Origin of the sequence: Haloarcula vallismortis ATCC 29715, from assembly GCF_000337775.1 — an archaeon.
In the GTDB taxonomy this organism is placed as follows: Archaea; Halobacteriota; Halobacteria; order Halobacteriales; family Haloarculaceae; genus Haloarcula; species Haloarcula vallismortis.
This window is the reverse complement of record NZ_AOLQ01000056.1, coordinates 1-54,795: the sequence shown is the minus strand read 5'-3', so window position 1 is coordinate 54,795 and position 54,795 is coordinate 1. Positions and strand designations below refer to the sequence as shown.

60 protein-coding genes, 1 rRNA gene and 1 pseudogene (1 of these 62 only partly in view) are annotated in these 54,795 nt (G+C 60.9%); 30 read left to right on the top strand and 32 right to left on the bottom strand.

Annotated features, from left to right (window positions below; genetic code table 11):
* Together C437_RS13595 and C437_RS13590 are read right to left on the bottom strand one after the other, a co-directional pair.
* Positions 1-210, bottom strand: the 5' end (the start) of a protein-coding gene (locus C437_RS13595) for a fructosamine kinase family protein (protein ID WP_004517543.1). It extends 666 nt beyond the left edge of the window; the window shows 210 of its 876 coding nt (coding positions 1-210); the start codon lies at positions 208-210; its stop codon lies beyond the left edge, outside the window.
* Between the two features lie 119 nt (positions 211-329).
* Positions 330-683, bottom strand: coding sequence for an ArsR/SmtB family transcription factor (locus C437_RS13590; protein ID WP_004517542.1), 354 nt, complete (start codon positions 681-683; stop codon positions 330-332).
* A 144-nt stretch (positions 684-827) separates the two neighbouring features.
* Here C437_RS13590 and C437_RS13585 point away from each other — a divergent pair, with 144 nt between their 5' ends.
* Positions 828-1,331, top strand: a complete 504-nt coding sequence (locus C437_RS13585; RefSeq protein ID WP_004517541.1) for a GbsR/MarR family transcriptional regulator — start codon at positions 828-830, stop codon at positions 1,329-1,331.
* 6 nt (positions 1,332-1,337) lie between these two features.
* On the opposite strand, the gene C437_RS13580 is transcribed toward C437_RS13585, so the two are convergent.
* The 4 genes from C437_RS13580 to C437_RS13565 form a co-directional block, all read right to left on the bottom strand.
* Complete coding sequence (locus C437_RS13580; protein ID WP_004517540.1) at positions 1,338-1,889, bottom strand: hypothetical protein; 552 nt, start codon at positions 1,887-1,889, stop codon at positions 1,338-1,340.
* Between the two features lie 216 nt (positions 1,890-2,105).
* Complete coding sequence (locus tag C437_RS13575; RefSeq protein WP_004517539.1) at positions 2,106-2,924, bottom strand: hypothetical protein; 819 nt, start codon at positions 2,922-2,924, stop codon at positions 2,106-2,108.
* 105 nt (positions 2,925-3,029) lie between these two features.
* Positions 3,030-4,463, bottom strand: a complete 1,434-nt coding sequence (locus C437_RS13570) for a hypothetical protein (RefSeq protein WP_004517538.1) — start codon at positions 4,461-4,463, stop codon at positions 3,030-3,032.
* Positions 4,460-5,206 carry an ABC transporter ATP-binding protein gene (locus C437_RS13565; protein ID WP_004517537.1) on the bottom strand — a complete coding sequence of 249 codons (747 nt, stop codon included), beginning with the start codon at positions 5,204-5,206 and terminating at the stop codon, positions 4,460-4,462. The genes C437_RS13570 and C437_RS13565 overlap by 4 nt, the downstream gene beginning before the upstream one ends.
* 439 nt (positions 5,207-5,645) lie before the next feature.
* Here C437_RS13565 and C437_RS13560 point away from each other — a divergent pair, with 439 nt between their 5' ends.
* The 3 genes from C437_RS13560 to C437_RS13550 all read left to right on the top strand — a co-directional run bounded on the left by C437_RS13560 (position 5,646) and on the right by C437_RS13550 (position 8,517).
* Positions 5,646-6,971, top strand: a complete 1,326-nt coding sequence (locus C437_RS13560; RefSeq protein ID WP_049919807.1) for a low temperature requirement protein A — start codon at positions 5,646-5,648, stop codon at positions 6,969-6,971.
* Between the two features lie 338 nt (positions 6,972-7,309).
* Positions 7,310-7,432 (top strand): 5S ribosomal RNA (gene rrf / locus C437_RS13555).
* Between the two features lie 254 nt (positions 7,433-7,686).
* Positions 7,687-8,517 (top strand): hypothetical protein, encoded by an 831-nt coding sequence (locus C437_RS13550; RefSeq protein WP_004517535.1) that lies wholly within the window; start codon positions 7,687-7,689, stop codon positions 8,515-8,517.
* A 30-nt stretch (positions 8,518-8,547) separates the two neighbouring features.
* On the opposite strand, the gene C437_RS13545 is transcribed toward C437_RS13550, so the two are convergent.
* From C437_RS13545 to C437_RS13525, 5 genes are all read right to left on the bottom strand, one after another.
* Positions 8,548-9,558: a hypothetical protein gene (locus tag C437_RS13545; protein ID WP_049919806.1), complete on the bottom strand. Its 1,011-nt coding sequence runs from the start codon at positions 9,556-9,558 to the stop codon at positions 8,548-8,550.
* Positions 9,559-9,674: 116 nt separating this feature from the next.
* On the bottom strand, positions 9,675-10,334 hold the full coding sequence (locus tag C437_RS13540) for a cytochrome c biogenesis protein CcdA (RefSeq protein ID WP_004517533.1): 660 nt from the start codon (positions 10,332-10,334) through the stop codon (positions 9,675-9,677).
* A 1-nt stretch (position 10,335) separates the two neighbouring features.
* Complete coding sequence (locus C437_RS13535) at positions 10,336-10,863, bottom strand: TlpA family protein disulfide reductase (protein WP_049919805.1); 528 nt, start codon at positions 10,861-10,863, stop codon at positions 10,336-10,338.
* Positions 10,860-11,537 (bottom strand): SCO family protein, encoded by a 678-nt coding sequence (locus tag C437_RS13530; protein ID WP_004517531.1) that lies wholly within the window; start codon positions 11,535-11,537, stop codon positions 10,860-10,862. The genes C437_RS13535 and C437_RS13530 overlap by 4 nt, the downstream gene beginning before the upstream one ends.
* 238 nt (positions 11,538-11,775) lie before the next feature.
* On the bottom strand, positions 11,776-12,183 hold the full coding sequence (locus tag C437_RS13525; RefSeq protein ID WP_074654938.1) for an HIT family protein: 408 nt from the start codon (positions 12,181-12,183) through the stop codon (positions 11,776-11,778).
* A 404-nt stretch (positions 12,184-12,587) separates the two neighbouring features.
* On the opposite strand from C437_RS13525, the gene fmdA reads away from it, so the two are divergent.
* A complete protein-coding gene (gene fmdA / locus C437_RS13520; RefSeq protein WP_004517529.1) occupies positions 12,588-13,862 on the top strand; it encodes a formamidase in 1,275 nt (424 codons plus the stop codon).
* Positions 13,863-13,893: 31 nt separating this feature from the next.
* Positions 13,894-15,519: a TCP-1/cpn60 chaperonin family protein gene (locus C437_RS13515; RefSeq protein ID WP_004517528.1), complete on the top strand. Its 1,626-nt coding sequence runs from the start codon at positions 13,894-13,896 to the stop codon at positions 15,517-15,519.
* Between the two features lie 63 nt (positions 15,520-15,582).
* On the opposite strand, the gene C437_RS13510 is transcribed toward C437_RS13515, so the two are convergent.
* A complete protein-coding gene (locus tag C437_RS13510) occupies positions 15,583-16,317 on the bottom strand; it encodes a universal stress protein (protein WP_004517527.1) in 735 nt (244 codons plus the stop codon).
* A 2-nt stretch (positions 16,318-16,319) separates the two neighbouring features.
* Complete coding sequence (locus tag C437_RS13505) at positions 16,320-17,750, bottom strand: APC family permease (protein WP_004517526.1); 1,431 nt, start codon at positions 17,748-17,750, stop codon at positions 16,320-16,322.
* A gap of 105 nt (positions 17,751-17,855) precedes the next feature.
* Here C437_RS13505 and C437_RS13500 point away from each other — a divergent pair, with 105 nt between their 5' ends.
* Positions 17,856-18,332: a Mov34/MPN/PAD-1 family protein gene (locus tag C437_RS13500; RefSeq protein ID WP_049919804.1), complete on the top strand. Its 477-nt coding sequence runs from the start codon at positions 17,856-17,858 to the stop codon at positions 18,330-18,332.
* Between the two features lie 84 nt (positions 18,333-18,416).
* On the opposite strand, the gene C437_RS13495 is transcribed toward C437_RS13500, so the two are convergent.
* Positions 18,417-19,979 (bottom strand): sodium:solute symporter family protein, encoded by a 1,563-nt coding sequence (locus tag C437_RS13495; protein ID WP_004517524.1) that lies wholly within the window; start codon positions 19,977-19,979, stop codon positions 18,417-18,419.
* A 418-nt stretch (positions 19,980-20,397) separates the two neighbouring features.
* Between C437_RS13495 and C437_RS13490 the strand changes: the two genes are divergently transcribed.
* On the top strand, positions 20,398-21,414 hold the full coding sequence (locus C437_RS13490) for an AbrB/MazE/SpoVT family DNA-binding domain-containing protein (protein WP_004517523.1): 1,017 nt from the start codon (positions 20,398-20,400) through the stop codon (positions 21,412-21,414).
* Between the two features lie 193 nt (positions 21,415-21,607).
* Entirely contained in the window at positions 21,608-22,714 is a 1,107-nt protein-coding gene (locus C437_RS13485; protein ID WP_004517522.1) for an agmatinase family protein, read from the top strand.
* A gap of 141 nt (positions 22,715-22,855) precedes the next feature.
* On the opposite strand, the gene C437_RS13480 is transcribed toward C437_RS13485, so the two are convergent.
* A complete protein-coding gene (locus C437_RS13480) occupies positions 22,856-23,305 on the bottom strand; it encodes a pyridoxamine 5'-phosphate oxidase family protein (RefSeq protein ID WP_049919803.1) in 450 nt (149 codons plus the stop codon).
* 499 nt (positions 23,306-23,804) lie between these two features.
* On the opposite strand from C437_RS13480, the gene C437_RS13475 reads away from it, so the two are divergent.
* The 3 genes from C437_RS13475 (at position 23,805) to C437_RS13465 (ending at position 26,129) form a co-directional block, all read left to right on the top strand.
* Entirely contained in the window at positions 23,805-24,413 is a 609-nt protein-coding gene (locus C437_RS13475; RefSeq protein ID WP_004517520.1) for a class I SAM-dependent methyltransferase, read from the top strand.
* Positions 24,414-24,681: 268 nt separating this feature from the next.
* Entirely contained in the window at positions 24,682-25,125 is a 444-nt protein-coding gene (locus tag C437_RS20975) for a hypothetical protein (protein WP_004517519.1), read from the top strand.
* 305 nt (positions 25,126-25,430) lie between these two features.
* The gene (locus tag C437_RS13465; RefSeq protein WP_079992072.1) at positions 25,431-26,129 is read left to right on the top strand and encodes an SDR family NAD(P)-dependent oxidoreductase; all 699 of its coding nucleotides are present in this window, start codon (positions 25,431-25,433) and stop codon (positions 26,127-26,129) included.
* Between the two features lie 108 nt (positions 26,130-26,237).
* Here C437_RS13465 and C437_RS20660 read toward each other — a convergent pair whose 3' ends face one another.
* Complete coding sequence (locus C437_RS20660; RefSeq protein WP_004517517.1) at positions 26,238-26,414, bottom strand: hypothetical protein; 177 nt, start codon at positions 26,412-26,414, stop codon at positions 26,238-26,240.
* 180 nt (positions 26,415-26,594) lie between these two features.
* Between C437_RS20660 and C437_RS13460 the strand changes: the two genes are divergently transcribed.
* The 4 genes from C437_RS13460 to C437_RS13445 all read left to right on the top strand — a co-directional run bounded on the left by C437_RS13460 (position 26,595) and on the right by C437_RS13445 (position 28,757).
* A complete protein-coding gene (locus C437_RS13460; protein WP_004517516.1) occupies positions 26,595-26,774 on the top strand; it encodes a hypothetical protein in 180 nt (59 codons plus the stop codon).
* Positions 26,775-27,029: 255 nt separating this feature from the next.
* A complete protein-coding gene (locus C437_RS13455; RefSeq protein WP_004517515.1) occupies positions 27,030-27,476 on the top strand; it encodes a reverse transcriptase-like protein in 447 nt (148 codons plus the stop codon).
* A 130-nt stretch (positions 27,477-27,606) separates the two neighbouring features.
* A complete protein-coding gene (locus C437_RS13450; protein ID WP_004517514.1) occupies positions 27,607-27,888 on the top strand; it encodes a hypothetical protein in 282 nt (93 codons plus the stop codon).
* A 95-nt stretch (positions 27,889-27,983) separates the two neighbouring features.
* The gene (locus C437_RS13445) at positions 27,984-28,757 is read left to right on the top strand and encodes a sugar phosphate isomerase/epimerase family protein (protein ID WP_004517513.1); all 774 of its coding nucleotides are present in this window, start codon (positions 27,984-27,986) and stop codon (positions 28,755-28,757) included.
* Between the two features lie 30 nt (positions 28,758-28,787).
* Here the strand turns inward: C437_RS13445 and C437_RS13440 are convergent, their stop codons facing one another.
* From C437_RS13440 to C437_RS13425, 4 genes are all read right to left on the bottom strand, one after another.
* Positions 28,788-29,996, bottom strand: a complete 1,209-nt coding sequence (locus C437_RS13440) for a PQQ-dependent sugar dehydrogenase (protein ID WP_004517512.1) — start codon at positions 29,994-29,996, stop codon at positions 28,788-28,790.
* Between the two features lie 141 nt (positions 29,997-30,137).
* Complete coding sequence (locus tag C437_RS13435) at positions 30,138-30,467, bottom strand: hypothetical protein (protein WP_004517511.1); 330 nt, start codon at positions 30,465-30,467, stop codon at positions 30,138-30,140.
* A 107-nt stretch (positions 30,468-30,574) separates the two neighbouring features.
* The gene (locus tag C437_RS13430) at positions 30,575-30,901 is read right to left on the bottom strand and encodes a hypothetical protein (protein ID WP_004517510.1); all 327 of its coding nucleotides are present in this window, start codon (positions 30,899-30,901) and stop codon (positions 30,575-30,577) included.
* Between the two features lie 124 nt (positions 30,902-31,025).
* A complete protein-coding gene (locus C437_RS13425) occupies positions 31,026-32,126 on the bottom strand; it encodes a hypothetical protein (protein WP_004517509.1) in 1,101 nt (366 codons plus the stop codon).
* Between the two features lie 85 nt (positions 32,127-32,211).
* On the opposite strand from C437_RS13425, the gene C437_RS13420 reads away from it, so the two are divergent.
* Both C437_RS13420 and C437_RS13415 read left to right on the top strand, forming a co-directional pair.
* Positions 32,212-32,886 (top strand): ribonuclease HI family protein, encoded by a 675-nt coding sequence (locus C437_RS13420; RefSeq protein ID WP_004517508.1) that lies wholly within the window; start codon positions 32,212-32,214, stop codon positions 32,884-32,886.
* Between the two features lie 119 nt (positions 32,887-33,005).
* Complete coding sequence (locus tag C437_RS13415) at positions 33,006-34,079, top strand: NAD(P)/FAD-dependent oxidoreductase (RefSeq protein ID WP_004517507.1); 1,074 nt, start codon at positions 33,006-33,008, stop codon at positions 34,077-34,079.
* Between the two features lie 58 nt (positions 34,080-34,137).
* Here C437_RS13415 and C437_RS13410 read toward each other — a convergent pair whose 3' ends face one another.
* On the bottom strand, positions 34,138-34,536 hold the full coding sequence (locus C437_RS13410; protein ID WP_004517506.1) for a ribbon-helix-helix domain-containing protein: 399 nt from the start codon (positions 34,534-34,536) through the stop codon (positions 34,138-34,140).
* 164 nt (positions 34,537-34,700) lie between these two features.
* On the opposite strand from C437_RS13410, the gene C437_RS13405 reads away from it, so the two are divergent.
* Complete coding sequence (locus C437_RS13405) at positions 34,701-36,056, top strand: sulfatase-like hydrolase/transferase (protein ID WP_004517505.1); 1,356 nt, start codon at positions 34,701-34,703, stop codon at positions 36,054-36,056.
* A 119-nt stretch (positions 36,057-36,175) separates the two neighbouring features.
* A complete protein-coding gene (locus C437_RS13400) occupies positions 36,176-36,610 on the top strand; it encodes a universal stress protein (protein ID WP_049919802.1) in 435 nt (144 codons plus the stop codon).
* 73 nt (positions 36,611-36,683) lie between these two features.
* Here C437_RS13400 and C437_RS13395 read toward each other — a convergent pair whose 3' ends face one another.
* Positions 36,684-38,582, bottom strand: coding sequence for a methyl-accepting chemotaxis protein (locus C437_RS13395; protein WP_170832143.1), 1,899 nt, complete (start codon positions 38,580-38,582; stop codon positions 36,684-36,686).
* Between the two features lie 557 nt (positions 38,583-39,139).
* Here C437_RS13395 and C437_RS13390 point away from each other — a divergent pair.
* On the top strand, positions 39,140-39,337 hold the full coding sequence (locus C437_RS13390; protein WP_004517502.1) for a heavy-metal-associated domain-containing protein: 198 nt from the start codon (positions 39,140-39,142) through the stop codon (positions 39,335-39,337).
* A 105-nt stretch (positions 39,338-39,442) separates the two neighbouring features.
* Here the strand turns inward: C437_RS13390 and C437_RS13385 are convergent, their stop codons facing one another.
* Positions 39,443-39,706: an MTH865 family protein gene (locus tag C437_RS13385; RefSeq protein ID WP_004517501.1), complete on the bottom strand. Its 264-nt coding sequence runs from the start codon at positions 39,704-39,706 to the stop codon at positions 39,443-39,445.
* 63 nt (positions 39,707-39,769) lie between these two features.
* The gene (locus C437_RS13380; RefSeq protein WP_004517500.1) at positions 39,770-39,982 is read right to left on the bottom strand and encodes a hypothetical protein; all 213 of its coding nucleotides are present in this window, start codon (positions 39,980-39,982) and stop codon (positions 39,770-39,772) included.
* Positions 39,983-40,213: 231 nt separating this feature from the next.
* On the opposite strand from C437_RS13380, the gene C437_RS13375 reads away from it, so the two are divergent.
* Together C437_RS13375 and C437_RS13370 are read left to right on the top strand one after the other, a co-directional pair.
* Positions 40,214-41,404: an outer membrane protein assembly factor BamB family protein gene (locus tag C437_RS13375; RefSeq protein WP_004517499.1), complete on the top strand. Its 1,191-nt coding sequence runs from the start codon at positions 40,214-40,216 to the stop codon at positions 41,402-41,404.
* Between the two features lie 123 nt (positions 41,405-41,527).
* Complete coding sequence (locus tag C437_RS13370; protein WP_241431684.1) at positions 41,528-42,037, top strand: hypothetical protein; 510 nt, start codon at positions 41,528-41,530, stop codon at positions 42,035-42,037.
* Between the two features lie 28 nt (positions 42,038-42,065).
* Here C437_RS13370 and C437_RS13365 read toward each other — a convergent pair whose 3' ends face one another.
* The gene (locus C437_RS13365) at positions 42,066-43,364 is read right to left on the bottom strand and encodes a DUF6498-containing protein (protein ID WP_004517497.1); all 1,299 of its coding nucleotides are present in this window, start codon (positions 43,362-43,364) and stop codon (positions 42,066-42,068) included.
* A 119-nt stretch (positions 43,365-43,483) separates the two neighbouring features.
* The gene (locus tag C437_RS21125; protein ID WP_139175318.1) at positions 43,484-43,963 is read right to left on the bottom strand and encodes an SHOCT domain-containing protein; all 480 of its coding nucleotides are present in this window, start codon (positions 43,961-43,963) and stop codon (positions 43,484-43,486) included.
* A 289-nt stretch (positions 43,964-44,252) separates the two neighbouring features.
* Here C437_RS21125 and C437_RS13355 point away from each other — a divergent pair, with 289 nt between their 5' ends.
* Positions 44,253-44,684, top strand: coding sequence for a DCC1-like thiol-disulfide oxidoreductase family protein (locus tag C437_RS13355; protein ID WP_004517495.1), 432 nt, complete (start codon positions 44,253-44,255; stop codon positions 44,682-44,684).
* Between the two features lie 66 nt (positions 44,685-44,750).
* On the opposite strand, the gene C437_RS13350 is transcribed toward C437_RS13355, so the two are convergent.
* From C437_RS13350 to C437_RS13330, 5 genes are all read right to left on the bottom strand, one after another.
* The gene (locus C437_RS13350) at positions 44,751-44,975 is read right to left on the bottom strand and encodes a hypothetical protein (RefSeq protein ID WP_004517494.1); all 225 of its coding nucleotides are present in this window, start codon (positions 44,973-44,975) and stop codon (positions 44,751-44,753) included.
* A 468-nt stretch (positions 44,976-45,443) separates the two neighbouring features.
* Entirely contained in the window at positions 45,444-45,923 is a 480-nt protein-coding gene (locus C437_RS13345) for a hypothetical protein (RefSeq protein ID WP_004517493.1), read from the bottom strand.
* A 25-nt stretch (positions 45,924-45,948) separates the two neighbouring features.
* Positions 45,949-46,722, bottom strand: coding sequence for a CDP-alcohol phosphatidyltransferase family protein (locus C437_RS13340; RefSeq protein ID WP_004517492.1), 774 nt, complete (start codon positions 46,720-46,722; stop codon positions 45,949-45,951).
* A 45-nt stretch (positions 46,723-46,767) separates the two neighbouring features.
* Complete coding sequence (locus C437_RS13335) at positions 46,768-47,151, bottom strand: DUF7475 family protein (RefSeq protein ID WP_049919801.1); 384 nt, start codon at positions 47,149-47,151, stop codon at positions 46,768-46,770.
* A gap of 49 nt (positions 47,152-47,200) precedes the next feature.
* The gene (locus tag C437_RS13330) at positions 47,201-49,171 is read right to left on the bottom strand and encodes an aldo/keto reductase (protein ID WP_004517490.1); all 1,971 of its coding nucleotides are present in this window, start codon (positions 49,169-49,171) and stop codon (positions 47,201-47,203) included.
* Between the two features lie 89 nt (positions 49,172-49,260).
* Between C437_RS13330 and C437_RS13325 the strand changes: the two genes are divergently transcribed.
* The 5 genes from C437_RS13325 to C437_RS13305 all read left to right on the top strand — a co-directional run bounded on the left by C437_RS13325 (position 49,261) and on the right by C437_RS13305 (position 53,620).
* Positions 49,261-50,130, top strand: a complete 870-nt coding sequence (locus C437_RS13325) for an alkaline phosphatase family protein (RefSeq protein WP_004517489.1) — start codon at positions 49,261-49,263, stop codon at positions 50,128-50,130.
* Positions 50,131-50,262: 132 nt separating this feature from the next.
* On the top strand, positions 50,263-51,243 hold the full coding sequence (locus tag C437_RS13320) for a zinc-dependent alcohol dehydrogenase (protein WP_004517488.1): 981 nt from the start codon (positions 50,263-50,265) through the stop codon (positions 51,241-51,243).
* A gap of 39 nt (positions 51,244-51,282) precedes the next feature.
* Entirely contained in the window at positions 51,283-51,660 is a 378-nt protein-coding gene (locus C437_RS13315; RefSeq protein ID WP_004517487.1) for a 6-pyruvoyl trahydropterin synthase family protein, read from the top strand.
* Positions 51,657-52,724, top strand: a complete 1,068-nt coding sequence (locus C437_RS13310) for a glycosyltransferase family 4 protein (protein WP_004517486.1) — start codon at positions 51,657-51,659, stop codon at positions 52,722-52,724. Before C437_RS13315 ends, C437_RS13310 begins: the two co-directional genes overlap by 4 nt.
* Positions 52,721-53,620, top strand: coding sequence for a hypothetical protein (locus C437_RS13305; RefSeq protein WP_004517485.1), 900 nt, complete (start codon positions 52,721-52,723; stop codon positions 53,618-53,620). Before C437_RS13310 ends, C437_RS13305 begins: the two co-directional genes overlap by 4 nt.
* Here the strand turns inward: C437_RS13305 and C437_RS13300 are convergent.
* Entirely contained in the window at positions 53,610-54,053 is a 444-nt protein-coding gene (locus C437_RS13300) for a MaoC family dehydratase (protein WP_004517484.1), read from the bottom strand. The genes C437_RS13305 and C437_RS13300 overlap by 11 nt on opposite strands.
* A 467-nt stretch (positions 54,054-54,520) precedes the next feature.
* Between C437_RS13300 and C437_RS13295 the strand changes: the two are divergent.
* Positions 54,521-54,795: pseudogene (locus C437_RS13295) on the top strand (IS4 family transposase); the annotation flags it as partial.

The following is a 54,795-nucleotide window of genomic DNA, read 5'->3' as shown; positions in this document are numbered from 1 at the left end:
GAGGTACTGAAGCATTGCCGCCTCGATTCCGAGTGGCGAGTCGTCGACCTTCACCGCTACGTCAGGGCGGTCGGAAAACGACACACGGTAGACCGACCCAACTTCTCCGCCATCGAGTTCCGTTGCGTCGTGCGCATCGGCGTCTAGTACGCTCGAAACCCGCTGTAGTACTGTCGCCTTCGGTCGTTCCGTGCCCGTCCCGTCGTCCATATTTGGCGTACGAAAAGCGATCCAATAGGTCTGTTTGTCTCTGTCCCGACAGCGAAACCGGGGCTGTCTGGACTAAACTGCGAACCCAGTTACAGGCAGCGTCGAAACGGCCAGTGTCGCTACACGGACCGGTCAGCGCTGCCACCGAGTTGCACGACAAGTCGTTCCGTGGCGAGGGCGTACACCGTCATCTCCGTCCCTTTCTCAGAGTACCATGTTTCGGCAGGTTCGATAAGGTCAGCTTCACAGAGGCGGTCGAGATGATAGGAGACGCTCTGGAGCGAGCGGTCGACTGCGTCGGCAATATCCGATGCGGTCTTCGGTTCATCCCTGACCGCCCCCAGTACCTCCTGAGCGGCCTCGGACGAGAGAATCTGCAGAACGTCAGTCGGTTCGGTACCGTTGACTACGACGCTCGTCTGCTCTCGGGGTGCATAGTCAACCGGTGGGTGGTGGGGGAAGACACTTGCCATTGATTGTTGGGGGTGTTGGCGACTGTTTCTGCTTGTTCGGCTCAATCCGAACAAACCAATCAAACAATTTAATACTTACGGAATTAATACCCAGAAGTATGACGCAGCAGGACAGGCGGCAAACAGGGCAGCCGGTTCGGATGCATGAGTGATGCTGACAGTTCGGTCGCACGGGAACGCGTCATCGAATCGATGGAGCAGTCGGCCGAGGTGTACGGTCTCAGCCGAAGTTCCGGGCGTATATACGGTGTGCTGTACTTCGCATCAGACCCGCTTTCCATTCCAGAACTCGTCGACGAGACGGGCTACGCGAAATCGACGGTCAGTAACGTCACACGGACGCTGTCGCGTATCGGGCTCATCCACCGCAAGTCGTCGACGGGGGGCGGCAGGCGGGTCCGGTTCGAGGCTGAACGTGAAGTCTGGTTTATTCTGCAGGACGTGTTCCAGCAATACATCCAGCGGGAAGTCCAGACGACGCTCAGGACCATCCACCGGGCCGAAGAACAGGTGGCGACTGAGACTCGCGAGCAAGAACGCATTCGAGAGCTCCGAGAGACGTACGAAGACCTAGAAGAGATCGTACAGCTCGCGTCGGAGTACTCGGCCGCCGAACTCCGTGAGGCACTTGAGACCTACGAGCGATAGTCACCGCTACCAGTAGACCGTATAGGTACACGCATCGTCCCCGTTCCGACGACACGTTTCACCCGTTTCTTCGAGGAACACGAACGCGTCGACCGGCGCGTACTGCTGGGCAACCCCACGGATGAGACCACGATCAAACAAGCACGGATACGGGTTCTCACACGTCACTTCGCCGGTCTGATTCCCCAGCGATTTGAAACGATACTGTCCGATGTCCCCGCCACGGTGATTACGCTGGTAGGCCTCATCTATCGACTTGAGGCCGTCCGGAACAGTATCGAAATCGTTCGGCCAGTCCGCGACGCGGGGAATCTGTTCGCCGAGTCGGTCGAGGACATGCGGTTGTAGGTCATCGGCAATCGTCTCGAACGCGTTCAGCCAGGCCTGTTGTGGGTACCACTCGTCAGCCGCTGGCTCGGTGATTCCCTCCGCAGCAAGTGCCGTCAGCGCCCGCTCCCGGTACTCCTCTGAGAACTTTCCCATCGCCTCCTGGACTATCGTACGTACCGTTTGCCCGTTTATCTCGACGGCCGGGTCAAATGCATCGTAGGATGCCATTCTGTCCGAAGGTTCACAGGGAAGGAAATAAAGCCGGTCATACACTCGCCAGACACGGCGGTTTCACTTCGCGGCGGGAAGGCCAAACGGAGGTTTCCATACTGATTCCTGTATCTCCGGACACAGCGCTTCAGCGTCGATTTCATACGGTTCGCCGAGAGACAGCGGCTTCACACAGCCTGTACAACGTCGTCATCTGTTCCGATGCGTCGCTGACTATCTGTCGTCCGAGTCGGTTCTGACCTCGGTGACCCACGCCGGCCGACGCACTGTCGTCTCGCCCGACTCGAACTCGAAGGAGAGGTGGTACGTCTTCGGCGCGTCGCCAGTCAGTCTCACCAGAGCGAGTTCCGCATACGTCCCCGCTGGTCTCGTCAGATTCAACGTAACTCTTGCGGAGCGAACGGCAGTCGTGTCACCGACTGTTCGCACGGTCCCTGTAGTCCCGGTGACGTGGTACGCTTTCCGCCCCTCGTACCAGCCGTTTTTCGGTTTGTAGACCGTCGCTGCCTGAGCCGTGTCGGCTTCCTGTTCGTATCCGACGAGATACAGGCTCATGACCACTACCGACGCCGCTCCCGAAACATCGCCTGCCAGATCATTTGAATCCTGCTTGACGATGAACTCGGCGGCCCCATCGGTCTGGTTCTCCCGAAGGAGTTCCCAACCGGGCTCGCTCTGGATCTGCGCTCGTCGACGGTCGGTGCGGCTGTCATCCTCGACAATGATACGCCTGTAAACCGGGTCGCCCGGCGACGCCTGATACTGTTCAGTTCGGACAGTTCCTTCGCCAAGAGACAGGTAGCGCCCGCCGCCAGCGGTCACAGCGCCCTCGAATTCGAGTGCTGTCTCACTGTCCGCGACAACCGCACCAGTTGCCCGGTATTCGTCGGATTCAGGCACCGTGAACCGTTCATCCACCGGGTTCTTCGAGTGCGGGTCGATAGTGGCGAACGGAGACACAGCCGCGAAGACAAGCGTGAGACAACACAGCGCCAGCAAACCGTTGAGTAGCCTCGCAGTACGGCGGTCCATATCCCAGTGGCAATACTGACGAATAAAAGCTATTCGAACACAGCAGTACGACCGCTGCTGTCCGTTTGGAGTATCGCAGTCAGGTTATGCTACACAGCCGACCACTCACGCCTGTCGATACCGCGTCGCCCACTTCGGTACCGACCGACGGTAGAGACCGACACCGACAGCGCCCAAGACGCCACCAGACCCACCGAGCGCGGCAAGCACCGTCCCAGACAGCGGCGAGATAGCGAATCCGGCAATGAGTATCGGGACCAGCGGGAGGACCATTGCCGCGCCGAAAACAGCGAACAGTGCCGTATCGAAGAGAAACTCGTTCGGAGAGAGGCCGGTGAGATAGACGGTGGTGCCGAAGATGTAGCAGGCGACGCCGACAAGCAAGACAGCCCCGACAGTGGCCTCAGCGACCGGCCCGCCACGCCAGACGAGTGCGAGTGCGTAGAAGGCGAGGCCCACCAGCGGGCCGAGCAGGAGGAATGCCCGGAACTTCCCCGCGAAAACGGCTCTTACAGAGAGCGGATGGGTGAAATACAGGGAGACGTCGTCGGATTGCGTGAGCCAGTTGTATGTGGTAAACCCCGAGAGCCCGAGAATCGCACCGAATGAGATACCAGTGGACGGCGGTACTCCCGTGATCTGTCCGGCGAAATCGACCAGTGCGGCAGTGACGCCGAACAGCACCGCCGCCGAAAAGAAAACCTTCCCGAACCCGCCTGCGCTCCGGTGGATGTCGAGCAGGCTCTTCGTTGCAACTGGGTCGCCGAGCCGTCGCCACCAGCGGCCAAAGGCCGGTTCGACCGTTTGAGCGGGACGAGGCGCGGTCGCATCGAAAGTGACTGCGCCCAGCAGAAAGACGCCGACGATACCGGTAGCTGTCGTACCGACCCGCAGGGGTGTCTGGGTGAGAAACAGGCCATAGGGGGTGTAAGAAACGATATCGACACCACTGACTACCGCTGCACCGACAGCGACGAGCGGGGCCACGAGTAGCGCCAGTCCGGGGACGCCCCGCCCAGCGAGACCGAGCGCTGCAATCGTCGTTCCCATTCCGAAGACGAACATCAGTGCCAGTGTCGTCCACAGAAAGGTACTGGTCTCAACGACAAGAAGAGGTCCAGCGATTCCCCGCACTGCAAGCGCCGTTCCGACAGAGATCGGTAGCAGAAACAGTACAGCGTAGTAGACACTGTCCTTGACGACGAACAGTCCCAGCAGCGTGGTCTGCGATAGCGGGAGCGTGCGGGCAGAGAACACCAGCAGCGTCACGTCACCGAGGAGGTTCTGAATAGCATCGCGTCCCACAAAGCCGATAGATCCCGTGTGGAGTCCGAAGACGAACACCAGTGCATGAAGACCAGCGAACACGGTTTGCGGTTCGGTCCCGGTAACGGTCAGCAGCTTGGCTGCGCCGCCAACGAGTAGGCAGATGAACACCGGAAACAAGGAGAAGTGACTACCACGGAAGAGCCGGCTGTGGAGTCGCCACTCCTCGCGGAGCATCTCGACGAACACCCTGCGCACCCGTCCGTCACTCATATATCAACAGTTTGTTCTTCCCGGTCCACTGTTGCGTCGACGGTGTCCAGAAACACGTCGAGGAGCGTCTCATCGGCATCGAGTGCTGCCGGTCGGACATCGGCGACGAGGTCACCTTCGTACATCACTCCGACCCGCGAACAGAGTTCAGCGGCGACATCCACGCCGTGTGTGGTGACGACAATTGTGTTGCCGGCGTCCCGGTACGAGCGCAGGAAGCGCTTGACCCGCTCCTGAACAATCGGGTCGAGATTCGCCAGCGGTTCGTCGATGAACACGACATCCGGCTCGTGGAAGAACGCGCCGGCGATCATCACTTTCTGCTGTTGGCCCCGCGAAAGGTCCGAAGACAGCGTGTCGAGCTTCGCGGTAAAGCCGAGCCGGTCGGCCCACGACTCGGTCTGCGCTGTCACCGCGTCAGCGGGTATATCCCGGATTGCACCGACAAAATCGAAGTACTCGCGCGGCGTCATGAAACTCGGTGGTGACTCCTTTTCGGGTAGAATTCCCGCCCGTTCGCGGACCACCGTGGGCTGGGCTGCAGGGTCGGCACCGAGTACTGTTGCCTGCCCGCTATCCGGACTCAGCTGCCCGGTGAGTATCTCCATGGTCGTGGTCTTGCCGGCCCCGTTGGGCCCGAGCAAGCCGAAGAACTCACCATCGTCGATGCGCAGCGACAGGTCTGCTATCGCGGTCATGTCGCCGTATGACTTCCGGAGCGACTCGATCTCGATTGCTGTCACGGCGTTCTGCCTATCATCGTTGTTGTGTCGGTATAAGTTGTTATACTGTGTAAGAACAGTCCAGATGATCTATTAATGGTTTGACTGACAGATGCATCTAAACTTCCGAGTCTGTGCTCTGTGGTATCGGGTTCATCGACGGCGAGACCACATTTCTGACCACTCGCCGCAAACGCGACAGCGGTTTCGGCATTAATCGCTGCACGCATCCCGATGGAATCGAGTGGGCGTCAAGGGCAATCGAGTGGCCCAGGCGTCGGCCGCTCCGCTCAGCCGTCACGCCGGAACCACCGATAGCTGAATACAGCGGTGTAGCCGACACGATATGTACTGAACTGTCAGAGGTGTATTAGTCCCGCTGTCACCGGCTACCAATGTTGGTATAACCGTTGTTTGAGTAATCGATAGTTCTTAACACATGACAAGAGGGAGATACTACATGGTCCCGAATCGACGCCACCACCTCCCCCTCCTCTGTCTGGTCTGTGTGCTGCTCCTTGGAACTGCCATGCCCGCTGGCGCAGCGCCGCCGCCGCGACCGCTGTGTGATGCGTGCGGCGACTCGTTCGAATCGACGGCCGACGCCCACGGTGTGTCGGTCACTGTCACACAGAGCAACGCAACTGTCGCCGTCCACACCAACGGAAGCGCAACGTGGGTTGTCCACAACCGGCTGTCTGGCTCGGATGGAATCGCACGTCTTCGGGCGAACGAGAGCCTTCGGACCGCTATCGCCGATAGGGCGATGTGGGACACCGAGCTCCTGAGCGCGAACGTGTCTGGCGACGGCGTCATGACGCTGCGCTACCGCGAGGCCGACTTCGCCGAGCAGTCCGTCGGCGGGACGGTCCGGACCGGCGAGTTTACCGAGGCACACGGTTATCGGAATCTCGATGGCCTCGGCGCTGACCGACTCGCCGTTGTTGCTCCTGACGGGATGCGAGTCGGGCAGGCCATCGACGGCGCGACCGTCTCAGCCGACGGGCAGCGGATGACGCTGACCGAACTCAACGACGGGCGTATCGTGACGTTCGTCCCCCGTGAGACAGCCATTGGACCGCTGTTGAGCCTTCTCGCGGTCGGAGCGCTTCTCGGTCCCGTGATGGCGGTGAAGGCGCTCGCATTCATCATGTTCCCCGCAGCAGCGTTTACCCTCCTGGTTGGCGCTGCCGCCGGAGGCGTCACCCGGCTAGATTGGGATTTCAAACGAGTACGGAACTCCGCCGGCATCGTATTCGCTGGCTTCGGCGCGTTAGCAACTGCCCTGTCGCTTCTCGGAGCGATGGGCGTGTTACGGTTGGGTGGCACAGCAGCACCGCTGTTCGGCGGTGGCACTGCGCTGTTCGTGTGTGGAATAGCCCTTTCACAGCGACGTATCCGTGAGCGCACAAGCTATCGGACAGTCGTTGGCGGCGCAGTAATCGGTGCGGTCATCGCGCTGGGAGCGACGATAGCGGCGGCTCCGATGGTCGTCAGTGACGGCTCCGCGCTCCCGGTGTCAGCACTGTTGATTCTCGGCCCCGCGTTTGTACTTCTGCCGGCCGGGTACGCAGTCGGCCACGGGAACCGTCGGCTAGCGATGAAGACGGCCGCTGTCGGGTTCGTGCTGGCGATGCTACCGGCGCTCCCGGTACTACCTGTACCGTTTGGACTGGGCGTGCTGTTCATCCCCGTCGCCACGGCCAGCGCCGTCGCCGTTGTCGTTGCCGGCCTGCCGATTTTCCTCGCCGGCGTCTCGCTCGGCGTTCCAGCAGCGGCCCGCTGACCGAGATTCACACACCAGTCGCCCGAACTGGTGACGCTCTCACAGGAGTGGATTCACCCGAAGAAAGGGCGGGCTGGCATCAGTGACTCCAGTCGAAGTGGCTCGACCGATTTTCTCACCGCGCCTGCACAGCTTTCCCAGCGTGACCGACTCCAACTCGATGAGACCCAGACGTACTGCACCGTGGTGGCCGCCGATTCGACAGTCTCGATTCCAGACATACTAGACCAAACCTGCTCTGTTTGGACGTGTTCTATCGAGCAGATGATGCGGACGCTGTTCCACGGCTCTCGTCCCCAAGTAGCTACTCTTATAGGTGTGGCCGGCAGAAAGCATGTATAGGCGGCCACAGCGGTGGGGTTGCCTCCCGTACCCATCCCGAACACGGAAGATAAGCCCACCAGCGTTCCGGGGAGTACTGGAGTGCGCGAGCCTCTGGGAAACGCGGTTCGCCGCCACCATTCATACCTTTCATAAGTATCGATGAGCGACGCGGCTTTGCTGTAGTTCGGCATAGAGTCCACTGGATTCGCCACACATAGCTGGTCCGTTGTCGTCGGTGCTGAGAGAGGAACGGCCAGTCGATAGCGGAGCAGTATGGGTAGCGCAGAGAGCGTATCCCACACAGCGGAGGCCTATGTGTGGCCCGCCGTAACACACAAGCTCTGTTTTGAGTCTTGGGCACTTACTTACTGACGCTGTGGTTTGACCCGGTATGGACCGTCGCTACGTCATCGGTCTCGCCGTCGCGCTCGTCGCAATCAGTGTCGGACTGGTCGCTTTCACAGCCCTCTGGTTCCCGCAAACAACAGCACCTGGGTCAGCCGGAACGTATCCTACAGGGGCAGGACCGAACCACATCAACTTCTCGGCACTTGCTACGAACGATGCGAACGTTTCTCACACACCTCGTGAACACTGGAACTCGTACGCGATCATCTTCACCGCACCACCCGACCGCCCGCTCATAGAAGGCGATTACTATATCAACTCCACCACGGGGGAGATACTCGCCGACCGGTGGCACAACGCGACAGTCTATCGCAACGGGACGACGTACGCGGCCGTTCAGCCGGCCGACGGTATTCCGGACGAACGCCAGCGGGAGGAACTGGAATCGGACGACAGCTACGTCTACCACAACGCGACCGACGCGTATTACCGGTACGACCCACACTACGGACAGATTGCGCCCACGAACATCGGTCGACATCCTGACCTGCTCGACGGGTATACGTGGACAGCCACCAACAGGACGACTCACCACGGCATCCCCGTCATCACGTATCGTGTCACGGGCAAGCGAGCGACCGCTGTCGACGACGCTCCATCGCTTCGCAACGGCACGCTCAAGCTTGGAGCCGAGGACGGAATCGTCTACGCGTTCGACATCACGTTTGACAGAGATGGACGGGCAGACCGGTACACGTACGACGTTCGTCCCGCTCCGTTTCCGGACCACAGTTGGGTCGACACTGCCCGAGCGGTTGCTTCCGAGAACGCGACCAAGAGTTCCACACGTCGACACTCGACTAGTCCCCCGTAATTTCGCAGAGTTCCAGCCGGTGACGACCAGTCAGGGCGTCACGATCAAACTAAACCGATAGACTGTGCCCTCGTATTCGGCGACGACACCCCGGAAGTCGACCCGGTCGTCGTAGCTGTCTATGGGCTGGAGGTCGCCGGCGATACCGAGTGCGTCTAGGACCTCAGCAAGTCCGTCAGAAGGCGGTGCGCCCTCTTCGTAGCGGCGAGGCTCCTCGCTGATGGCGTCGTCTATCACGCCACGAGCGGCCTCTGAGAGGTCGCGTGAACTCAGATCGAGTTCCAGAATCGCCGTTCGCGCGTACTCCTCGAAGGTCGCTCGATTGGTCGAGATTTCCTCGAGAGTGTACGTCCACTCCGGGACAGTTACCGTCCGCTGCTCCGTGACGGGCCGGAAGTACTCCTCCCCCCGCTCAACGTAGTCGAACGGCGGCGATGGGACGAGCGCACTGGCTTCGGCGTCGAGATGCTGGTGATACTCGACAGTCTGGAGGTCCTCGAACTGCGGGTCGCCGAGAAATCCATCGTTGCCCGCATAGACTGCGTCAAGTGCCGCCTCTAGTATGCGTTTGTCCTGTGATGAACGGTCGAAAGGGGGCCGTTCGACTGTGGCGTCATCCGCGGGTGATTCGTCGGTCCGTGTGACCGCAAAGTGCCAGCGGTCCCGGTCGAGCCGGCGTTCCTCGCTGATCTGGACCTGATAGAAGATGCCGTCCCGCTGGAGAAACGTCGGGCGCGGCCGCGTGTCGTTGCCCCACCGGTCGCGTCCGACGAGCGGCCACTGTTGGACCGTAACACTACCCGTATCGTACAGTTCGGACGTATACTGCTGTTTCGTCTCGGTAGTAAAGTCGACCCTGGTGGTCGCTTCGATGGCGGTTGGATCGGGCCAGAGGTAGGGCCGCCTAACTGACGAGAGGTCCAGTTCGCTGGCGATGAGCGCGTAGTCGTCGAGACTGCCCGAATTGAGACAACCGGCGGTTGCGGTGAGCATCCCGGACGCGCCGATGAGTCGGAGGGCGTGGCGGCGGGAACAACGCATTGCTGTGCCAAAATAATCAACATCCCGATAAGTCGCTTGTGATGTGAATCTGTGTCTCCTCGTGGGACTACCAGCGCGAGCCCACGTTTGCGAAGGGTGCCACCATTCGATTGAAACTACAGCACACTGAGTTCGAACACTGCAAGGTAGACCTGTCCGCCCCCGGCCAGTATCATCACGACGGCCGCGACTTGATGCATTCGTTGCAGGTACGTGCCGAAGGTACGCCAGAGGCCGATGCCAACGCCCGCGAGCAACGTCACGCCGACAAGCGGAAGCGCGACCCCGAGCGCGTACACTGTGAGGACGATGACGCTTGCCTGGACTGGCAGTGCCAGCGCCTGGGTTACCACACCGAAGAACAGCGGCACGACACATCCGGCTGCGGCGACTGCGTACACAGCACCGAACACACCAAAGCCGGTTACCGACGCCGGTCGCTGTGGCAACGGGACACGGAGCTCGGGCTCCCTGTTCAGGAGCATCACGACGCCGAACACGATCAGACCGACTCCGATGACCGGTTCGAGCATTGGGAGGGCGTTTTTCAGTGGTTGCCCGAGCGCGAGAACGAGCAGAGCGACGAGGGTGAGCGCACCAAGCGCCCCGAAAGCAGCGGCGGTGGCAGGCGGCAGCATACCCACGTCCCCGTCGCTCTCGCGAAGGTAGTATCCGACGTAGCCCGGGAGAAGCGGGAACGCACACGGGGCGAAAAACGTCGTGATGCCTGCGCCCGCGGCAAACGCGAGTGTCCCGAGTACGGCAACGCCAGGCATCTTACACCACTGCGTCAAGTTCGGCCCGAAGCGTTTCTTCATCGGCAAGCCCGCTGTGGCCGAACTGGACGGTCCCGCTCTCGTCGACAATCGCGATGTACGGGAGCCCGTCCGCTCCGAACGCCGCCAATAACTCGCTACCGGGGTCCAGTCCGACGGTCCAGGCACCGCCGTTGCGATTCCACCACTCGCTGATATCAGCTCTTGTCAGTGTCTCACTCGGCCGCTCGTTCGTCACTGAGACGAACGACACCGCCGGATACTCGGGCCGGATGGCGTCCAGTATCTCGAGTTGGTCGTCACAGGGGGCACACCACGTGGCGAAGAGGTCGACCACCGTGACCGTCCCCGGCGTCGGTACGGGCGTCTCGCCTGCCAACGACCCCTCTGCCGCAAGAGTCTCCACGCGAATCGGAAGCTGGTCAGTCCCCCGAGACTGGATACCCGACAGCCCGTTTCGGGCAACCCAGAGACTCCCGCCGGTGAGGCCGAGCCCGGTCATCGCAGCAACGACCTGCCGACGGTTCACGCGTTTCTCACCGTCTTCAGGTCAGCAATAATGGTTTCTTCGTCCGGCGATTTCGAGCGGTATGCACGCTCGATGAACCCATCAGCGTTGACGAGTAGCGTCAGTGCTGTGTGCGTGAACATGTACATATCCATGTCCGCTGGTTCGGTGCGCTGGAATACAACACCGAACTGGTCCTGTATGACATCCTTCGCGCGCTGTTTCGACGCTGGTCGAAGGAACTGCCAGTTCTCGCTCTCAGCGTCGACGTTCATCTCGTCGGCATACGCCCCGAGTCGTTCTGCAGTGTCACGGGTGGGATCGAAGGTCATCGGGAGGAACCGGACCGCATCAGCGTAGCCGTTGTTCTCTGCGTGGCTCTGGACGTTCCGCAGCGTTGCGATGAGTACCGGACAGACGGTCTGGCAGTGGCTGTAGAAGAACGTGAGCAGTGCTGGCGTCTCAATATCGCGCAACCGGATATCCCGTGAACCGGTCGGCAGCGAGAGACTTACGTCCGGAACCCGTTCGCCCCATGCAGGATACGGAACGTCGCTGCTCTCGAACTCCCGGTCGGGCTCTTCGAGGGCGACGTCGGGATTCGAATCGCCGAAGCTACCGCTGCCGAGACAGCCGGCGACTCCGACGATTGTTCCAACCGCACCGGTCGATTTGAGAACCGTGCGTCGGTGCATACACGGTGTTTGTGCCCTCGAATATTTGGCTAATCTGGTGTGACTCTCGTAAACCGTCTCTCGCCTGCTTTCGCATCATTTCGGGCTGTGAGAGCACTAAGACCACAGCGCACTGAAGGAGACCTTTTCCGGACCCGGTCGGGCTCCGGAGGCCTGAGGGGATTCTCGTATTCGCAGTATGTATCACAGTTTACGAGTGGCTGTGTACCACCTACGGCCGAGCCAGCTCTACCATGTTTCACAGTTCGTCCTGCAGGGTACTGGCTGTTCGCTGTGCGCCATCAGCAGCGTCTCCGGACGCCCACTGAAGCAGTACGTCATCCCCGCTGTACCGTGGGATAACATGAACGTGAGCGTGGTAGACTTCCTGTCCAGCGGCAGCACCGTTTGACTGGACAATGTTCAGGCCGTCTGGGGCGTACGCCGATTCGATAGCCGACGCGATCCGTCGAGCGGTCTGGAACACAGCTCCAACACGCTCCTCATTCATATCCGTCAGCGTCTCGTGGTGAGTTGTCGGAATCACCAGGACGTGACCGGGGTTGGCTGGGGCCGTATCGAGGAAAGCGAGCGTCTGTTCGTCCGCATAAACACGGTGAGCCGGCGCCTTCCCCTGCACAATATCGCAGAAAGCACATGGAGGCATATGGCATCCAGAATGATAATCTGGACGAACTTTATTCTGAATGCTTGAACGATCCGGTCGAACGATGTGGCGTGCCCACTCCCCCAAGATACCGGGTCTTGCCCGGACCACGTACCCTGATCAGTCGTCTCATTGACTCCGGATAGCTGTGGTGCAGCAACTGAGACACTGTGAGGACGAATTGTGGTACGTGAACATAATTCACTATCACGAGCGAGACTATTCGAAGCGACAGAGATATTTTGAGAATAGTAGGTGTGTATATTCTACCCCGAATAGCCCAGATTTGTAGTTATATAACAGAGTATAGCTTAGCAGTGTTTCGTCTCCCGATTCAGAAGTGTATTTGTTAAACGTCAATCAGCCGAACACTTATATGTATCCTATCCGATACTGTTGTCGTAATGCCAGAAGCGAAGTTCGAGGTCGATGTCGACAGCGCGCCAGACGAACAGCCGGGCGCAAACCCGTTCAATCGGTGGCACCCGGACATCCCGGCGGTCGTCGAAGCGGACCCGGGCGAGAGCATGCGACTGGAGGCTCTCGACTGGACCGGTGGGCAGATAACCGACAACGACAACGCCAACGAGGTCCGCGACGTTGATCTCTCGCAGGTTCACTATCTCGCGGGGCCGGTGCATGTGAACGGGGCCGAACCGGGTGACCTGCTGAAAGTCGAGTTCCACGACATGGGGCCGCTCAACGACCGCTCGGAGTTCGGCTTCACGGGCACGTTCTCCCAGCAAAACGGTGGTGGCTTCCTGACCGACCACTTCCCCAAGGCGGCGAAATCAATCTGGGACATCGACGGCTACACAGTCTCCTCGCGACACATCCCTGCTGTCGAGTACGAGGGGAAGATTCACCCCGGCCTCGCAGGATGTGCGCCCAGCGAAGAGCTGCTGGAAGCGTGGAACGAACGGGAACAGGAACTCATCGACAAACACGCCGAGGACCCCGAGTCGATACCGAACCATCCGACTGGGGAGGCAGAGCCAGCCGTGGCGAATCCGCCAACGCCCGATGGGGCGCTCATGGGCGAGATGGACCCCGACGAGGCCGAGGAGGCCGCGGAGGTCGCGGCCCGAACCGTCCCACCCCGAGAACACGGCGGCAACCACGACATCAAAGACCTCTCTATCGGGTCGACGGTGTATTTCCCGGTCTACGTCGAGGGCGCGAAGTTCGGCATCGGCGACTTCCACGCCTCGCAGGGGGACGGTGAGATATCTTTCTGTGGCGCCATCGAGATGGCCGCCTACGTCGACCTCGAATTCGACCTCGTGAAAGACGGGATGGAGAAGTTCGGCGTCGACCATCCGATCTTCGAGCCGGGCCACCGTGGACCGAACTTCGAGGACTACGTCACCTTCTGTGGCTACTCCGTCACGGAGGACGGCGAACAGAAGTACATCGATTCGCATACTGCCTACCGGCGGGCCTGCCTCCAGGCCATCGACTACCTCAAGCAGTTCGGCTACACCGGCCAGCAGGCGCTGCACATCCTCGGGACCGTCCCGGTCGAAGGGCGACAGAGCGGCGTCGTGGACGTGCCAAACGCCTGTTCGACGCTGGCGCTCCCGACGGGCGCGTTCGAGTTCGACGCGTCGCCGACGGGCATCGAACACAACAGCGCTGACCGCGGTGACCTCTGTGTCACCGACGACCCGCTGGAATGAGGGCTGAAGACAACGCCGACTGTCGACACTAATGCTGGGAGATACGACCGGTGACGTCGACGGCGATAGCGACACCAGCGAGCGAAACGACACACAGACGCCTGCCGGGGAACTCGCCGACACAATCCGGACGACGCTCGGGCCCAACGGGCTGGACAAGATGGTCGTCGGCGAGAACGGAACGGTCATCGTCTCCAACGACGGGTCGAGCATCGTCGAGTGGATGGACATCACCCATCCGGTCGGCCGGCTGGTCGAACGGGCCGCGGCCGCACAGGACAGCGCCGTTGGGGACGGGACAACGACAGCTGTCGTGCTCGTCGGCGCACTCCTCGACGAGGCTGCGACACTCCGTTCGGATGGGCTCCATCCGACAACAATCGTCGACGGCTACGTCAAAGCTGCAGAGGCCGCCCTCGACCAGTTCGGGCAGTACGAGCGTGGCCTCGACTGCCGACACGACGACCGGCTGACACAGATTGCAAAGACCGCTGTCACGGGGCGCTGGGACGACGTGTCGACCGACCGGTTCGCCGAACTGACCCTCAACGCACTGGAGGCCGTCGAATTCGACACGTCGAAACTCACACTCAGGTCCTATCACGGCGGCGAACTCCGCGAGTCAGCGTGCCTTGACGGCGTCGTGGTCGATCTAAAGAGTTCTTCGACTGCTCTGGAAGCGCTCCACCCGCGCGCCGAAACTGACGACGAGCCAGCCGTCGCGATGGTCGACGGCGAAATCGGTATCGAGGAGTCGGACCGCGTCCAGTCGGTGGAGGTCCGGGACACCACCCAACGGAGCGCGTTGCAGGACTACGAGCGGGAGCGCAAAACGGACCTCGTAGAGCAGGTGGTACAGTCAGGCGCGACCGTTATAATCTGTCAGAAATCAATCGACGAAGCGGTCAGAACCGCACTCGCCCAGCGTGGTGTGCTCCCCGTCGAACGGACCCGGCGGGACGAGTTTGACGTTATCGCACGGGCGACGGGGAGCACGCCGGTCATGTCCGTCGATGAACTTACCGAGGATGACACCGGTACTGTCGAGTCAGTCACACGGCGGACGGTCGGGACGACTCAGACACTCGTGCTGCAGGGCTGCCCCGAGGAGCAACGAAGAACAGTACTGCTCCGTGGCGGCACGCCACACGTCGCGGAGGAGGTCCGCCGCATCGTGACAGACTGTATCGATGTCATCCGCGGTACACTCGACGGTGGCACGTTCGTTCCGGGCGGGGGTGCGGTGCCGGCCGCGCTGGCTATGGAGCTCGCCGCCCTGTCCAGTGGGATACCGGACCGGACACAGCTCGTCTTCGATGGGTTCGGAACCGCGCTGGAATCGCTCCCACGGACACTGGCCTCGAACGCGGGTACGGACCCACTGGACACGCTGACAGCGATAAGACAGCGACACGACGCCGGCTCAGAGACGGTCGGTGTCGGTCCTGATGGCAATCCACGCGATATGATTGTAGCGGGTGTTCTGGAACCATCGATGGTGTTCAAGAGTGCACTGCAACGGGCAGTCGCCGTCGTGACACAGATCCTTCGAGTCGACGACATCGTGCGGACCAGCGCAGGCGAGCGCGGAGCCGACGGTGAACACGACCACGCTCACACGGCAACGGGTGGCTACCCGTGGGCGGTGGGACATTGAGGGCATGACAGGTGTGCAGACACAGACGGCTATCCAGCCGGCCGGATACTGAATCAGGGTGAGTTACCCGTCTTCGTCCGCTGAAGCGCGTTCGCGCTGGACCACAAACACCGGTCCGAGAAACCGGTCGGCGACCTGATCGGCCGGCATCCCGAACACGAACGTCGTCAGCGACGGGTCGGTTTCACCCATCACGACCGCGTCAAACGAATCAGCCACGTCCACAATTGCGTCAAGGGGTTTCCGGTCGCGGTCGATCCGCGTCTCGATAGTCGACGAATCCATCCCGAACTCCACCAGACGGTCCGTCATTCCACTGAGAAGTGTCTGGATATCGTCGTCCGTCGTGTCTTCGGCCGCAACGTGATACAACGTCACGTCGGCGTCCGTCGCTCCGAACACACTCGCGACGACACGGGAAAGGCGGTCAACCCCGATGGCCCCGCGGACCGGGACCAGCACGTCTTCGACTGGCCCCGTGGCGTTCGGAACGAGAACGGCCATGCAGTCGTGCTCGTAGATCATGCGGTCAATCGTCTTCTGGCCGTTATGGGTGAACACGAGCCGCCGCTCGACAGTGGCTCCGGCCTCCTCGAACATCTCTTCGTACTCATCGAGCCGCCCCACGGCCCGGTCCTCGAACTGCATCCGGGCCTGTCCGGGGGCAGTCTGTTCTGGGATGACGTGATACCCCAGCAGGACGACGTGGGTATGCGCAAGTAGCTCAGGGATACCCTCAGGGACCGATTCTCCTTCGAGCACGCGGATCGGGACGAGTATCGATGGTCGGTCCGTCATAATTAGATGTCTCCTTTGAGTGTCACATCCCCAGCGTAATAACGGTACCAGAGGTACGAGGCGAGCATGACCACGATGCCGATACCGATAGATGCGGGCTGCATGAAGACAATTAGTCCGAAGCTCGCGAACGCACCCATACCCGGGACCACCGGATAGCCCGGCACCCGATAGCTGGGCGAGTACCACTCGGGGTTCCGACGGCGCAACACGATCAGGGCGATACACATCAGCCCGTACATAATCAGGTGAAGAAACGAGGCAACCTCAGCCAGCAGTTCGACCCGGCCAGTCGCGACGAGGACGAGAATCGGTCCGCCAGCGGAGAGCAACGCGACGTGCGGAGTGCCGTACCGAAGGTTGACCTCGCTCGCCTTTCTGGGGAGCAGGGCATCACGGCTCAGAGCGTAGACCGCCCGCGAAGCGCTAAGAATCGACGCGTTCGCGCTCGAAAACGTCGCCAGCAGCCCGGCACCCAGAATCGCGACCGCACCGGGCAACCCGAGGAAGTCACGGGCGACTTCGACCATCGCTGTCTCCCCGAACGCTCCCAGTCGTGCAGCGCCGAACGCGCTGGTCGCGACGAAAATTGTGACAACATAAAAGACGGTGACAGTCAGGACCGACCCCACCATCGCCAGCGGCAGATTCCTGCCCGGCTGTTTGATTTCACCCGCGACAGTAGCGACCTGCGCGAACCCCAAGTACGACGTGAACACGAGCGCCGCGGTCGTCAACACCCGGAAGTATCCTCTGGAGAAGAACTGTTCCGGAACGGTTCCGCCACCGAACACCCCCACAGCATCGAGAACACCGTAAGAAAGGAACGCTGTGAGCACGACGAGGAGAATCCCGACCACCGCGTTCTGAATCTTCGCAGTGTTTTCCGTGCCGCCGATACTGAGTGCCGTCAGCGCGACCCCGAACAGCAGCCCGATGCCGATGACTGGACTGAACGGGAGTGAGATGTTGAGCTCAGTGAACACGGCGCTCGCGTAGTGACCGAGTCCGACCAGATAGAACGCGGATGCGAACATCAGCCCCAGCCACAGTCCGAGGCCCACGATTGCGCCATACGCCGTTCCCATTCCTCGCGAGATGAAGTAGTACCCGCCGCCGCTCCGGGGCATCGCCGTGGCGAGTTCGGAGGTCGGAAGCGCCACGAGCAACGCGACCAGCCCACCGATTGCGAACGAGAGCGTCGCTGCCAGCCCAGCGTTGGCGGCCGCTAACCCGGGAAAGACGAAGATTCCGGCCCCGATCATCGTCCCGATACCGATTGCCAGCCCGCCGACCAACCCGATTGTCCGTTCGAGCTCAACGTCGTCGTCGTGGACGACCGCGTCGTCGGTGACGGCTTCCGGCTCCTCGACAGGTGCCTCACCGGCGACGTTCTCGCCCGCTGGTTCCACGTCGACAGGCCGGTCAGTCATATGACACCAGTTATCTCAGCTGTCGGATAAAACCGCCGACGAGATGGAGACCGGGCGCTGCGGGCGGGACCCGCGATACCACTGTCTGCCAGTCGAAACACCTCTATGGCTACATCACGTACCCATAGTACTGTGCGTTTCAGCCATCGGGTCCGAGCGCTCACAATTCCCGACGAAATCCGGGACGCGATAGCGGCACGTATCGCGGCGAGTCATCCCCACGAGGCCGGCGGCTACCTGGCGTGTACGCGACGGGATGACCGGCTGTACGCGACTGACCACGTCCCGCTCGACAATGTCTCCCCGAGGCCGCGGCGTCGGTTCGTCGCCACGGCCACCGATGACGTGCCGCCGGAGCCCCGCGTGTTCTATCACTCACACACGTCGGCGTCAACACCGTCCGGCCTGACGGGTACCGACCGGCGAAACATCCGCGATCGCTTTGCACTCGTCGTGTTCGCCCCGCACGGAGAGCCCTACAGTTACCGGCTGTTCCGACTGGGCGTGGTTAACTGGCGAGAGGTCCCCGTGATGGCGGAAGAGTCCACCGAGGAGACGACCCGACTGCCCCGGCTTGTCTGAGGTGGCTGTAGGCGCGCATCGAATCGGTACTGCTGTGAACTGGGAGCGAACGGTATCGACAGGTAGAGCGCGGATACCCTCGGCTCAGTCCTCTTCGCCGCCAGCTACGATGTTGGGGTTGCTCTGTTTCTCGACGCTGTATATCGGGTAGTCGTCCTTGGTGACGTAAGCGATGACGAGGAACGACACGAGCCCCACCGCGGCGGCGATGAACGTCGGAAGGCCGTCGAAGGCGGCAGTGAAGATATCGTTGGGGATGTACAGGAGCGTGTTCTCGTAGGCGTACGTCGTCGGCACCAGCACGAAGAGTACGAGACGGGTCGCGGAGCCGGCGACCATCGAGCCGAGTGCCGCCGGCGTGGTTGCGATATCGGACCAGTACAGCCCCATCACGAGCGGGACGAACGCGCCGGCCAGCATGATGTCGAACGCCAGCACGAGCAACATCCCGGTCGCAGACACCCGTATCGCGAGGAACACACCCAGCAGCGTAATCGGTACGGACATCAGGCGCGTGACGGTGAGCAGTTTGTCGCTCTCCGAGCCGAAGAAGCCCCCGTCGACGCCGCCGTCCGCGGCCGTCGCCGGGCTGGCAGTACTCTCTTCGTCGACGCGGATGTTGCCGATGTTCCGGGCGATGACCGCCGACGTTCCCAGTATCGCGCCGTCGCTTGTCGAGAACGAGGCGGCGACGATACCGGCGAGGACGAGTGCGGCCAGCCACGGAGGAATGGCGTTCTGGAGTAGCGTGTACAGCACGGCCTGGTTCCCGGCCTCGACACCGAGCGAGGCGAGAATCGGGTTTGCCGACAGCGCGACGACGGAAAACGGGACGCCGATGACGAGCGTACCGGCGGCCCCGATGAAGCAGGCTTTCTGTGCGGTTTCCGGGCTATCAGCCGCGAATACCCGCTCCATGAAGTCGATGGCGACGATGTCACCGAGACCAAGAGCGACGATGGTGGCGAGGTTGATGTACGCCCCCTGGCTCGGGTCGGTGAGTTGTCCGAGGTTGGTCGGCCCCATCCCGGAGGGGATCGTGAGGCCGTAGTTAGCCGTGATGTAGACAATGAGCGCGATGGAGCCGACGAACGCGATCCCTGCCTGGATTACGTCGGTGTAGGCCACCGAGAACAGCCCGCCGGCGACGGTGTACGCGAGCACGAGCCCGGCGATGATGAACACGCCCAACTGGAAGCTCGTTCCGACGAAAATCTGGAAGAGGTAGCCGCCGGCGACGAGGTTCCCCGCAAGCAGGAACGCGTAGGCGACGGACATAATCACACTCGCGACGATTTCGGCGGTGCGGCCGTACTTCCGGCGGTAGAAGTCCGGCAGCGTCGTGAGGTTGAGTCGGTTCATCGGTTTCGCGAAGAACAGCCCAGTGAGGAACAGACAGAGCGCCAGCCCAACGGGCAGGGCCGCGCCGGCCCAGAAGCCGAAGCCAGCCGCGAGGTCGGTGTTGCCGAGCGTCGCGTTCGAGTCAAGCGACTGCGCCATCAACGTCGCCGCGGCCAGCGGGAGAATGAGTCCCCGGCCGGCGACGATGTAGTTGATGCTGTCGCCCTTGACCTTCTTGGCGACGTAGAACCCGATTGCCATCATCGTCACGATGGTGGCAGCGAGGCCGTAGAGAATGACGCTCACGGCGACCCACCTCCGCTGACAATTGACCAGATATAGTTGATATGAGCGCACGTTCCACCAGCATTAGCCCCGAACAGGTTTCGATTTGGACGGTATTGAGTCACATGAGTTTCGTTTTGAGCACTGCATAAAGGAGTTGTGACAGTATTGTTTACACAGTAGAGTTATCCCGCAACGCCCATGCACTGTAGTCACAGGTAGGTGGATACATGTACAGTATCTATCGACTGAGTTTCCTAGAACTGTTTTAATACTGTAGCCAGAGCCGAGTGAAATTTCATTCACTTCTGTACGCCTTTGGAGTATTTGTGTCGACCCAAAGTAGAAAATACGCCCCAATCGGACAACAGGTAGAGAATTCGATGGACATACCTCGAAAACAAGAGAGGACTAAACAGTGACGCCCGACCCGATTCGAATGAAACGGAAGGTACAGCAGTTAGGCTCCTCCACGCTGGCAGTGACGGTACCCGTCGACTGGGCGCGCCAACACGACATCTCGAAGGGTGATGAAGTCATCGTCCAGCGCGACGAGAACGGCGGGTCGCTGCTCGTCGTCCCCGAACAGCCAACCATCGAGGACGTAGAGGCGACTATCGACGCCGACGCGCTGACCGCCGGCGCGCTCGAACGGGCTATCATCACGCAGTACGTTCTGGGCCGACAGCTCATCCGGGTCGAGGCGACAGCGCCACTGGGTCTCGAACACCGCAACGCCGTGATGAACGCCGAGCGCCGACTGATGGGACTCGGCATCGTCGAACAGGCCGAAACGACGGTGACGGTCCGGTGTTCGGTCGCACCGGAGGACTTCGACCTCCCGACGCTGCTTGGCCGACTCAGCCGTACTGAGGCAGTGATACGCGGGGACGCGATTTCCGCGCTTATCGAGGGAGACACCACCCTCGTCGAGACCGTTGAGGGCCGCCAGGAGCAGGTCGAGAAGCTCTTTTACCTGTTCCTGCGCCTAGTGTTTACCATCTATCGGAACCCGCGGCTGAACCAGGCCGTCGGATTGGAGACGGGCTTTCCCCTCATCGGCTACCGCTCGGTCGCACAGGACGTGGTGCTGATGACCGACACTGCCATCGAGATCGCGGGCCTGGCGACCGATTCGGCGACGCCCGACCAGACGACCGCGTCGAAACTCACCGAACTCGGGGACGCACTCGACGACGCCGCCAGTGCCACCCGCTCAGCGGTAACGACGCCGGACTACGATGCGACCGAAGACGCCCGCGCCGCGTTCGACCTGGTCGACGACCGTATTGCCGACCTGAACGCCCACCTCGAAGCCGAGCGGCCCGAACCGCTGCTGGCGCTCCAACGTGCCGTCGTCCTGCTGGAGCGAAGCGCCAGACACGCCCGCGATAGCCTCTCGGTCGCGACACATCTGGCCTTTCGGAACGACCCCTCGCTTGTCACCGGGGAGTAACTGCCGCCCAGCGGCCGACGGGTGACCCGCTGATTAAATTCCTTAAGGAAACTCCCACGGTACATGTCCACTCGTGGTCATAGGAGTGGGTTTTACACATTCGAAGGAACGCTTATCCGTAGTTCGCAAGCATCTACTTCTGTCGACAAACGCGCCGGGTTCGACCAGTTCGAATCCGGAAAACTACCACATCATGACCGACCGAAACGGCGACGACATCTACGGCGACAAGCACAAGGAAGCGAACGAACCCATCTTCAGCGGTATCCCGACGTTCCTCAAGCTCCCGGAGGTCGAACGCGACGCCCTCGACGAGGAGGACGTCGACATCGGCATCCTCGGCGCACCGCTGGACACGGCGACGACCATCCGTCCGGGGACTCGGTACGGTCCGCGTGCCGTTCGGGCCGCCTCGACAGTGCCCTCGCCCCCCTACGAACACTTCAACATCGAGACCGGCGTCGACCCCTTCGACACGTTCAGCGTCGCCGACACCGGTGACGCGGCTGTCTCCCCCGGCGACACTCGCCAGAGCCAACTGAACATCGAGGACGCCGTCTACGAGATCAGCGAACAGGCCACGCCTATCGTCATCGGCGGTGACCACTCCATCTCCTACCCTGATATCAAGGGCTGGGCCGAAGCGAACGACTACGACGACATCGGGCTGATTCACTTCGACTGTCACGCCGACACCGGTGACGAGGGGCTGACCGGCTTCGAGTACGACCACGGCGCGTGGGTCAAGCGCGTCTTCGACGACGACCTCATGGCCGGCGAGAACTACACCCTCATCGGCCCGCGTGGCTTCTGGCCCGGCCCGGACACCTACGAGGAGATGCGAGAGGCCGACATGAAGTGGTACACCTCCATGGAGGTCGGCAATATGGACCTCGACGACATCGTCGCAGACGCGGTCCAACGGGCCACCGACGGCACCGACGCCGTGTGGGTCTCCTTCGACGTGGACGTGATGGAACCGGCCTACGCGCCCGGCACCGGCGAACCCGAACCCGGTGGCCTCATCCCGCGTGAGGCTATCTACATGGTCCGTGAAGTCGTCAAGGCGCTCGACCCCGAGGACTTCGGCTTCGACGTGGTCGAGGTTTCGCCGGCCTACGACACAAGCGACAGTAGCTCCTACAACGGCGGTGTCACCAGCGGGCTGGCCAACCGCCTCATTATCGAGGTCATGGGGAGTATGGCACTCGCCGAGAAGGGACTCGAATCGGGCGACCCGATCAAGCCCAAGGAACCGCTCGGTCCCACGGAAGAAGCCGAGACGCCCGCCGACGACTGACCCAGCAGCGTTTTTATCGGCGTCTATCGCTGCCACTGGCGTCAGTCCGATTTTCGTCCCGGCCCCCGAGGCACGGTTCCATATCCGTCAGGAGTAGGCATTGGGCTCCCGGAGCCCACCAGCGACGCCCCGACGGTGACACTACTGACCGACGGCGCGCCCTGAGCGTTCCGCTATTTCGAGTGCCCACACGTTGGGGTTTTCCTGTAGTTCGTACTCGGAGAGGAGGTTCGATTGGTACGCGTTGTCGGCGAGCGCTTCACGCGCGGTGTCCCAATCATCGATACTGATGCGGTTGAGCGGTCCAGCGACAATCACGCTCCGCCATGCCCCGTTCGGGTCGACATCGAACGTGGTGAAACTCGCCACATCGGTCTGCTCTGCGTACATCTCCTTTCTGAGTTCAGCACTTGCGCCCAAGAACACGAAGTACAGCGTGTCATCGCCGTCGTATCCGAAGGACAATGGCACACCGTAGGGCACACCATCGACGGCCATCGACAGGACGCCGACGCCGCTCTCCACCAGCACTTCGTCTACATCCGATTCGTCCACTTCTCCACCCAATAACGGTTGGTACTCTCTACTCATACGCCGAATATATAACTGATACTGGATTAAAACCCAACAGTATTCTCACGAACTCGGAATTTAGCTCGTGATTGATTGGTGTGGATTCGTTCCCGGGAGTGAACGCAGAGGCGATGACCGTGACAGTTACCGGGATTCGACAGTATGCCATGGCTTCAGGTAGCTACAGCTCCAACGACACCCTGTGTCTTGGTGGCAGTGTACGAACTGCGGCTTTCGGTACGCATCTCATCCGGGTAAGTGCGAACAGTGCGGGGCGGAGACGTTCGCGGTCCACGAGCCGTCGATGAAGGAACGGCTCCTCCGTCCATCTCTCGTTATTACGATCACTGGACTTCTGTTGCTACTCGCGATTCTATATCTGACATATCTGTAGCCGCTGTCCCGTGACCAAGGCCGGATTCCCCGTAACAGATACTCGTCAGCGAGCCTTTACTACAGAGCCCACTATCGACAGACCTGCCGAGCCGGTTTTTTGACTGCAGCGCTAACCAGTGATATGGAGGCAGTTCTCACCGCTCTGGGGCGGTCGCAGCGAGACGACGGCGACGACGGGGAGTTCTACGGCAGCCCAAGGTTCGTCAGGCACGCTGATGAAGGGTTCCACAGGCGGTTGACGGATGTCTACGATTCGGTGTTGTCCTCCGGCGACCGGATCTTCGACGCGATGAGTAGCTGGGTCTCACACCTGCCGGACGGCGACTACGGTCGCACTGTCGGTCACGGACTCAACGAAGCCGAGCTCACGGCCAACGACGCACTCGATGAGTGGTTCGTCCAGAACCTGAACCGGGACCAGTCGCTCCCTCTCGATGACAACACGTTTGACGCGGTGCTGTGTGCGTTATCCGTCCAGTACCTCCAGTACCCCGGTGCCGTGTTCAGCGAGTTCAGCCGCGTTTTGGCCCCTGGTGGATGCGTCGTCATCAGCTTCACGAACCGGATGTTCCCCACGAAAGCAGTCCGAGCCTGGCGCGTTGCCGACATGACGGAACGGACCTCTCTAGTCGAAGCGTACTGCCGAGCCGGCGGGCTGTCAGTAACGGAGATAGTCGAGGCGCACCCGGAAACCGACCCGCTTGTCGCTGTCATCGCACAGCACGAATAGCCAGAGGCCTCGAATACGTTGGCAGGGCGATAGCTGCGTCACAAGCGTCACATACTGTCGGCTGTGAGTCCGTGGAGAATTTCGCCAGCCCAGGGTGGCGAATATCTCGCACCAGTCACAGCCAACAGTGTCAGATGCAGAACACTCGTTCTCAGCCCGTGTGAAAGTACCTACTGCTGGGGCGGCTTGCGTCGTGAACGGGTCCAAGCGGTAGTGTTGTCCACCAGCTGTGCGACACCATTTGTGTCTCCAGAACAGAAGATACAGCATGACATCGGAACAGCACGATGCCACGGAACCGCCAGCTACTGAGCCGAACCCCGCGGCGCTATCGTTTGTCGGCGGCTTTGTCGGGACAGTTGCCGGGCTCAAGCGCGGCGGCGTTCCCGGCGCTGTCGTCGGTGGACTCGTCGGTGGGACGGCAGGATACGTCGCCGGTGCCGCATCGCAGGAAGCGAGCGCCGGGTACGAGCCACCTAGTGACGAGCCGATCACAATCGATACGTCGGACGCCGAAGGCGACGATACACAAGAGGATGAAAGCGATGATATGGCAGAGGGCGAGGAGACGGGAGAGGACGAAGGCGATGATACGGTGGAGGACGAGGGCGAGGCTGAGCCGGCAGATGAGCACAGTGCCGACGGCGAACCCGAACGCGAGGACGACAGCAGCAGTGACGAGGGAGACGGTCCGGATGACGAAGGCACCTGATCGAGACTGATACTGATTGTTGGAGACTGTTTCCGGAGCAGGCCGACACCGGGGTCGGTAGACAACGGACCGTTGCGATAACCGTCATGTGAGACACAGCGCTTCCGACCTGCCTGTTTGCTGTAAGACTGCGGACTGGAATCCACCCCGGCGAACTGCTCGTGTCCGTTGCTGATACACATGTTCCAAGCAAAGCGGCGACCAGCGTTCGCGGGTACCGATACACCCTCGCATTTTTGCCGTCACCAGCCGTGCGTTGAGGGGTGGTAGCAATTCAGCCTGAGTTGGACGGGCGTACCGCTCTCGTGACGGGGTCCGCAAAGCGGGTCGGTCGCGAAGTGCTTCTCGAGTTGGCGGCTGCCGGTGCCGATGTCGCTGTGCACTACCGGACGAGCGAGACAGCGGCGGCAGAGACAGCGGCCGACGCACGGGAGCACGGCGTCGAGGCGGCAACTGTGCACGGAGACGTAACAGCGCCTGAATCCGTCGATGCGCTGTTCTCGGACTGCGAATCGGAACTGGGAACCGTCGATATCCTGGTCAACGCTGTCGGGCCGCTTCCACAGGGGCGGTGGGACGAGCTGTCCCTCGACGAGTGGAAGACCGCGGTCGAGGGGTGTCTGTACTCGACGTATCTCTGCTCGCAACGGGCGCTCCCGTCAATGCGGGCAGGCGGGTGGGGCCGCATCGTCAATTTTGGTGTAGCGGATGCCCGAGATGACAGGGCAGTGCCGATGAACTTCCCATATTTCGCGGCAAAGAAGGCAGTCCTGCAGTTCACGCGAACGTTAGCGTACGATACACAGGACGACGGAATCACAGTCAACGCCGTGTCGCCGTTCGCCGTCGAAAATACCGTCGTCGACGTCTCGGAGTTCCCGCGCGGGCGACCGGCCACATTCGAGGACGTCGCCGCGCCGATTCTGTTCTTCTGTAGTGACGCGGCCGACTACATTTCCGGCCAGAACGTCGCTATTGATGGTGGCCGTCTACAGGAGGCCTAACGGGGGAACAGCCCGCGCACAGCCGAGGGAGGACCCCAGTAGCATGGGATTGCCTCGGAACCTACCCGTCGTATCGAGCTACCAGCTACAGTGTCACCGGTGCCGGTATCAGGCGCTGTCAGCGGCGTCTGACCCGTCGCCGTCTCGCTGTGCGAGGACGATGCCGGCGATGAAACACACGGCTCCCAGTCCGTACAGGCCATAGCTCAGGAGCTGTCCCGAAGCGAGGAACCCAGCGACGAGCAGGACGCCGAACGCAGTGTGGAGAATAGCAGTCTGGTTCACACACTTTTTAGCGCGCTTAGGAGCAAAAATGGCCCGGTTGGAGATAGTCGCTTCCAGACCAACACGTCATCTGGCTCCGTGTCTGTGGTGAAAGCGGGCCAGCGGTGGTAGGGTCTGTGTACTCTCGGCTCACGCCAAGCGACAAAGGCGTAATAACCGTTCAACCCTTTGCTGAAACGTATGGTTGGACACACTGTCACGTTTTCTGACCCGCACGTCCTCACTGACGGTGACGCGGTTGAACTCGCGGTCGATGGCTACGAGGACGTTGGGAGTATGTACATCCTCGAACTTACTGACGGGACCACACAGTCAGTCGGAAAGCAGCTCGTAGAGACCATCAGCGAGCAATCGAAGTAGGGGAGCGGTCTACGAACTACCATCAGTGACCATGAGATGGGTATCGCAACGACTACCGATACTGTCGGCTGTTCCTCTTGCAGGATATCCGCTACTCCAGGGTAGCGATAGTCTACACAGACGGACAGACGGTAGTGTGAGGCCGTTCACAGCGACTGACGACCCGACTCACGGCGGCTCGAAATGCCGTGAGCTACAGACTGACGCTTGGTCTCTCTCCAGCCCAGTGTCGCCAGAGCAAAGTCGAGGGATTACATGACCGGGCTGGGACTCTCCCTGGTTCTCAGGTTCGACGGCAGCGTGCATTACGGCCCCGCGAACGTCTCACCGCGGGCCGCAGCTATCGGCTACGTCGTCGAGGCCGGACGACGGTTAATCGAGGGCTCGCGCTCGCTTTCGACGTTCGTCTCAAGCACCCACGTCGAGTTCCGGGCGCTGGTCGCCGGGGCTCGCGCTGTCGCTGCGCTCGCGACACACCGCGAGGTCAGCAGCGTCCACGTCCGGGGCGACGCTGCAGCGGTTATCCAGGCTGTCGACCCGAGCCGTGACGCCACTCCGGGTGATGCCGTCCGGCGTCGCCGCGTGAGCATCGTCCGGGACGCCCTCGCCGATGTGCCTCAGGTGTCGTATCGCTGCGTGAAGCGGGGCAAAAATCAGCGTGCACACGCTCTCGCGGCACGCCCACACCGACTGTCTGACTAACGCCCCGCTGCAGAACGCGCAACGCTGTTTACACGTCCTCCCGATAGCCGACAGCGCAGTCCTCGAACACACCCGTCTGTTGGAACGGGCAGGCACAGCCGATAAGCATCAGCGAGCCGTGTACACGTGTATGGGAGACGATAGTAACGTCGAGGAGTATCTGGACCCTGAACTCGACCAGCAGGTATCAAACGCCGCTGCGACGGACCGAGAGCCGGTCCCGGGCCCGTTTTCGCTCTCACAGATAGTCCTCGGTGCGCACGTCTTCGCCGCGGCCGGGATTTCCCTGTTCATTTGGCCCGCGTTCCGTAACGGGAACGTCCCACAGGTAGTGACGCTGTTGACGCTCGTCTGTCTGTTGCTCGTCGCCGGCGTCTATACGAGACGAGTCGCCAAGCGGCGAGAGCCGTAACTGCTTAGCTGGTATTTGCATATAGGGGGAGCTGGTGCGGAGGATGTCACGTAGCCAATGTCGGTTGTTTTGAGCCTGAGGCACGTACGCGATGCATGGACATCGGTGCGTCGACTGGCCCCTACGTCGAGCGAATCGAGTCATTGCCGTCCAGGTTTAGCTTCGCCGAAATCGCTCTCGGCGAAGGCGAACTGCCTCTCGCTGACATCGATACAGACCGTCTCGCTGAGCGATTCAGCAGGCACAATCTGTCTGCGGTGGTCCACCTGCCGTACAGACAGCCGTTATCTACCCCGGTAGACCGGATCGACGACGAAACGGTCGCATATCTCGACAGGGTACTAAAAACAGCGGCATCCCTCGATGCACACACGGCTGTTGCCCATCCCAGCGCGCGTGGCGCCGGCCACGCAACAGACCGATTGACCGATCGGATGTCGGAATTAGCTGCATGCGGCCGGTCGCGCGACGTTACAGTCTGTTTTGAAACAGTCGGGTACGCCGGTGGTGTCGAACTCCACCGCCTCGGTGACCTGGCGACGCGAGCCGACGTCGCGATCTGTCTCGATGTTGGCTACGCGTATCTGGAAGCCGGAGCAGAGGGCGTCGCCGAGTTCCTCGACTCGTATGGCGACCTCGTTGAACACCTGCACGTCCACGGGGCGCGTCACCGCGGGGACACGCACATTCCAGTCGGCAGCGGCGATGTGGAGTACGGTCCCATTGGTACTGCACTCGCAGACACCGTCGATGATGCCACCGCCACAATCGAGGTGTTCACCGACGACCCGGAGTACCTGACGTTGTCAGCCCAGAAGTTCCGGAGCGCTGTTGGGAACGATGCTGCCAGCGACCCGGAATCGGCGTAGGCTATACCATTGTGAAGGCGTGCTCTCCGCTCAGGCGGGACGGAGTCGAACGAGCGGTGCGCTTGGAGCGTCGATTACAGCGAGGACGTGCTCAGTGCCGGGTTCGACGGCGACATCGCGGATTCGCCACCCGCGGCCGTCGAGGAGCGGCGTCGCTTCCTCGACCGTGCGTCCGTCGACAGTGAACCGGGCGAGGTATTGTGAGGCCAGTCCGCCGACGAGCAGGTCGCCAGTCCACTCCGGGAAGGCGTCACCGGTGTAGAAGGTCGCACCGCTGGGCGGGAATCCCCCCGACCCGCAGTCCCACGAATAGACCGGTGCGACGACATCGTCACGCTCCGCGTGGCTGACGCCGATAGGGTCGCCGCTGCCGTAGGTACAGCCCTCGTCGGCGATAGGCCAGCCGTAGTTACCGCCCCGTTCGACGATGTTGATTTCGTCGCCGTCCTGTTCCCCGAACTCGGCCTGCCAGATAGCGCCGGTGTCGGGGTGGACGGTCATCCCCTGGGCGTTGCGGTGGCCGTAGCTGAGGATCGAGTCGACGGCGTTGGGGTCGTCGGTGAAGGGGTTCGACTCGGGAATCCCGCCCGAGGGCGTCAGTCGAAGCGTAGTCCCGAGCTCGTTTGTCCTGTCTTGTGCGACGTGGTCAGGCCCGAAATCCTTGAACTGTCGGTCACCGACAGTCATGTACAGCAACTCCTCCGGGCCGAAGACGACGCGGGAGCCGAAGTGTCCGTCAGAGTCGACGAACGGCTCGGCAACGTGGAGTTGTTCGAATGTCTCAAACTGCGCCTCAGTTACGTTGAGGCGACCACGCCCCAGATGCGTGGCCGACGCACCGCTGTCGTTAGCCTTCGAATATGTCAGATAGACCCATGCCGGATCCGGAAAGTCAGGATGGAGCACCGCATCGAGCATCCCGCCCTGACCGCTCGCGTACACTGACGGTGCGCCACTGACAGGCGTGACCGTGCTGTCGTCCGAATCGACCAGCACCACGCGGCCGACGCGCTCAGTGACCAGCACCTGCGAACCGGCAGGCAGCGGCGTGATGCTCCAGGGCGATTCGAGTCCGTCAGCGACGGTTTCGACGGCCACAGCCGTCTCTGAACTGTCAGTCTGTCCGGCATCCGTCGCTGTAGCGCCGTCACCTTGCTGGTCGTCACTGGGAGTACTACAGCCTGTGAGTGTGCCAGCCACCGTAAGTCCGCTCACAGCGAGGAATGTCCGTCTGTCCATCGTAGCCACGGCTACGGTCTCAGTGCTGTTAACTGCGGTCCCAACTGCGTGCAGTCGGCCCACACTGACTGTGTCGGCAGTCGATAGCGGACTCGTTGCCAGCCTGACGAGGCCAGCTTCCGGAACCGCGCTGTGGCCACACTACAATCGGGCGTGCGTAATCGCGTCCTCGGCGGTGTCTCCGACGTACTCGTAGAATTGCCCGCGCAGGCTGTCACTGTGCTGTGACATCTGTGTGATGACTGCGACGCGGTCGCTTTCGACGGCGAATACAATATCGAGCGAGAGTCCATAGAACTCACCGCGCAGTGTGAATTCATTGTCCGGGTAGAGATTGTCGTGGTTCGGTGACGTGCGTCGGCAGACGTACCCAGTGTGTTCCCGCAGAACCGTTTCGAGTTGTGCTGGGGACAGATATCGGTCTGCTTTCTCTGCAGCAGTATGACTTACTTCGACCCGGTCGATAGTCATCAGTTGGTTACTCGATACGGCAGTACGACTTATTGCAGCTCCTATCCACAGATTCGAGTCGCCGAGTCGAGCGATGCGTCAGCCGCCGTCGAGCCCCACAGCACTGGCTACTCGGTTTTCCCACGCCACTGCAGCGAGTTAGTGTGTAGCTCGACGACCGTGGGACGCTCCCCATCGAGCATTCGGTCGGCGATCTCGATAGCCTGTCTGAGTTCTGCCACCGAGAGATGTTCGTACGCCGGCCGTCCGTCGACGTGGTCGTACCACTCGTCTTCGAACACGTTGTCGAGGACGACGCGACTGAAACAGTGGTCCTGACAGATCGGCCAGTCTCCACGCGCCCGGGCTCGTTGCGGGAGGGTTTCAGTGACCTTCCGCAGATACGTCTCCCGGAGCGACGCAATATCAACCCCGTGTAGCGTCGTCTGCCCCATGTGGAACACACAGTTCTCCGGGAGAATAACGCTGTCCGTGTGGTCTGGCCCGAGAGGCAATCGTATTCGTCACCAGAGAGAGCCGGAGCTGGGGTCGCATAACAGGTGTCGCACGGATACCACACTACCCATCGTATGCCTGTATGTCGCCATCGACTGCGGAGACACGGCGTCGCAGGTCACGATTCGCGGCTTGTGACACCGCTACGTGAAGATAGATCGCATCGTCGTATTCGACCGTATGCACGGTCGCTTCTTCGTATAGCTCAGAAACAAGCGTATGCGCCGGGTCACTATACGGGAGTTTGATAGCAAGCTCCGACGTGTCGAGCGTCGCTTTGAGCGTTTCACGGGCCGTAGACTCGGTGTCGGACGGCAGTGCACGACACCGGACGTCGAACTCTTCGGCGACCGCGGCACGCAGGCTCTCACGGCCCTCGCCGACGCACAGGACACACGTCGCCTGTTCGATTGCCGCCGTCAGGCCGGGGAGTGCCCGTCCCAGCCAGTCCGGAATGCCGTGAGTTCCGGGTATCCCGGGCGTGTCGGTCACGGCGAGTGTGTGTGGTCCGACCGTCGTCGTCGCCGTCGTTGGCTGCGCTGGACGGCCGGCGGTAGCAGTTGCAGTTGTCTCGGTGAGGGCGGCCCAGAGAGGCGTCGTCGGCGCAGTGACCCGGCCAAGCAGCACTATCCGCCCGTCAACGTCCGAGTAGCCGGTCTGAATCCGCTGGGAGGCTGCTGTCTGTTGCGCCGCGAGTGTGTCCCGCAACTGCTGTATCTGTTCGTCATATGCCGCGACAGAGCCACTTGTGCCGGACGGGCCGCGGTCAGCCGCCTCGCGCTGCGCGGCGGCAGCCCCACGGCGGGCAATTCGAGCGTGCTGTAGTTCGAGACACGTCGCCGCAACGGGGTTTGCTTCGCCAAGCCACTCCCAGACGGCGGCACGCACGTCACGAACAGTGACAGGTTCGAGTCGAGACCGTAAGTCAACGTGCTGTCCCGGGTGCATCTGTCCATCGACAACAACAGTAGCAGGCGCGGTATCATCGTCGGGATAGCGCCGCTCGATTGTTTCGATAGTTGCAGGTGAAAGGTAGTACTGGTTGTCTTCCGGACAGTCAGTGGTGAGTGTCACAACCGGCCCATCGGTCTGTGCCGAAGCCACGGCTGACAGGCCGTGAGTAAGCCGTCCGGACTGGCTCACAAGAAGTGTTGGCGCAGTCATCAGCCGACAGTTGCTATATGTTCCTGCAGGTCTTGGGCCTGTCGCGGCGAAGTGTCTTTGAGGGAGCCGCGGTTACCGTTCGTTGATGGACCGTCACAACGAGCCAGCAGGTGACAGAGAGCGGCTGCCATCGGAGACGCTCTCGCCGCTGGCAACGCGGGTCGACGAGCTCCTGGCCCTGTATCGATACGAACTCACCCCCGCTATCGATGCCATCAATGCTGCCGTTGCTGGCTACGGTGGCCTATTCGACCCGGAAACGTCCGCCGATGAAATACGGACTGCAATCGACGGGCTTGTGGAATCTGGCCCGCCCCCGTCACAGCAGGACGCGGCTACTTCTGAAGTGTCACAGGTAGTTCTCTATGTGGACGGCAGCGCACACAGTAACGGCCCGGCCGGTGCCGGAGCGGTGATTCAGGCGGACGAAACACCGATTGCCCGACTCGGGCGTCCGGTCGGCTCCCGGACGAACAACAACGTCGCAGAATACGCTGCTCTCCACCTCGGACTGCAGGCGCTGGCTGCGCGGTGTGACCCCGATACAGTCGAGATACGTATCGATTCGATGACCGTCATCAACCATATCTGGAGGGACAAGGAGAGCACCGTGCAAGCGACGCCATACAGTACCGCAATTACTGACCACCTATCAACGCTCCCGACCCACGAGTGGACGCATCTCGCAGACAGTGACCCGAACCCAGCTGATGCACAGGCGACAGTCGGGGCCGACATCGCAGCTCTCGGTCCCGGGTGAGACAGGTCCCAACGAACCTGTCGTTTGCGTCACTCAAACCGTGACTCACCGGCGTCAGATCGCTGTGTAGGTCCCCGCCGTTCTGCTGTTTTTATTGCTTGAGCACGTACGGTATGGTAATGTATACTGACGGAGAGTACGATTACGATGTGGCCGTGGTCGGCGGTGGGCCGGCCGGGCTGACGAGCGCGCTATACGCCACTCGACTCGGGATGGACACGATTGTCATCAACCGCGGTGGCGGCCGCGCCGCGATGATGACCGACACGCACAACGTCATCGGCGTCACTGAGGACGTTTCGGGGAACGAGTTCTTAGAAACTGCCCGCGAGCAGGTGCAGGATTACGGCGGGACCTACGAGCGAGGCTTCGTGGAGTCGGTCGAGCCACTCGCAAACGGGGACGAGGACGGATTCACGGTGACGACGGATGACGACGAACTAGCGGTCAAGCGGGTCGTCCTGGCGACCGGGTTCGCCGACGAGCGTCCGGACCCGCCGTTGCCGCGCACTGGCAAGGGGCTGCACTGGTGTCTCCACTGTGACGCGTTCATGTTCGTCGGCGAACCGGTCTTCGTCATGGGCACCGGCGAAGCCGCGGCCCACGTCGCGATGATTATGCTGAACTACACCGACGACGTGGACATACTGACCCGCGGTGAAGAGCCGGAGTGGAGCGACGAGACGCAGACGATGCTCGACAATCACCCGGTCGAAATCATCGATACAGAGCTGTCGGGCAAGCAGACTGACGACGACGGCTGGCTCTCAGCCTACGAGTTCGAAGACGGGAGCGTTCGGGAGTACAAGGGCGGCTTCCCGATGCTGGGGTCGAACTACCACGCGGAACTGGCCGATGAACTGGGGCTCGATAGAAACGACGACGGGACGGTGGCAGTCGACGACCACGGCGAGACCAGTGTCTCCGGGGTCTACGCCGTTGGTGATCTCACGCCGGGCCACAACCAGATCCCGATTGCGATGGGTGAGGGGGCTGATGCAGGCATAGCGATCCACAAAGACCTCAGGAAATACCCGCGTTCAGTTGACGAAATCGAGTCCGAGGGAGCGGTCGAGGACGTGGACGTTCCCGCAGTCTCGGCGGAGCTGTTCGCAACAGCGCTGACACACGAGGGACACGCCGCCGGGCCACGCTCGGAGGCGACGCCAGAGGCCCGCGCTGACGACGACTGACGCTCCGGGAAAGACTGTCTGCAAGATACAGTGAGGCAACCGAGTATCAGCCCAAGGGCTATTCGTCGGCGGTTTCGCGCTGTCGGTAGGGTTCGAGTAAGTCGTCGAGGAGCAAACAGCGGGGGTCGGTGACGGGGTAGGCAGTGTCGATGTACTCCTCTGCCGTCTCGATGTCACCGCGAATCGCGAACTGTCGGACGCGCGCGGCGTTCTCATAGAAGTTCTCGTTGATCTCCGGCGACATCTCGGGACCGTTGGTAGCCGGCTGGTGTTGGAAGACCTCTTTCTGGAGTTCGTCGAAATCAACCATCTCGGGTTCGTAGTCCTCAATCTCCGAAAGAACGTACTCAACGGCGAACCGCTGGAACTCGGACTTGTTCGAGAAGACACCCTCCGCTACCATCTCCTCGACGCAGTCTATCACCGCTTCGGGAAACCGGACCGTCGATTTTACCACGTGATTATTACCATACTGTCGACCCATATAAAATATACTCACGCGGGGCCTGATTCGGACAGTCTATGTGAATCCTATACGTGTCGAGACGGCCCACCAGTGCTGTGGTGAAAGTAGCGATTACAGAACATACTTTTGCCGTGGACACCTTCTGAAGGTTGACAATGGGTCGGCCAAACGTGTTACTCGTCGTTCTCGACTGCGTACGCGCGGCGAACACCTCGCTGTTAGGTCATCGACGCAGGACCACACCCTTTCTCGAAGCATTCAGTCGTGAGGCGACGGTGTACACACAGGCACGGACGACCGCAAGCTGGTCGCTACCGGCCCATACGAGTCTGTTCACCGGTGTCCCATCTGAGGGCCATACGCTCCGGATTACCGAGCGGCTGGAACCCGGACAGACCATCTTTGATTTCCTCGACGGGGAGGGTTACGAGACCGGCGTCTTCACCGAGAACCCGTATCTCACGGTGCACCCGTCCGGCCTCAGTGACAGCTTCGAGACCGTCGTCACGGAGCGGCCCGACTCGACAGACGTCGACGACCCGTCCGAGACACGCAACGGCGTCGACGGCTTCTGGTACGCTGATAAGCTAACTGAGTGGGTCGACGAACAGACGGAGTCCTGGGCGGCGTGCCTGAATCTGATGGACGCGCATATGCCGTACGCGACGCGGGACGCCTACGATGAGTGGGGCACGGACTTTTACTGGGCGATGCACGACGAACTCCCGATCAAGTGGGAGTGGAGCGTCTACGGAGAGCAACTTCCGGCGGGCGTCGGACAACTGCTCGAACCGCTGTACGACGGGGCGATTCGACAGACCGACGCCATTCTGGAACAGGTAATCGGTACTCTGGAGGCACGCGGTGTTTTAGACGAGACGCTCGTTGTCATCACATCGGACCACGGTGACGGGTTCGGGGAACCACCACAGGCGGCTACTGAGCCACCTGCCGTCATGCACGGGATGGGGACCCAAGAGGAACTGTTTCACGTGCCGCTGGTCGTCAGCGGTCCGGGGCAGAGCGATAGACAGCGAATCGAGTCGCTGGCAACGTTGGCACGGTTCCCCGACGCCGTGCTAGCCGCCTTCGACGGCGATGAGGACGATTCCGGGTGGTTCCTCGCACCCGATGGCCAGACAACTGCGTACCAAGCACCACCGACCGGACAGACGGCGGAGTACGCCGAACAGTACACTGACGAACCGGACCGATTCCGACAGTCTGCGTCGCTCGTGTATCAAGACGGGCCCGGCGACACCGTTTACAAGCGCGCAGCGTGGGGGGATGACGAGTACGAGGCGGTCGTGCATGGTCGGCGGTCCGAGCCAAGTGACGGGACCCCTATCGACCGCCCGCCGTCCGACGTTATCGCTGACTCCGCAGAGCACAGTGAGACACTCGACATCACCGAACTCGCTGCCGGAGAAGACGAGATGGCGGAATACGACATCGATGGCTTCGACGACATCGATGTCAAGTCACGGCTTGAACGGCTCGGCTATCTTTGAATGGGTTTCAACAAGACCGGGCCGAGCAGTGGCATCCCCGTTCGCGATACGGCGGCCATATTTCGGAACGCTGGACAGAATCGAAAGGGATGTTTGTACTAACTTGATTTATACGAACGATGTATAGCGATATTCTCGTTCCGACGGATGGAAGTGCGTCAATGAAACAGGTACTGGAACATACAATCGATATTGCTGACGGACGGGATGTCACCGTCCATGCGCTGTATGTCATTGACGACCGGGCATTCCTGTCGATGGCCGATGAGATGCAGGACGAAGTACTGGAGAACCTACGAGCGGAGGGCGAAGAAGCCACGTCGGCAGTCCGAGACACACTGGAACAGGAAGGCATCGAAGTGACGACAGCTACACAGCGAGGCAAACCAGCGGACCACATTGTGTCATATGTTGAGGACGCCGACATCGACCTGATTACGATGGGAACGCAGGCAGACCAATATGAAAAGAATATGCTCGGGAGCACAGCACAGAAGGTCGTCACAAAATCGTCCGTTCCAGTCCTCACTGTCGACGTTTCCGAGTCAGAGTAAGCGTGTGTTTCGTCGGTGGTTACAGGCTGCAGTTGTCGGTATAGACGCAAACTGGAAGTGTGGGGAACTCTGGCTACTGTGACTGAGCAGCGTCGGTCCCGACGCTGAATGACCCGACCAGCGCTTCGAGCTGTTGGGCCTGCTCAGACAGCGACTCCATCCGGTTGCTCACTTCGGTGATAGAGGCCGTTTGTTCTTCGACCGTTGCGGACACGGATTCCGTCTCACTTGCAGACTCAACACTGATCTCGGCCACTTCGTCAATCATCGACACAACACCTTCACTGGTCGCCGCCTGACTGTCAGTCGTGTCGCTGATCTCCTGGACACCGGTATCGGTTTCCGCCGCATTCTCGGCAACCCGCTCGAACGCAGTAACAGCCCTCTCGACGGCTTCGATCTCTTTTTCGACTAGCTCACTCGCCCGTTCGACCTGACTGACGACAGTGCCGGTCTGGGCCTGAATGTTTTCGATTCGGGTTCGGATATTGCCTGCAGACTCCTGTGTCTCGTCGGCCAGCGTCTTTACCTCGTCAGCCACAACGGCGAAGCCGTCGCCTGCATCTCCCGTCCCGGAGGTCCCGGCGCGGGCCGCTTCGATGTTCGCGTTCAGCGCGAGCATGTTCGTCTGTTCCGCAATGTCGGAGATGAAGTCCACTATCGTCGCGATCTCTGTCATCTGGTCGTCGAGTTCAGTCACTGTTTTGACGGTCTCATCGATCGACGCCTTGACGTCTTTGGCATCAGTTAGCGTGTCTTCGGCGAGTGACTGCCCATCGGTTGCGATTGTAGCGGTCTCGGCGGACGTCTGTGCGACTTCATCAGCCGACGCCGCGATCTCCTCGACCGCCGCTGAAAAGTTCGAGACCTCGGCGCTTGCCTCCTCGACCATTCCCCGCTGTTCGTCAGCGCCGGCAGCAATCTGTTGGATAGAACTGCTCACTCCGTCGCTCGCTGTCGCGACTTCCTGCAGTGCCGAATCCGATTCCGTGACCTGACTATCGACGGCAGCAGCGAACGACTGAATCTCGCCGAGCGTCGCTTCGAGTTCGTCCGCCATACCGTTGAACGCGACGCCGATTTCAGCCATCGAGTCGTTCATACTGTCCGAATCAACGCGCGTTGTGAAGTCGCCGTCTGCCATTTCCTCCATCGCGTCTTTGTACGTCTGGGCTTTCAGTTCGAGGTGGCTGTTGAGCGCAGCGACCTCTTCACGCTCCTGCTCAGCCTCGTCTCTGAGGCGTTGTGCTTCTTCGCGCTGCTGTTCGATTTCAGCCCGCTCCTCTTCGAGGTTATCGATCTTGTTCGCGCGTTTACGAGCGCGCTCAATCTCCGTCTGTGCCTTTTGTCGGGACCTCTCGATGGAACTCAGGTGAATCGTCAGTGAGATAGCTAGCATTGCGGCGAAACCACCGTGAACAGCGCCCCAGGCGATTGGATTCAGTTGCGCTGCCGTGTGGTTGTACACCGACGTGGGGTCGATGATCCCGAAGATAATGTGACTCACGACGACGTACGCGATGCCAATGCCGAACGGAATCCAGTCTTCATAGACCGCGGCAATCCCGATTGCGATGAAGAAGTGGAAGTGTGCCTCGATGTACCCACCGCTGAAGTGCACGAGCGTGCCGGTACAAAAGGCGAGTGCTGTGACCGATAGCACGGTTCGCACTCGACGGCTGAGTTGCGGAAGAGCGGCGGCGAAGGCAAACCCAGCGATGATTCCGATCTGAAGGAGCACCCGTCCGGTCGGTACAGCGGGGATGGTTGCGCCGATAATCGGACTCTGTGCTGTCTCAACGAGCCCTAACACTAACAGAAACGGGATATGTGACAGAACTGTGATGAGGAAATATTTATGCCGGCGTTGCCACGTCTCATCGGGAATTGAACTCCCGTCCGGGATGGTCGAGAGGAAGCTACCACCACCAGTGGTGGTGTCCTGTCTTCCGATGTTCCCAGCACCTGTCATGTTACGATTTGCCATGGCTTTAGAAAACGCTCAGAAATTATAGTACTGTTCATGAAATTATCAAACTTGATGCCCTCACACCGGGCAGCGCACGGATAGACACTAGTATTCAGTACGATTTGAGCACCGTAGTACAGATAAATGACATACTGACAGTGTTTCAACCAAAAGAGCGAACGAGGTATCGGGAACGAGGCGGGTCGGCGGTGTGTGACCCAGTGTAAGTGTCGTCATCCACACTGAGGGGTTCTGTATTCCGGTACATCAGCAGACGAGGGTGAGTCACTGATTGTTTCGCTGGGTCCCAGACCCTCCGAGCACCATTACCAGACGGATAATAGGTAGTTGTGGCTTTCAGTGACAGCACAAGCTGTCCCATATGCCACCGCACTCGAACAAATTATCTTCTGGACTAAACCCGGCAGCAGATTGATGAAAACCTGATTGCAATATATGGTTCTAATGTATAATATTTGTATTTTTGTGAGACAATGTACTGGCTTTTTGCTAGTTAATTCGTAACCGAGAAGTCCCATGCAGTCTTCGTCAGAATCGCTATGTCCACGACGTTGGCTGTTGGCGGAATGAGTTGTGGTCACTGTGAACAGGCCGTCGAGGAGGCCATCGAAGCGCTCGCTGGGGTGCAAGACGCTGAAGCCGACAGAGACGCCGAACAGGTGGCTGTCGACGGCGACATCAGCATCGAGCAACTCGTCACCGCTGTGGAGGACGCGGGGTACGAGCCAAAGGCCTGAAACGGCGTCATCGAAAATACTCTCATAGTTGTTGGTACTGCGCCGTTGCCACTGTCGAGTTGCGAATACCCACCACGCAGTTAAGTGGTGTGAGGAAAGTCCCGCTTAGTCGAACAGTCCTTCCTCCCGGAACCCGGTCATCAGGTCGTCGATGAGAGCCTCCGCCGTCTCGTACGGGTACTCCTGATAGTCGGCGTACTCTGCGCCGAAGTCCATCACCCCGACGCGTACGTCACCTGCCTCAAATGTCGTACTTGGGCCGTCTGGCAGGACTGGCACCAGTTCCATCGGTTCTTCAATGGGGTACTCTGCGTTCGTGAAAACCGTCTCTAACTCCGATCTGAGCTGCTCAGCAGTATCTGCTGTCATGCCAGACACTTGGTTGAGAGCGGCAAAAGACTTGTTCTGTGTCAGCAGACAGCCAGTGTCGTATTACTCAGTATAGCCGAGGTCGCGGAGGTTTTGCAGTATCTCCTCATCTTCAACGGCAGTGTCGATGGCTTCATCGATGAGATCCTGTCGCTGTTGGACGACTTGGAGAAGCTGTCGCGCACTTCTGAGTTTGTATCGGACTTCAGGGTCGTCCACGTCATCTAATGCGCCCTCCAGTAATTCATCCATCGTGGCGAGTGTCGTTTCGGCCATAGAAACGCTATCAGGAACGATTTACTAAGCTTTGCTGGATTTACCGCCGGCATAAGCTGTCGAAATGCATAGTAGCGTAGGTTCACTCAGACCAGTGGCTCGACGGCCGATGCGCCGTCGTAGTCACCGAAGTAGAAATTCTCACTCATTGGAATATCATATCAACATTTTTTGTGGAGCTACCGGAACGAGCAGTCGATGCCCTCCACATTGCGGCGGACATTCCTCGGAATGGTCGCCACCGGAACGGTCGCCAGCGTCGCTGGCTGTTCGTCGACGTGTCCCGATGACGGCGCTCCAGACCCCTCACATACCGTTGCACCGGGTATCGATAACTCCGGCTTCGAGACAATGCCCGACGGGTCGTGGCCCGTACCGCGGTTCGACGCAGCGAACACGGGCTATGCGCCGGTCCAGATGGAATCAGCGACACCATCAGTTAGATGGCAGGCGGATATTTCTGCGTCCACTACTGGCGGTGACGAGCTGGGTGCAAGCGCGGTCGTCGTCGCAGACGAGACTGTCGTGCTGGCGACGTCGACCGATGTCGTCGCGCTGTCGCTCCGTGACGGGTCGGAACAGTGGCGGCGTGCGCTCACACCGGCGACAGTCCCGTCGGTGGTCGACATCGGAGACGAACCAGCGCCACCAGTGCTGGCAGACGGTCGTGTCTTTCTCGCGACAACGGACGGTATCGCAGCGCTTGACGTGGCGGACGGTGCTGTTGCGTGGCGAAACACTGACACAGCGGGGGCAGGCGTGCCGACAGTGACTGACGACGCCCTGTTCGTTCCCATGACTGATGGGGTAGCGAGATTCGATATCGACGACGGCCACCGGCAGTGGACGGCAACCGCTGACGGGACGAGGCTGGCCGTGACCGATGGCACTGTCGTTATCGCCGGTGAGCAGATAGTGGCGGTGGATGCCGCAACCGGTGCGGTCCAGTGGAGCCACTCGGACCGACCTGATGGATATCCTGTCGTGTCCGATGGGACGGTCTACGTGAGCAACACGTACGGCGACTTGCTCGGCCGCTCACTCACAGACGGGACCGAGCAGTGGCGTCTCGACGACAGGCGGTCGCTTGAGTGCCCAGTCGTGACGCCAGAGAGCGTGTACGCAATTGAGCGCCCTGGTGAGTCCGCCAGTGCGACGTTCGCCTTCGACCGCGTCGATGACGGCCCACCGAAGCCCCGGTGGTGCTCGGAAATCAATCTCGGTGGAGCAGTGACTGCCGCGGCTGCCGACGCTGTGTTTACGTTCCAGCGCGAGAATGGCCTCACCGCGTTCACCACGCGCTTCGGTGAGGCAGTGTGGCAGTATCCTGTCGAGTATCAGGCTGTCTCACTGGCAGTACTCGACGGCGGAGTCGTGGGCGTCGCTCCAGACGGAACTGTCGTGGCTCTCGGAGGTGCGTGACCTGCGATGTTGCGTCGCTCATACCGAATCGCTGGTCCGCTTCTCGGGCTGAGTGCAGTTTGTCTGCTCATCACCACAGTGCCACTTGAACTCTGGCCGACACCGCGGCCGGGAGATTCGTACGTGTTCGATCCACCGTCGTTTAGTGCGATCTGGGTCCAACAGACGCTCAGACCCGGACTCATCATAAGCGCGAACGCGCTACTGGCAGTCGGCCTAACTGCAGTGTTCAGGCGTGACAGCCCGTCGATGTCAAATCTGCAGCGCGCACTTGCATTCGGCGCTCTCTTCGGGGCTGGGGCCTGTGTGCTCGGAACCCTGTTGTTCACCACAGCCGGCCCGAACGATATCGGGCGAGAACTCACCGCCTTCCTCATCTGGGCGCTTGCGATTCCGCTCATAGTCATAGGCCTCGTCGGCTGGGGCATCGGCTACCTCCGGGCAGACAGTACTCGGCTCGGTGCCGCACTCACTGTCCCGCCAGTACTCGCTGTTGCATACATCGGTCTCTCGATGGCGGGCATTGACCTCTCACCCGCTGGCAGGCTGCTGTTGGTCGTCCCGACGAGTGGCATGGCGCTTGTCGTCGGCCACGACCTGTGGACCGACAGCAACACGTCCGAGGAGAGATAGCGACGCCTTCAGAGGCCACTCAGACAACTCATCCGAGTAGACCGGCCCGACCGGGAATTATTTGCTCTGAACGCTCGGGCTGTCGATCAAACACCGCTTCGACTGGGGCGGCATCAGATAGGTGTGGCAGTATGTACTCGTTCTCGGCGTGTTCGATAGTGACCGTCTCTGTGCCGAGCAGCGAATCGAGCGGCGTCGTCTCAACGCGGAGACCACTTTCCTCCCACGACTCGATGCGCCAGAGTGCCGTGTCAAACAGACGGTCGTATGCGACAAGCGACCCATCGTCAACATCGGTTCGATACTCGATGGCCCCGTATCGCAACAACTGGTCGAGACACAGCAGGCAAACCGGAATACTAACGCTTGCCGTAACCACCACGGCAACGATATCCCACGCACTGCCAATGGCAAACAGGACCGCAACGAGAAGCCCCATTCCGCAGAGAAGCACGCTTCCCGGGTGGTGTGGGAATCGGAGGACACCACCGATGACTCGTCCCCAGCGAGCCGGGCGAACGCGCTCAGGTGGATCAGTGAACGCCGCGTCGATGGATTGTGCCTTCGGCGGGGCCGTTTGCCAGCCGTATTCCTGATCGTACGACTTGAAATAGACGGCAAGTCGGTCGCTATAGACACCCAGGAAGTCAGCGGTGAATTTGAAGCAGACAACCATGAGTACCATCGGCAGTCCGACAATGGTCGGGTCAAGACTGCCAAGTTCTGCTTCAGGACCCTCCGTAGCTGCTGCTAGCAGCGCCAGAGTGAGTATGCCGCCGAAAAAGACGGTCACTATCCGGGGTAACAGGCCACGAAACGCCGTCGTCGAGTTGTGTTTCCGATACTCCCCACTGTAGAAGTACTTCCGCACCGTCGTAACACCCGTCAGAACGAAAATCCCGGTAGTTGCCAGCAACACACCAGTTACCGTCTCTGTGCTGGGCTCCGGCAGTGGACCGATGAGGAGGGCCCCAGTAAACAACCACACGACTGCCAGAATGAGAACAGTAACCGGGAGTACGAGCAACGTCGTGAGGTAGACCTGCAGACCGGTTCGCGGGACAGAGAGGGCGAACTGTCGTTCCGCCAGTGCCCCAATAAGTACAGTGCCAGTCTCGATATCCGGTGGGCGGCCAGCAAACACTGCCCGGACAAGTGCCCAGACCGAGTCGACGCCAAGTTCAAGCCAATACAGAAACAGCACTGCAGCCGCACTCCAGTCGAGGAGCGTAACACCAACAATCGGAAGCGAGTTCGAGGCGATAGTGCCAAGTAGCTCTGTCCGACGGCTATCCTCTGTAGAGAGAACCCGCCTGGTGGAGGGCATTATCCGTGGTGATTGCTAGTGGCATATGAACGAAACGATTGGACGGGACAGTACATACGTATGCAGCAGTCCAGTTGTCATCCTGAGCTAGCCGTCGGTCTAATTACACCGAAAGCAGGTCACCGGCTTTGTTCCATGTTCAGTTCTGCTGTGGGGTCGGAACTGGCTGTGCTATCTATCGAGTCGTTATACTGTGGTGCTTCTGACTGTCCCTGCTGATCAGTGTCTTCGAGTTGGAGCAGCGTATTCAGCCGATGTTCGAATTCCTCGTCAGTAATTTCACCCATTGCGTACTGCTCGCGGAGCAGATCAATCGGTGACGAGGCGTTCTCCGCTTCTGAGTCGAATGAACCTCGGCCGGTAGTAGTAGAGTACTCACCGAGCGTGTAAATCAGGTATATCGAAGTCAGGACGAATCCGGTTCCAAGCAAGAACGATACGAGTGTCGCTAGCGACACGTAGCTGGGGTGGAGAAAGTAGGGTCCGGTTGCAGTAATCCAGTTACTCAGTAAAACCGCTCCGAGCACAAAGGTTGAGACAGCTACGATAGCCCGATTCCGCGCATTCTCGGGGACTGGCTGACCTATTCGAGCACCCATGATTTCGTCCTAATCGAGGTATCCTTGGAGGGCATTCGCATATTACATCAAAGCATAAATATAAAATATTAATTATTTTCTAACTGGACTGCTGGATCATAATTTGGGACGAAACCGCCGTATTGAGTAGACACTGGACTCTACAATCATACTCGGTCTAAACGGACCGTACGACCACTGTACTCACTGGCTCGAAGATATGAATCCACTGACCGAATCGGCCGCAAGCTACGACTGAATTATCGCCTTCAATCCAACGGTATATGCGGCAAGAACCCCTACTACACGTATGGCCAGATTCAGGTCGGTTCTCATCTACGACGGTGAATGTCCGTACTGCTCGGTGGCCGCGAAAGCCCTCGAACAGGTCGACGATATCGGCGCGATCTCGTGGTACGATGAGTCGGCCCAGTCATTCCTGACGGCGCAGTTCGACGAGCCACCATTTGCGATGGTGCTGGTCGATCAGCCGGCCAGGCAGGTGTACGCCGGGCGGGCAGCCGCTGAAGAACTCGCCGGCCGCGCCGGACTCCCCGATCTCGTCGGTTCGCTCGTCAGAGAGAACTACGAGAAAATCGCTCACGTCGTCGGTCTGGCCAGCGGCCGCGGGAGAGAACCGGACGATGTCCACGAGCGGTACCGGCTGACAGATGCTGCTCAGGACTGCTTCGACACGCTTGCGACGAACGCCGTTGACCGGGATATTCGCGCCGACACATAGCCGTGCGTTCATACCTCGGGGTTTTCTGAAACAGTCGTGCCCAGACCAGCAAAGGGGTACTGTGCCTTATTCACGTGATGCTCTCGCAGCGGTTGTAAGCCGCCAGCGGCGAACACCCCTGTGTGTGTTGAACCCGACGACGCCTTTCAAAGCGAGTTGCTGGAGGTGTGTCGTGACATACGGTTTCGGGGCCGAAAGGCGTGCAGAGATGTGTGCTGTCGGGACCGCCGTCATTTCACAGTCTTCGAGGACTGCCAGAACTTCGTCGTTTGTCAGTGGCTCGATGGCCATGTCTCCGCTTCGGGCTGCCGGGTAACAAACGCTCGCAATCGGGTCGCAGATGGCAGCGGTCAGGCGTGGTTGTTATCTTGACGGTCTCTGTGCCTGAGTTTCCCCGAGTTCGATACTGAGCCGGGTTCCGAGTCCCCTGAGCACTTTATCGAATCGTAATTCAGAATCAGGAATATATTGCAGCCATGAATCAGGTTCCCAACCTAACTGGGCACAGAGTTGGAAGAGTCGGTCATTGATGCAGGCCTCGATTCGTGCACGGCATGCGGTGGACCCTCGCTACCCGGCGCTGCCGCTGTGCCGATTGCGTAGAGAGTTACGATGAGAAGGGGTGTCGCCGGCCGAGGGACTTTCTATCGGTTTGGGCTGGTGACAGAACTGAGTCAGTCCGACAGTGTCGGGACTCTCCACACACCACATTGCAGTGTCGCTAACGCGGTCTTGGTCTCCATACAGCACCTGAGACGCTCAATCGACTCGGTCCCGTGAGCTAGCATACTCTCCGCCTGTGACGTGTCTGGCGAGCAGTCCCACGGCAGTGAGCCAGAGTGCGACTTCGAGAAAGAACGATGGGCTCCAGAGGTAGTACACGAAGAACGACCCCGGTGGGAGCGCCAGTGGGTCCGTCGGAGTGACAACAGGCCAGAACAGAAAAACCGCGTCGCCGGGGCGTCCGTTGAGAACGACGTGGACGGTGTCGAGGAGGAGATGTAACGCCCAGCCGGCTGCCACTGACAGTCCAATCCGGCCTGAGAGAGCCAGCGGGAGCGCCACGACCACGAGCAGTGCAGAGTGGCCGATTGAATGGTACAAAGCGGTGACACCGACCGCTCCTAGCGGCTTGTCCACCACGTCCGGCACTGCGGTCCCGACCACGAGCCACAGCGGCGACAACCGCGACACCCGTCCCAGAAGGGCGGCCACGAGCAGGTGTGTCGGGAAGAGCATACGAAACAGTAGGGACAGAAACGTATCAACGCTGCCGGTCGAACCACTCACGGGGAAGTCGGCCGCTGGCGACGAGGAAGTCACGGAAGAACACCATCAGCGACGGTGCGATGACGACCGGCGTGAGCCTGAAGACCAGTCCCGTCGGCGCCGTCGGGACGAGTGCGACAGTGATAAACACCATCTGGACACCGGCGAGATACTTCCCGAGGTCACTGTCAGGCCGCTCAAAGACCGGCCGGTTCCGGTATCGCCGCCAGCGAATCCCACCAACGTAGACGTAGCGAGCAGCCGACAGTGAGAGATACAGAGCGGGGAGAGAGCCCCAGAGGACTGCGACAAGCGGTGCGACCACGAAGCCGAAAGTGTCGAACGCCATGTCCAGCCGCGCGCCCAGTTGGGTCTGTTCGCCGACGGTTCGGGCGACGATGCCATCGAGCTTGTCGAGTACGACCCCAGCGCCGTAGCACGCCGCCGGGACCCACGCGAGCTCGGTCGTCGCCGGGACCACGAGAAAGCCAGCGACGACGGCATAAAGCCCACCGCGAAGTAGCGTGACGGTGTTCGCGACCCCGAGGGTGTAGCGCCAGGAGCTGCCGGTAGCCGGCGTGACACTGAGCTTTCGTCCGACGTACCACAGCTGTCCGGCCCAACAACAGCCTGCAACGACCGCCGGGTGGAACATCCAGTGGGTCATCGCGTCTGCGGGAAACAACACGCCGACAATCCCGGCGATAATGAATCCGCCGACCACCGAAAGTTCGACGGGAACGGCACCGTCACCGTGTTTCTCAGCCATTGACACCTCCCCGTCGCTGTCTGGCCGCCGTCATAGTAGCACAGTTCATCGCAGGAGCGCAACGAGGACCGCCAGCAGGATTAGCTGTGCGGCCTTGTCGACCGCACCCAGTGTCCCGACGTCGGCCGGGAACGATTTCGGCCCCGCGGCGAAGTTGACGTAGTACCACAGCAGTATCTGGGAGAGCGTGAACGGGACACCGACAGCGCAGACGAGGCGACGACGAATACCTATGACGACCAGCGCGATACCGCCGAGAAACCCAAGCCCCGCGAGGATGAAGCTGATACCCAGACCGGATGGGGCCAGTCTGACGCCGAGCAGCAGGTGTACCGCAGCCGACACCAGTGCCGCGACGACACCGAGCCAGTGACGGCTGTCCAGTGAAGCTACATCGAGTGAACGTCCCTGTGTCTCCGTCGCGGCCATGTTTTTCATTCGGGTTTCAGTCACATAACGATACTGCCAGTTGCACCACTCAACGCTCGAAATCCGGCTGTTGAAGCGCCTCGATGCGACCGCACGTCTCTGTGTCGAGTCGCTGCCCAGCCGCGACGAGGTTTTCGACGATATGAGACGATGTCGTGCTGGACGGAATCGGAACAACCCCCTGTGTGACGTTCCACGCCAGCACTACACCGGCCGGCGAGAGGCCACACTCCGCCGCGATGTCCGTCAGGACCGGCTCGCCGAGCAATCCGGGCGCTGACAGCGGCGAGTGGGCCACGACTCTAATGCCTCGCTCGTGACAGTACTCGACGAGGTCCGTCTGTGGCTGGTACGGGTGGCGCTCGATCTGGACGAGTGCCGGCCTGATACTGCCAGTATCGATGACGGTCTCCAGTTGCGTCCGCGAGACGTTACAGAGGCCGAGTGTGCGCGCCCAGCCCCGTTCGTGGAGCGCCTCCAGATTCTCCCAGGCGCGCTGGAGCGGCACTGAGTCCGTCTCGATGTCGCCCCCATCGTCCTCGGGGAAGGTCAACGCCTCCTGACGCGAGATCGGTTTCTCAGCCAGTCGTTCCAGTGGCCCGCGGTGCGCCCACGCTTCGGGCCAGTGCAGCGCGTAGCAGTCGAACGTATCGATACCGAGCTCGTCGAGACTACCCCGACAGGCCGTCAGCATGTGCTCTCGGCGGTGGTTCGTGCGCCAGACTTTCCCGAGCACGAACACCCGATGCCGGTCAGGTGCGCCTGGAGCGGCAAGGATACGGCCGATACGGTGTTCATTGCCGTACAGTTCGGCGCTGTCGAGCAGACGGTAGCCGGCGTCGAGGGCCGCCGCGATGGAGTCCGCGCGGTCGACGTACGTTCCGTCACGGTAGCGGGAACAGCCAAAGCCCACAGCTGGGAGCCGAATAGCTCGCGTCCGTCCACTGTGGCGGTCTCTGTCTGGGGTGACGGTCGGGGCTGGCGGAGGGGTGGCCGCCACCCCGTAGTCGGACACGGGCTTCGGTTCACCCGTCTCCGCGGCCGCCTCAATCGCGTTACAGACCGCAACGACATGGGCACCACGGTGACCCGTCTCTCGCGATGGGGCCCCCCGGTTGACGCTGTCCGCAAGGGACTCGACCGGATCGAGATAGCGGTACGGTTGCGTTGGGTGCTGGGCGGGAGCATCGATGTATTCGCGACCTGAGCGGCTGTAGCGAACGGCTTCGGGGCTGTCGGCCATCGCGCCGGTCCCACGGAGGTACACCGACCCATCGTCGCCGTGAAGTTCGAGCCCGTAGAATTCGCGGCTCCGGTGTGGCGCGTAGAAGCTCGCGGTCAGCCGGACTGTCAGTCCCCCGTCAAACGAAAGCATCGCCTCGACATGACTCGGGACCGATGGCCGCTTTGGCTCCCGGTCAGGCCAGCTATCGAGTGCAGTCGCGGACTGGACAGATTTGACAGGACCGAACCACGACACCAGCAAAGCAAGCGGGTAGACGCCGCCGTCGTACAGCGGCCCGATAGAGAGAAACGAATCGGGGCGGTCGTGCCACTCGGTCACGCGGCCGACGTGGGCGTGGGCATAGCCCAGCTGAACGGGTCCCATGCGACCGTCGGCGAGCAATCGTCCGGCACGACGCTGCGACGGCGCATCGGGCGTCCCCGGGGCACAGCCCAGCGCCAAGTCCTTATCACTGGATAGGGCCAGTAGCTCCGCGGCCGCCGTCTCTTCCAGCGCCAGCGGCTTCTGCGAGTAAACGTGTCGCTCTGCTTCGAGCGCCGTTCTGGTCACCGATGCGTGGGCAGCGTGGTTCGTCAAGTTGACCACAAGCGGCGCGTCGACGGCGGTGAGCGCGGTATCGAGGTCGGTAAACGCCGGACAGTCGTGCACTGCGGCGAGTGACGTCGCCCGGTCTGCTTCGAGGTCGCAGACGCCCGCCAGCGAGAGCGGACTGTCTTCCAGCCCGGCCGCGTACTTCGCCGCGATACTGCCCGCACCGACGAACAGACAATGCACACTGGAATGGAGGCGTCCTCACATATATATCATATCGCCAGTGGAATTTTACTTGCCGCCGTCCAAAGCCAGACGTGACAGAACCGGGGATGAGCCGGCTGGGAACGGCGTATTTGCGCGCATTGCAGGCGCTGGGCCGGCGGATTCCGTACGGAACGAACATCTATGACCGCGAGTGGGACGTGCTCGTTGTCCTTGATGCCTGTCGAGCGGACCTGCTTCGAGCGGTCGCCCCGGACTCCGAACTGCTCGATGCTGTATCGACGGTCCGCTCGGTCGGAAGCTCCTCGTCAGAATGGCTCGAAAACACGTTTCTCGGTCACCCCGAGACGGCCCACAGCGTCATGGTCACCGGCAATACGTGGACCGACCGGTATCTCGATGCCGACGCCTTCGCCGCGCTGGACGAGGTCTGGAAGTACGCGTGGGACGGTGACCTAAACACTGTCCCGGCTGAAGCCGTAACCGACCGGGCCATCGGACTTGCCCGGCGGCTGGACCCCGAGCGACTGGTCGTCCATTACATGCAGCCACATCACCCGTTTGTTCCTGACCCACTCGACGACGACGGCGGGCTGGCCCGCACCGGACGCCACAGCAACACGGCAAATCCGTGGGTCGCGCTCCGCCGTGGCGAGATCTCGCCGGACCGCGTCTGGGACGCATACGAGTCGAACCTCCGATACGTTCTCCGCGAGGTAGAGACGCTGGCCGAAAACGTCGACGGCCGTATCGCCGTCACGGCCGATCACGGTAATCTCTTCGGGGAGTGGGGGCTGTACGGGCACCCGATGCACACGCCGGTGCCGGCACTGCTTGCAGTACCGTGGGCCGAAGTCACCGGTGTCGACCACGGGCACCGTGACCCCGACCTGCGTCCGCCTGAACCGCTTCCAGTGTCGCGCGTCTACGGGGCCGAAAGCGACAGGAGCCGGCTGGAGTCACTGGGATATTTGTAGTCAATCGTCAGGTACTTTTTAGTCAGAGAAAGCCTGGGTAGGAGATGTGTATTCCCGGAGCCGTCGCCATGTCCGGAAGAGTTGGCATCGAAACACCGGCACCGGCCATTCACGCCTCCAAGAGATAGTGTAATGTTCGCCAGAACACTGTACTTTACCGGTGCTGAATCAGTCAGGGTCGACGAGGAGGCAGTGCCTGACCCCGGACCATCGCAGGTCCGTGTCCGAACAGAACTCTCTGGAATCAGTCCCGGAACGGAGCTGCTGGTGTACCGGGGTGAGATTGATTCAGAGTTCGCGACCGACGAGACAATCGACGCCTTAGATGGGACGTTCTCGTATCCACTGCAGTACGGCTACGCCGCAATCGGCCGCGTCACCGCCATCGGTGACGAAGTCGATGACAGCTGGCTCGACCGTCGCGTGTTCGCGTTTAACCCACACGAGAGTCACTTTCTCGCCGAGCCGTCGTCGCTCATTCCAACGACGTTACCCCCAGAACAGGCAGTGTTCATTCCGAACGTCGAGGCGGCGGTTAACTTCGTGATGGACGCCCGGCCGCGTATCGGCGCTCGGGTGGTCGTCTTCGGCCAAGGCCCGGTCGGACTGTTGACGACTGGACTTCTGGCTGATTTTCCGTTGGCGTCACTCGTGACGGTCGACCCCTGTGCAAGCCGCCGTCAGCTCTCGGAAGCACTCGGGGCAGACCGCTCGGTCTCCCCCGAAAATCTCGGCGATACCGACGCCGACATCACGTTCGAGCTTTCGGGGAACCCACCCGCACTCGACAGGGCTATCGACGCCACAGGCTACGCGGGCCAGGTCATCGTCGGGTCGTGGTACGGCTCGAAAGGCGTGTCACTGGACCTCGGGCATCACTTCCATCGGAGCCACATTCGCGTTCGCAGCAGCCAGGTGAGTCGCATCGACCCGGACCACGCCGACCGCTGGGACAAGGACCGCCGACTGGACGTCGTCCGGTCGTGGTTGAGCGACACCGACCTCTCGGCGCTGTTGACACACGAGATCGACATCGAGCGTGCAGGCGATGCGTATCAGCTGCTGTCGAACCGGCCAGACGACGCCGTGCAGGTAGTGTTGACGTACAGCTGACACCCGTGATTTAGGTGGGTCCCGGCCGTCTGTTCGGGCATGTACGCGACGACAGTCCGGACCGAGTTCGTGGCACAGCACTACCTCACTGTCCCGGACCCGGGCCCCGAAGGTGACCCGCATTCACATCACTACCGGGTCGAACTGTGTTTCCGTGGTCCCGAACTCAACGAGTTCGACTACATCGTCGACATCGACAACGCCGAGGCAGCCCTGTCGTCACTCGCTGACCGGTATCAGGACATACTGCTCAACGACCTCCCAGAGTTCGAGGGGTATAATCCCAGCGTGGAACGGTTTGCCCGTGTCATCTTCGAGCGCGTCATTGCGCGTGTCACCGACGAGACGGTCACTGAACTATCGGTCACCGTCTGGGAGGACGAGGACGCCGCTGCGAGTTACGACGCCGCCGTATGAGAGTCGGCCTGACCCTGTACGGGAGCCTCGACGAGCAGTCGGGCGGGTTTCGCTACGATAGAAAACTCATCGAGGGACTTCGAGCGGCCGGCGACACTGTCGAATGTATCCAGCTCCCCTGGCGGAACTACCACCGTGGGCTGCTCGACAACGGGTCGCGCAAGCTCCGACGACAACTGGACGTAGATGTCGACATCATGTTACAGGACGAACTCGCACACCCGTCGCTTGTTCACACGAACCGCACCCTCCCCTACCCGGTTGTCAGCATCGTCCACCATCTGCGGGCAAGCGAGCCGCGTCGACTCGCCCCGCTGTACCGCGCGGTAGAGCGTCGTTACCTCGGGACGGTCCACGGAGTTGTCTGTAACAGCGCCACCACCCGACGTGCCGTTTCGGACCTTGGCGTCGACCCCGCCGACACCGTCGTCGCACCGCCGGCCGGAGACCGATTCGCGCCGGAAATCGACCGAGCCACGGTTGCGGAGCGGGCTACTACCGAGCCGCTGCGAGTGGTTTTCGTCGGAAACATCACACCTCGAAAGGGGTTGGATACGCTCGTCGATGGCGTGGCGGGCGCTGACGCCGACATCGACCTCACCGTAGTCGGTCGGGCCGTCGACGACCGGCACGTCGATGCAGTCCGGAACCGTCTCCGAGACCACGGTCTGGATGACCGCGTAGCGTTCACGGGCCGACTGGCGGACGACGAGCTACAGCGCACGCTCCGGTCGAGCCACGTCCTCGCGGTGCCGTCCCGGTACGAGGGGTTCGGCATCGTCTATCTTGAGGGGATGAGCTTTGGCCTCCCAGCGCTGGCCACCCGGGCTGGCGGGGCGAGCGACGTCGTAACCGACGGCGAAACGGGGGCACTCGTCGACCCGGGCGACTCTGCAGCCGTCGCTCGCGAGTTGGAGCGGTTCGCCACCGACCGCGACCGCTTGGCCGAGATGGGGTGGGCAGCGAGACAGAGCTACGAGGCGCATCCGGACTGGGAAGAGACGGTCGGGCGGGTACGCAGCCTGCTGTCTGCTATCGTTCAGCCTGCGGAGGTGCCGGCATGACTGAGTCGTTCCAGCGATATCTCCGGGCAAAACGGACAGTCGACGACCGCGCGCTGGACCGCCGGCTGATCGAGATGCTCCGCGAGCAGTTGGCCGACCGAGCAGCCGCCGTCAACGGGCCGCTACGTATCCTCGATATCGGGGCCGGCATCGGCACGATGCTCACTCGGTTCCTCGAATGGGACGTGCTTCCTGCTGGAGAAGTCCACTACACTGCAGTCGATGTCCGATCAGAGAACGTCGCTCGCTTGCCCGACCACATCCGGGACTGGGCCGCTGACCGGCATCTGTCGGTGGCAAACGGTCCGCTCGCGGTGGAAGGCGAAAACCGACGGGTCGAGATTGAGACGGTTCAAGCGGAGGCGGTGGCACACGCGACGGCCGCTGACAGCGAGTACGACCTCCTCGTCGGGGCTGCTCTGCTTGATATTCTCGACCGGCGGGAGCTCCCGACGTTGCTCGAACCGCTCGCGCCGGGTGGCCTGTACTACTTCCCAATCACGTTCGATGGGGCAACCCGCTTCCAGCCGAGCCATCCGGCCGACCGGACGGTCGAACAGCACTACCACAGGCATATGGACGCGAAGCAAGGCGGTGACAGCCGGGCCGGCGGCGACGTGCTTGCTCGGCTTCAACGGCTTGACAGCACAACGCTTTCAGCGGTGGCCGGCTCGGACTGGATTGTCAGACCGATTGACGGGAGCTATCCGGCTGATGAAGCCTACTTTCTCCGATACATTCTCGACACTATCGAGGCTGCGGTCGGCGAGGTGGTTGGTCGCAACTTCGAGGGGCTCGACGACTGGCTGGCGGCCCGGCGTGAGCAGGTCGATGCTGCTGAGTTGCTGTACCACACGCACCAACTGGATTTCCTTGGCCGTGTCGTCACTCGGTAGCTTTGCGGCGAATCATGGCAGTCGCTTCGTATGAGATAACCAGCTCGTCATCCTGGTTTCGGCCTTCGTGGCGGGTGGTGAGGTAGCCCCGGCTTGGGTCACTGTCGGAGGGTCGCTTGTCGATGATCTCCGTTCGTAATCGTAGCGTATCACCGGGTTGGAGCGGTAGATGCCAGCGGAGATTATCGACGCCGACGCCAGCCTGTGTAGCAATGTCTTCGCTGTTCTCGACGTTGAGACGCATACAGATCGCGGCTGTCTGCCACCCAGAAGCGACCAGCCCGCCAAAGACTGAGTCCTTCGCTGCCTCCTCATCAGTGTGGAACGGCTGTGGGTCGTACTTCTCGCCGAATTCCACGACCTCAGATTTCGACACAGTGTATCCACTTGACTCTCGCACGTCGCCGACCGAAATATCCTCGTAAAATTGCATACGATTATGAAGATGGTGGATGGGTAAAAATCCGGCGTGGTACGGCGATAGTAAAATCGGAGTTTGCGGGGGCACATAGACAACAGCAGGCGGATGGGCGAGACTGGATAGGGAATTATGTCTGACCCATACCAGCTTCGCCTGGATCATACGAGCGCGAATTGTGTAGCCATCGGCCCGCTTGTAGTCAGTGACGGTGCGACGCCGAGAGGGTAGTTACAGGACAAATTCAGAACTTGGAGCCCGTATCCAGAAGCCGAACCACATCTGAGTCGGAGCTGTGCTCAAGCTGAACGCCGCCAGCTGCAGCACGCTGTTCGACCCTGTATAGAATACTGAAGACATGTAGATTCATCCGTCTTTAGTTAGTCGAGAAACCGCGTGACAGCCGCGGCTTATCGAGGCTACTTTTCGGAAGGAATGAGGAGGCAACGAGTGTGCACAACGAAGCCTCCTCACCTCGAATTATGCGTCGGCTCACTACGCTTTTTCCATCTGAGTTCCTCGAAGAGCACGCCGAGGAACTCGGCGTGGTCGAACGCAATAGGAAAGCACAGATGCCCGCCCTCGTGTGGTCATTCGTGTTCGGCTTCGCCGCAGGCGAGAGCCGAACACTCGCTGGCTTCCGGCGCAGTTACAACGCCACTGCCGATGAGACACTCTCTCCCGGCGGATTCCATCAGCGGTTGACGCCAGCTTTTGCGGAGTATCTCCGCGACCTCGTCGAGCACGGCATCGACGA

What these genes read in the sequence shown, in the direction of transcription:
- C437_RS13590 (WP_004517542.1), bottom strand. Translation starts at nt 683, where the DNA reads ATGGCAAGTGTCTTCCCCCACCACCCACCGGTTGACTATGCACCCCGA.
- C437_RS13585 (WP_004517541.1), top strand. Translation starts at nt 828, where the DNA reads ATGAGTGATGCTGACAGTTCGGTCGCACGGGAACGCGTCATCGAATCG.
- C437_RS13580 (WP_004517540.1), bottom strand. Translation starts at nt 1,889, where the DNA reads ATGGCATCCTACGATGCATTTGACCCGGCCGTCGAGATAAACGGGCAA.
- C437_RS13575 (WP_004517539.1), bottom strand. Translation starts at nt 2,924, where the DNA reads ATGGACCGCCGTACTGCGAGGCTACTCAACGGTTTGCTGGCGCTGTGT.
- C437_RS13570 (WP_004517538.1), bottom strand. Translation starts at nt 4,463, where the DNA reads ATGAGTGACGGACGGGTGCGCAGGGTGTTCGTCGAGATGCTCCGCGAG.
- C437_RS13560 (WP_049919807.1), top strand. Translation starts at nt 5,646, where the DNA reads ATGGTCCCGAATCGACGCCACCACCTCCCCCTCCTCTGTCTGGTCTGT.
- C437_RS13550 (WP_004517535.1), top strand. Translation starts at nt 7,687, where the DNA reads ATGGACCGTCGCTACGTCATCGGTCTCGCCGTCGCGCTCGTCGCAATC.
- C437_RS13545 (WP_049919806.1), bottom strand. Translation starts at nt 9,558, where the DNA reads ATGCGTTGTTCCCGCCGCCACGCCCTCCGACTCATCGGCGCGTCCGGG.
- C437_RS13540 (WP_004517533.1), bottom strand. Translation starts at nt 10,334, where the DNA reads ATGCCTGGCGTTGCCGTACTCGGGACACTCGCGTTTGCCGCGGGCGCA.
- C437_RS13530 (WP_004517531.1), bottom strand. Translation starts at nt 11,537, where the DNA reads ATGCACCGACGCACGGTTCTCAAATCGACCGGTGCGGTTGGAACAATC.
- C437_RS13525 (WP_074654938.1), bottom strand. Translation starts at nt 12,183, where the DNA reads ATGCCTCCATGTGCTTTCTGCGATATTGTGCAGGGGAAGGCGCCGGCT.
- fmdA (WP_004517529.1), top strand. Translation starts at nt 12,588, where the DNA reads ATGCCAGAAGCGAAGTTCGAGGTCGATGTCGACAGCGCGCCAGACGAA.
- C437_RS13515 (WP_004517528.1), top strand. Translation starts at nt 13,894, where the DNA reads ATGCTGGGAGATACGACCGGTGACGTCGACGGCGATAGCGACACCAGC.
- C437_RS13510 (WP_004517527.1), bottom strand. Translation starts at nt 16,317, where the DNA reads ATGACGGACCGACCATCGATACTCGTCCCGATCCGCGTGCTCGAAGGA.
- C437_RS13505 (WP_004517526.1), bottom strand. Translation starts at nt 17,750, where the DNA reads ATGACTGACCGGCCTGTCGACGTGGAACCAGCGGGCGAGAACGTCGCC.
- C437_RS13500 (WP_049919804.1), top strand. Translation starts at nt 17,856, where the DNA reads ATGGCTACATCACGTACCCATAGTACTGTGCGTTTCAGCCATCGGGTC.
- C437_RS13490 (WP_004517523.1), top strand. Translation starts at nt 20,398, where the DNA reads ATGAAACGGAAGGTACAGCAGTTAGGCTCCTCCACGCTGGCAGTGACG.
- C437_RS13485 (WP_004517522.1), top strand. Translation starts at nt 21,608, where the DNA reads ATGACCGACCGAAACGGCGACGACATCTACGGCGACAAGCACAAGGAA.
- C437_RS13480 (WP_049919803.1), bottom strand. Translation starts at nt 23,305, where the DNA reads ATGAGTAGAGAGTACCAACCGTTATTGGGTGGAGAAGTGGACGAATCG.
- C437_RS13475 (WP_004517520.1), top strand. Translation starts at nt 23,805, where the DNA reads ATGGAGGCAGTTCTCACCGCTCTGGGGCGGTCGCAGCGAGACGACGGC.
- C437_RS20975 (WP_004517519.1), top strand. Translation starts at nt 24,682, where the DNA reads ATGACATCGGAACAGCACGATGCCACGGAACCGCCAGCTACTGAGCCG.
- C437_RS13460 (WP_004517516.1), top strand. Translation starts at nt 26,595, where the DNA reads ATGGTTGGACACACTGTCACGTTTTCTGACCCGCACGTCCTCACTGAC.
- C437_RS13455 (WP_004517515.1), top strand. Translation starts at nt 27,030, where the DNA reads ATGACCGGGCTGGGACTCTCCCTGGTTCTCAGGTTCGACGGCAGCGTG.
- C437_RS13450 (WP_004517514.1), top strand. Translation starts at nt 27,607, where the DNA reads ATGGGAGACGATAGTAACGTCGAGGAGTATCTGGACCCTGAACTCGAC.
- C437_RS13445 (WP_004517513.1), top strand. Translation starts at nt 27,984, where the DNA reads ATGGACATCGGTGCGTCGACTGGCCCCTACGTCGAGCGAATCGAGTCA.
- C437_RS13440 (WP_004517512.1), bottom strand. Translation starts at nt 29,996, where the DNA reads ATGGACAGACGGACATTCCTCGCTGTGAGCGGACTTACGGTGGCTGGC.
- C437_RS13435 (WP_004517511.1), bottom strand. Translation starts at nt 30,467, where the DNA reads ATGACTATCGACCGGGTCGAAGTAAGTCATACTGCTGCAGAGAAAGCA.
- C437_RS13430 (WP_004517510.1), bottom strand. Translation starts at nt 30,901, where the DNA reads ATGGGGCAGACGACGCTACACGGGGTTGATATTGCGTCGCTCCGGGAG.
- C437_RS13425 (WP_004517509.1), bottom strand. Translation starts at nt 32,126, where the DNA reads ATGACTGCGCCAACACTTCTTGTGAGCCAGTCCGGACGGCTTACTCAC.
- C437_RS13420 (WP_004517508.1), top strand. Translation starts at nt 32,212, where the DNA reads ATGGACCGTCACAACGAGCCAGCAGGTGACAGAGAGCGGCTGCCATCG.
- C437_RS13415 (WP_004517507.1), top strand. Translation starts at nt 33,006, where the DNA reads ATGTATACTGACGGAGAGTACGATTACGATGTGGCCGTGGTCGGCGGT.
- C437_RS13405 (WP_004517505.1), top strand. Translation starts at nt 34,701, where the DNA reads ATGGGTCGGCCAAACGTGTTACTCGTCGTTCTCGACTGCGTACGCGCG.
- C437_RS13400 (WP_049919802.1), top strand. Translation starts at nt 36,176, where the DNA reads ATGTATAGCGATATTCTCGTTCCGACGGATGGAAGTGCGTCAATGAAA.
- C437_RS13395 (WP_170832143.1), bottom strand. Translation starts at nt 38,582, where the DNA reads ATGACAGGTGCTGGGAACATCGGAAGACAGGACACCACCACTGGTGGT.
- C437_RS13390 (WP_004517502.1), top strand. Translation starts at nt 39,140, where the DNA reads ATGTCCACGACGTTGGCTGTTGGCGGAATGAGTTGTGGTCACTGTGAA.
- C437_RS13385 (WP_004517501.1), bottom strand. Translation starts at nt 39,706, where the DNA reads ATGACAGCAGATACTGCTGAGCAGCTCAGATCGGAGTTAGAGACGGTT.
- C437_RS13380 (WP_004517500.1), bottom strand. Translation starts at nt 39,982, where the DNA reads ATGGCCGAAACGACACTCGCCACGATGGATGAATTACTGGAGGGCGCA.
- C437_RS13375 (WP_004517499.1), top strand. Translation starts at nt 40,214, where the DNA reads ATGGTCGCCACCGGAACGGTCGCCAGCGTCGCTGGCTGTTCGTCGACG.
- C437_RS13365 (WP_004517497.1), bottom strand. Translation starts at nt 43,364, where the DNA reads ATGCCCTCCACCAGGCGGGTTCTCTCTACAGAGGATAGCCGTCGGACA.
- C437_RS21125 (WP_139175318.1), bottom strand. Translation starts at nt 43,963, where the DNA reads ATGGGTGCTCGAATAGGTCAGCCAGTCCCCGAGAATGCGCGGAATCGG.
- C437_RS13355 (WP_004517495.1), top strand. Translation starts at nt 44,253, where the DNA reads ATGGCCAGATTCAGGTCGGTTCTCATCTACGACGGTGAATGTCCGTAC.
- C437_RS13350 (WP_004517494.1), bottom strand. Translation starts at nt 44,975, where the DNA reads ATGGCCATCGAGCCACTGACAAACGACGAAGTTCTGGCAGTCCTCGAA.
- C437_RS13345 (WP_004517493.1), bottom strand. Translation starts at nt 45,923, where the DNA reads ATGCTCTTCCCGACACACCTGCTCGTGGCCGCCCTTCTGGGACGGGTG.
- C437_RS13340 (WP_004517492.1), bottom strand. Translation starts at nt 46,722, where the DNA reads ATGGCTGAGAAACACGGTGACGGTGCCGTTCCCGTCGAACTTTCGGTG.
- C437_RS13335 (WP_049919801.1), bottom strand. Translation starts at nt 47,151, where the DNA reads ATGGCCGCGACGGAGACACAGGGACGTTCACTCGATGTAGCTTCACTG.
- C437_RS13325 (WP_004517489.1), top strand. Translation starts at nt 49,261, where the DNA reads ATGAGCCGGCTGGGAACGGCGTATTTGCGCGCATTGCAGGCGCTGGGC.
- C437_RS13320 (WP_004517488.1), top strand. Translation starts at nt 50,263, where the DNA reads ATGTTCGCCAGAACACTGTACTTTACCGGTGCTGAATCAGTCAGGGTC.
- C437_RS13315 (WP_004517487.1), top strand. Translation starts at nt 51,283, where the DNA reads ATGTACGCGACGACAGTCCGGACCGAGTTCGTGGCACAGCACTACCTC.
- C437_RS13310 (WP_004517486.1), top strand. Translation starts at nt 51,657, where the DNA reads ATGAGAGTCGGCCTGACCCTGTACGGGAGCCTCGACGAGCAGTCGGGC.
- C437_RS13305 (WP_004517485.1), top strand. Translation starts at nt 52,721, where the DNA reads ATGACTGAGTCGTTCCAGCGATATCTCCGGGCAAAACGGACAGTCGAC.
- C437_RS13300 (WP_004517484.1), bottom strand. Translation starts at nt 54,053, where the DNA reads ATGCAATTTTACGAGGATATTTCGGTCGGCGACGTGCGAGAGTCAAGT.